Source organism: Xanthobacter sp. 91, from assembly GCF_000702385.1.
Taxonomy (GTDB): domain Bacteria; phylum Pseudomonadota; class Alphaproteobacteria; order Rhizobiales; family Xanthobacteraceae; genus Xanthobacter; species Xanthobacter aminoxidans.
Genome location: NZ_JNIB01000001.1, coordinates 2806442 through 2864112, shown reverse-complemented (window position 1 = coordinate 2864112; position 57671 = coordinate 2806442). Strand labels below are relative to the sequence as shown.

Sequence of the window (57671 nt, the reverse complement as noted above, 5' to 3'; positions counted from 1 at the left end):
GTTGTTCAGATGCTCCACCTGCCACAGGTCCGAATACTTGCCGCCGACGCGGGCAAGGTCGGGACCGGTGCGCTTGGAGCCCCACTGGAACGGGCGGTCGTACATGCTCTCGGCCGCCAGCGAGTAGTGGCCGTAGCGCTCCACCTCGTCGCGCAGCGGGCGGATCATCTGCGAGTGGCAGTTGTAGCAGCCCTCGCGGACGTAGATGTTGCGACCGGCCAGCTCGAGCGGGGTGTAGGGACGCATGCCCTCCACCTTCTCGATGGTGCTCTTCAGGTAGAAGAGCGGCGCGATCTCGACGAGGCCGCCGATGGAGATCATCACCAGGATGCCCAGCATCAGCCAGTAGGAGTGCTTCTCGAAGATCTGGTGCTTGGACCAGATGGAGGTGCCTTGGGTTGCCATGCTCGCCTCCTCACTCGGCCGCCTGCAGGGCGAGCTCGCGCTCGGCTGCGGTCTGGGGCGTGGTGATGGTCTTCCAGATGTTCCAGGCCATGATGAGAGCGCCCGTGAGGAAGAGGATGCCGCCCAGGGCACGGATCACGTAGAGCGGATGCATCGCCTCGACCGTCTCGATGAACGAGTATTCGAGGAAGCCCAGCTGCGTGTAGGCGCGCCACATGAGGCCCTGCAGGATGCCCGCGACCCACATCGAGGAGATGTAGAGCACGATGCCCAGGGTCGAGACCCAGAAGTGCCAGTTGATGGCCTTGACCGAATACATTTCGCGCTTGTTCCAGAGCCAGGGCACCAGGCAGTAGATGGCGCCGAAGGAGATGTAGGCCACCCAGCCCAGCGCGCCGGAGTGCACGTGGCCGATGGTCCATTCGGTGTAGTGGCTGAGCGAGTTCACCGCCTTCACCGACATCATCGGACCTTCGAAGGTGGACATGCCGTAGAAGGCGACGGCCACCACCATCATGCGGATGACGGGATCGGTGCGCAGCTTGTCCCAGGCGCCGGAGAGCGTCATGAGGCCGTTGATCATGCCGCCCCAGGAGGGCATCCACAGGATCACCGAGAAGGTCATGCCCAGCGTCTGCGCCCAGTCCGGCAGCGCCGTGTAGTGCAGGTGGTGCGGGCCGGCCCAGATGTAGATGAAGATCAGCGCCCAGAAGTGCACGATGGACAGGCGGTAGGAATAGACCGGCCGCTCGGCGCGCTTCGGGATGAAGTAGTACATCAGGGCGAGGAAGCCGGCGGTCAGGAAGAAGCCCACCGCGTTGTGGCCGTACCACCACTGGAACATGGCGTCCTGCACGCCGGACCACAGGATGTAGGACTTCGGCGAGAAGACCGACACCGGGATGGTGGCGTTGTTGCCGAGATGCAGGACCGCGATGGTGATGATGAAGGCAAGGTAGAACCAGTTGGCCACATAGATGTGCGGCTCGTTGCGCTTCAGCAGCGTCACCAGGAACACCAGCAGGTAGGTGACCCAGACCACGGTGAGCCACAGGTCGGAATACCACTCGGGCTCGGCGTATTCCTTGCCCTGGGTGATGCCGAGCAGATAGCCCGTACCGGCAATGACGATGAAGAAGTTGTAGCCGAGGATCACGAACCACGGGGCGAGGTCGCCGGCGAGGCGGGCGCGCGAGGTCCGCTGCACCACGTAGAAGGACGTGGCGAGGAGCACGTTGCCGCCGAAGGCGAAGATCACCGCCGAGGTGTGCAGCGGCCGCAACCGGCCGAATGAAATCCAGGGCAGATCGAAGTTGAACAGCGGGAAGGCCAGCTGCAGCGCGGCGATGACACCCACCAGGAAGCCGGCGATGCCCCATACCACGGCGGCGATGGTCGCGAACTTCACCACGCCCATGTTGTAGTTGGGCTTGCCGTCGATGAACTGCGGCACCGGACCGGCCGGGCGGTTCATGTAGCGGTTGCCGATGGCGAACACCGCCGCGATGCTCGCCGCGGCGAACAGGTAGGCATGGAACGCAAATTCCGGCGTGTAGGCCTTCGCCGCCACGACGATCGAGAAAAGGGCGAAGAGGGAGAACACCCCGATGAGAGCGCCCTCACCCCACCTCAACGACTTCGCCGGGGGCTGGATTGGAGCTTGCAATGTTGTCATCTGTGGACCCTTCACGCCGGAGCGCAGAACTACACCCGGGGGACTAGGACGCAGAACAACGCCCTAGGACCGTTTTTCACCTTGACGCAGGTCAAAGGCTATGCCCGTCGAAATACGGATGTGCGCTGTGGCGGGCCGTCGCAAGTCGGCAAGCCTATTGCCGCAGTGCAGCGGACATCAGGTCGCATAGCCATCGTGCAAACGCTGGACGCGCGAGCCTGGAACGCCTCCAGGCTCCACCAGAAGGGCCACTATTTTCCACAGCCCGATTTCCGGCAAGCGCCAAAACTTCGCGGCCACATGCCGCACGGCTTTTAGTCCAGAGTTTGCCGGAATCTCGCCACGGCTATGGCCATTGCGACCAGCATCAGCACCACCAGCGCGCCCGCATCGGTGGTCAGGTCGGAGAAGCCGGACCCTTTCAGAAGGATGCCGCGCACCATCCTGAGATAATGGGTAAGCGGCAGCCCCTCGCCGATCCATTGCGCCCAGAGCGGCATGCCCGAGAACGGAAACATGAAGCCCGACAGCAGGATGGAGGGCAGGAAGAACATGAACGACATCTGCACCGCCTGGAGCTGGTTCTGCGCCAGGGTGGAGAAGGTGTAGCCGATGGACAGGTTGACGATGATGAACAGCAGCGTCGCCACTGCCAGCAGGATCGCGCTGCCCTCCAGCGGCACGCCGAAGAGAATCATCCCCGCGCCCATGATGAGGAGGGCCTGCAGGATGCCCACCAGCACGTAGGGCGTGATCTTGCCCAGCATGATCTCCACCGGGTGGATGGGCATGGAGAGCAGGCTCTCCATGGTCCCGCGCTCGATCTCGCGCGTCACCGACAGGGCGGTGAAGATCAGCATGGTCATGGTGAGGATGGTGCCGAGCAGGCCCGGCACAATGTTGAGCTGGCTGGTGCCGGCGGGGTTGTAGCGCCGGTGTTGCACAATCTCGAACGCCGCGCTGCCCGGCGCATCCACGAATCGCTCGCGCACGAGGGCCGAATTGACGACGCCGGCAAGCGCGGCCAGCGCGTTCGCCGAGCCGACGGGATCGGTGGCGTCCGCCGCCACGAGAAGCTGGGGCGTCTCCCCCCGACGCAGCGACCGCTCGAACCCGGCCGGGATCTCCACGAAGAACAGCACCTCGCCCGAGCGGATCATGTGCTCGGCATCCTCCGCGCTCTTCACCTCGCGCACGAAGGCGAAGAAGGCGGTGTTGCGCAGGGCTGCGAGGATGGCGCGGCTCACCTCGTTGTTCTCGTGGGTGAAGACCGCCGTGGGCAGGTTGCGCGGCGTGGTGTTGATGGCATAGCCGAACAGGATCAGCTGCAGCAGCGGGATCATGATCATCGTCGCGAACGTCACCCGGTCGCGGCGGAGCTGGATGAACTCCTTCACGATCATGGCGCCGACGCGCGTCAGGAAGCCGCCCCGCGCGGCGCGGGCGCTCATCGCAGCTCGTCCTTGGAGCGGCGCATCAGGTCGATGAACACGTCCTCCAGCGTCGGCGCATCGGCTCGGAACGCGAGGCGCTCGTCCGCGCGGAAGGGCGCGAGGGCCGCCTCCAGCGCCGCGCCGTCACGGCCGGAGATGTGCAGGGCCGTGCCGAAGGGCGCCACCATGTCCACCCCCGCACGCTGGGACAGGTCGCGGGCGAGGTCACGGGCGATGCGCCCGGCCTCCTGCCCCGCCTCGCCCTTCACCTCCACCGTCACGGTGGTGAGGCCGGCGGCAGCGATGACGCTCTGCACCGTGCCCTGGGCGAGGAGCTTGCCATAGGCGATGTACGCAATCTCGTGGCAGCGCTCCGCCTCATCCATGTAGTGGGTGGAGACGAGGACGGTCAGCCCTTCGGCCGCAAGGTCGTGGATCTGCTCCCAGAACTCGCGCCGCGCCTGGGGATCGACGCCGGCCGTGGGCTCGTCCAAGAGGAGAAGGTCCGGACCGGGCAGGATGCAGGCGCCGAGCGCGAGGCGCTGCTTCCATCCGCCGGAGAGCGCGCCGGCAAGCTGCTTGCCACGCCCCTCAAGCCCCAGCCGCTGCAAGGCCGCGCTCGCCGCCGCCTCGGGCTGCGGCACGCCATAGAGGCGGGCGACGAACTCCAGATTCTCCCGCACCGAGAGGTCCTGATAGAGCGAGAAGCGCTGGGTCATGTAGCCCACGTGCTCGCGGATGGTGCGGGACTCGGTGAGGATGTCCATGCCGAGGCAGGTGCCCCGCCCCGCGTCCGGCGTCAGCAGCCCGCACAGCATGCGGATGGTGGTGGTCTTGCCGGAGCCGTTGGGGCCGAGGAAGCCGTAGATCTGCCCGCGCCGCACCCGCATGGTGAGATTGTCCACCACACGATGCCCGCCGAAGCTCTTGGAGAGGCCCTCCACCTCGATCACCACATCCGGATCGAGCACCGGCGCCGCCGCCGTGCTCACGGCGCGGCTCCGAGCGTCACGTTCACCGGCTGGCCGGGCTTCGCTTTGGCGGGATCGTCGGGCCGCGCTTCCACCATGTAGACGAGCTTGGAGCGCTCCTCGCGGCTGTAGATCACCGGCGGGGTATATTCAGCCTGCGCCGCGATGAAGGACACCTTTGCGGTGAACGGCGCGCAGCCGTCGCAGGTGACGGTGACCGGGGCACCGGCCTTGACCTTCGGCAATTGCGCCTCGGGCACGAAGAAGCGCACCTTCACCAGCCCCGGCGGCAGCACGGAGACGATGGGCCGGCCCTCCGGCACCATCTCGCCCGGCCGGTAATAGACGGTCTGCACCGGGCCGTCCGCCGGAGCCTTCACGCTGCGACGGTCAAGCCGGATCTGGGCCGCCGCGAGGTTCGCCTTCGCCGTCTGGGTGGCCTGCTCGGCCGCCTCGATGTCCTGGGTGCGCGCGGCGATGCGGGCGGCCGCGATGCGGCGCTGCGCCTCGTCGAGGGCGGCCTGGTTCTGGTCATACAGGTGCTGGGCGGAATCGAGGTTCGCCTGGGAGGAGGCGCCCTTGGGCACCAGCGTCTTCTGGCGATCCAGATCGATGCGGGAGAGGTCGAGGGCCGCGGCGGCGCGCCGCTCGGACGCTTCCAGCACCGCCACCTCCTCCGGCCGCTGGAGCGGCGAGCGGGCGTTGGCGAGGCGGGCCTCGGCCTCCTTGAGCTGGGCGGCGGCCGCGTCCCGGTCGGCGGTCTGGAGATCGTCCTCCACCTTCGCCAGCACCTGCCCGGCCTTCACCTGCGTCCCCTCCTCCACCAGGAGCGCGGTGACGCGCCCGGCCTCGGTGGGACCGATGAACACCAGATCCCCTTCCACATAGCCGGAGAAGCCCCCTGCCCCGTCGCCGTTGCAGCCAGCAAGGCCGAGCGCGGCGGCGAGAGCGAGGGTACGTGCGAGCATGGCGCACAATGCGGGAGCGCGTGTCACGTCTCTCTCCATCCAAGGCCACGCAGGATCATGTCGCGATGGGCGGCGAGGAACTGGCGCACGTCGAGCGGGTCGAACGCGCCGAACATGCTGTTCCACACCACCGCGACGATGGCGGGGGCGATGACGAGCTGGGGGAAGCGGGCGGGAATGTCGCTGTCGATCTCACCGCGGGCGATGCCCCGCGCGACGATGGCGCGAATGAGCGCGAGGCCGCGCACAACCACTTCCCGGTGATAATAGGCGGCCAGCTCCGGAAAGCGCGGCCCTTCAGCGATCATCAGGCGCACCAGCGCCTGCGCCGGCGTTTCCAGCACCCGCTGGGCCAGCAGCTCGATGAGCAGGTCCAGAAGCTCGCGGGTCGTCCCCGGAAACAGCGCCACCATGCCGCCGGCATCGGCGAGGACCGGCGTCAGAGTCTCCTGCACCAGCCCGCGGAACAGCGCCTCCTTGTCGGAGAAGTAGAGATAGAGCGTGCCTTTGGCGACGCCTGCCCGGCGCGCCACGTCATCCAGCCGCGTGCCGGCGAAGCCGTGGGCCGCGAACTCCGCCAGCGCCGCATCGAGGATGGAGCGGCGCCGCTCGCCCTTGTCCATGACCGGCGCGCGGCGCCGCCGGGCCTGTGGCTCGGGCGCGGTCTCGCGTGGGTCCGAAGGGCTTCGCGCCATGGGCGCCTCGCTATGACTGACGCGTCAGTCATTAGCATCGGTCGAGGGACCCGCCAAGCGCGACAGTGTCGCGTCGCGCGTGCCGGGGTGGCGGCGGCGCAACAGCCCAAAAGGATCGCAAAATCGGGAGGTATTTTGAAACCGGGCCGTTAAGGTTAACAGAAGGTTGACGGAGCCAAGCCCGGCGGCTTGAGGCATTATCTTTTTGTTAACTCCGCTCGGACCCCCGGCAATGTCGAAGCGCGTTTCGCTCCTCAGCCTTCCTCTGGCGCTGGCCGCATGGGTCGCGCTTCTGGGCGCAAGCGTCCCCGCCGCCGCGCAGGAAAATCGCGCGCAGGACGCCCGCGGGCAGCTCCGTCTCGCAAACCTCGCCGCCGCCTTCGCGCCGCGCCACCTCGCGGATGGGCGCTACACCTCCGCCCCGTCGGGCTATGTCCGTTTCTGCGCGGAGAACGGCACCGACTGCCGCGCCGCCGGTCCCCTCATGCCCGCGATCCGGCTCGATGCCGAGCACAAGGCCGAGCTTGAGCGCGTCAACCGCACCGTCAACGAGGTGGTCCAGCCCGAAACCGACCTCGACCATTACGGCGAGACCGAGCGCTGGGCCTATCCCGACGACGGTCGCGGCGATTGCGAGGACTATGTGCTCGAAAAGCGCCGCCGCCTCATCAACGCCGGCTGGCCGACTTCTGTTCTGCTCATCACGGTGGTGCGCGACCACGAGGGCGACGGCCATGCCGTGCTCACCGTCGTCACCGACAAGGGCGACCTCATCCTCGACAATCAGGAAGCCGAGATCCACACCTGGACCGACACCGGCTATCGCTTCGTCAAGCGTCAGTCGAAGGAAGATCCCTCCCAGTGGGTGTCCCTCGGCGAAACCCGGGTGCCGCCGGTGGTGGGCACCGGCCGCTGACAGCCTGACCTTCAAAGGGTCGCCTCGCCGGCTTCTGCCTCAGCGAGACGAAAACGGGCCGGAACCGACGCCGCGGTTCCGGCCCGTTTTGCATTGAAATACGGCGGACCCTCAGTCGATGCGCTTGAGGCCGGCCGCATACTGGGGCCAGCGGTGCTGGTAGCCGGCCGCCGTCGCGATCAGCCGCTCGGCCGCCGCCTCATCCAGCGTGCGGGCGACCTTGGCCGGAGCGCCGACAATGAGCGAATAGGGCTCGAAGGTCTTGCCCTCGGTGACCAGCGCCATGGAGCCGACGAGGCAGTGATCGCCGATGACCGCGCCGTTGAGCACGGTCGCGCCCATGCCCACCAGCGCCCCCTCCCCCACCGTGCAGCCATGCAGCGTCACATTATGGCCAATGGTGGCCTTGGGGCCGAGCGTCATGGGATAGCCGGGGTCGGTGTGGAGAACGCAGTTCTCCTGGATGTTCGTGCCCTCGCCAACGACGATGGGCTCATTGTCGCCGCGCAGCACCGCGCCGAACCAGATGCTCGCGCCCTCCTTCACGATCACCCGGCCGATGAGGACGGCGGTGGGGGCGATCCAGAAATTGCCGGAGGCGGGCAGCTCCGGGGCGATGCCGTCGAGGGCATAAAGCGGCATGGGGTTCCTCCAGAAGATCGGTCGGTGGCCGGCGTGGCGGCCGGGCGCGCCAGCCCCTGCCTATCGCCATCGGCGCCCGCATGCTAGAGGCGCCCAACGCCTCCCCTTCGCGCTGGCCGCGCCCAGCCGACTTGCAGAGCCCAGCCGACCGAGACCATGTCCCAGCCCCCTCCGCTCCCCCCGCCCCTCGCGAAGCTGCTCTATGACGGCTACCAGCTCCAGTTGCGCGAGCAGTATGAGGACGCGGCGCGGGCCTATCGCAAGATCCTGAAGTCCGTCCCGGACCATGCCGACGTCATCCAGCTGCTCGGCATCTGCCGCGCCCGGCAGGGCCGCGAGGCGGAGGCCATCGAGCTCTATCGCAAGGCGCTGGCGCGGCGGCCGGACGATCCCAAGCTCCATTACAATCTCGCCCTCGCTTACGGCGCGCTGAAGCGCACGGCCGAGGAAGTCGCCGCCATGGGCGAGGCCTTCGCACGCGACCCGACCCTGCCGCTCGCCGCCAACGTGCTGTTTCCCGCCCGCCGCGCCACCTGCGACTGGCGCGGCCACGCGCGGCTTCTGGAAAACCTGCGGCTCGGCGCCATCGGCCAGAGCGCGCCCTCCATTCCCTTCCTCACGCTCTATCTGGACGACCCCGCGATGCATCTCGCCGGGGCACGGCGCTGGGTCGAGGCGGAGAAGACGCCCGCGCGGCCGCTCGTTTTCGATCACTCCGCCCGGCGCGCCGCCACGGGCCCGATCCGCGTCGCCTACGTCTCGGCCGACTTCCGCATCCATCCCACCACCCACCTCATCGCCGGCCTGCTGGACCGGCACGACCGCAGCCGGTTCGAGATCACCGCCGTCTCCATCGGCCCGGACGACGGCTCGCCCGAGCGGGCGCGGGTGAAGGGGGCGGTGGACCGCTTCCTCGATGTGGAGAAGGCGAGCACCGAGGACATCGCCCGGCAGATGGCCGGGCTCGGCATCGACATCGCCGTCGACCTCATGGGCCACACCCAGGGCGAGCGCATGGCCCTGTTCGCCCATCGCCCGGCACCGGTGCAGGTGGCCTTCCTGGGCTATCCCGGCACCAGCGGAGCCAGCTTCTTCGACTACGTGATCGCCGATCCGGTGGTGCTGCCCTTCGCGGATGCGCCCTTCTACAGCGAAAAGATCGTCCAGCTGCCGCACTGCTACCAGCCGAACGATCCCGACCTGCCCGTCGCCGAGCCGCCGGGACGCGCCGCCTGCGGTCTGCCCGAAGACGCCTTCGTGTTCGTCTCCTTCAATGCTGCCTGGAAGCTTGATCCGGAAGCCTTCTCCAGCTTCGCCCGCATCCTCGCCGCCGTGCCGGGATCGGTGCTCTGGCTGCTGGAGGGGCGGGCCGGCACAGACGACAATCTGCGCCGGGAAGCCGAGCGGCGCGGGCTCGACCCGTCGCGGCTCGTCTTCGCGCCGCGCGTGCCGCTGAAGGAGCATCTCGCCCGCATCGGCCATGCGGACCTCTTCCTCGACACCTTCCCCTACACCGCCCACACCACCGCCAGCGATGCGCTGCGGCGCGGGGTGCCCATCGTGACCCGCACCGGCCGCTCCTTCGCCTCGCGGGTGGCGGACTGCCTCATGCGTCAGGTGGGCCTGGGTGATCTCGCGACGACCACGCCTGCGGCGTTCGAGGCGCTCGCCATTTCGCTCGCCCGCGATCCCGCGGCGCTTGCCGAGGTGCGCGCCCGCCTCCAGGCGGGACTGCCCGCCTCGCCGCTGTTCGCCGTGGACCTTTATGCGCGCCACATCGAGAGCGCCTACGAGACCATGGCGGCGCGGATGCGCGCCGGAGCGCCGCCCGAGGCGTTTGCCGTCGCGGCGCTCTGAACAGAAAGCTCAGCCGGCGACCGGCGCGCCTTCGGCCTTCCCCTGGCCCGGATCGCACTCCGGCGCCTCGGAGAGGGGCACCCGGCCCCGGCTGTCTCCCTCCTCCCGCGCCTTGTCGGCGAGCAGCGCATATTCCAGCCGGAGGCGCTCCAGCACCTCCTCGTCCAGGTCTTCCAGGTCGAGCAGGCTCTCGCGCGGGCCATCGAGGCGGGCGATCAGCTCGTCCAGCTTGATCTGGAGCGCGGCCGTGTCGCGGTTCTGGCTGTTCTGGATCAGGAACACCATCAGGAAGGTGACGATGCTGGTGGAGGTGTTGATGACCAGTTGCCAGGTGTCGTTGAAGCCGAAGATCGGCCCGGTGAGCCCCCAGACCACCAGAACCAGCACCGCGATGATGAAGGTGACGGGCTTGCCCGCCCACCGCGACACGGCCTGCGACACGCGGGTGAAGAACGGGCGCGGGGCGCGGCCGGATTCGACCTTGCGCCGCAGTTCGCGGATGTCGTCCTGATTGCTCATGTGTGATGCCTCCGCGGGGCCGTGCAAAAACGGGACGCCGCGCACCGGATGCGTTCGTCATGGAAAGAACGCAGCGAGGGAACGAACGGCCGCGCCGGCGGTTCCGCTCATGGCTGCGCTGGCGCTTGATGGACACGCGCGCCGCCCGGAGGCTTCCATGACCGTTCAGATGATCCTGCTGCCGCTTTTCGTCCACGTGGCCCTGGTGCTCGCCGTGCTGCTGCGCGCCGTGCGCTCCACCGAGGTGACGGCGGACGGGCTGCGCGCCGGCCTTGCCGCCGTGCTGTTCTACACCCTGACCTGCCTCGCCCTGTTCACCCGCAAGGCGGACGTGGCGTTCGTGGTGCTGGCCTGGATCTTCGTGCTGCTGCGCCTCGCCGCCGCCTTCCCCCAGATGCTCTCCCCCAAGCTGCGGGCCGAGCGCGGCATCGGCGGCGTCAGCCTCGATCTTGCGAGCCTTGCCGTGCTGACCCTGATGTGGGTGCTGTTTGCGTTCGCCATCCTCCTCGCCATCTGACAGCGGGGCGGTTGACAGGCGCGCCGTGGCGTCCGAGGAGTCTCGTCCTTGCGCCCGGGGCGCCCGCACGGGTGCTCGCACTGGAACTTGCGATGACCGATCCCGCCCGCCACGTCCTCGCCTTCGGCGGCCATGACGTCCTCTTCGTCATGGCGACCAGCCAGGAATACGGAGAGCACCTGAAGGCCCGCATCGACCCGCTCATCACCGGCGTCGGCCCGGTGGAGGCGGCGGTGGAGACGGCGCGGGCGCTCGCCATCCTGCACCATCAGGGCCGCCATCCGGACCTGGTGGTGACGCTGGGGTCGGCCGGCTCGCGGCGGCTCGATCACGCGGAAGTCTATCAGGTCGCCCGGGTCGCCTATCGCGACATGGATGCCTCGGCGCTCGGCTTCGAACGCGGCAAGACGCCCTTCCTCGACGAGCCGGTGGTGGTGGAGCTGCCCCACCGCATCGCCGGCGTGCCGGAAGCCTCCCTCTCCACCGGCGGGGCCATCATCTCGGGCGCGGCCTATGATGCCATCGCCGAGGACATGGTGGACATGGAAACCTTCGCCGTGCTGCGCGCCGCCCGCCGCCACGGCGTGCCCCTCCTCGGCCTGCGCGGCATCAGCGACGGCAAGGCTGAGCTGACCGGCTATGCCGACTGGACCGAATATCTCCACATCATCGACGAGAAACTGGCCCGCGCCCTGGACCTTTTCTCCCGCCAGCTGACCGCGGAGGGGCTCGCCCCCGCCGTGAAGCAGGCCTGACCCGACAACCAGAAGAGCCACCGTGACCCCTGCCGCCCGCCTTTCCGCCGCCATCGAGATCCTCGCCGACCTCTCCGCGCGCCGCCGCCCCGCCGCCGATGCGCTGAAGGACTGGGGCCTCTCCCACCGCTTCGCCGGATCGGGCGACCGCGCGGCCATCGCCGGCATCCTCTACGACACCCTGCGCCGGCGCGCCTCCGCCGCCCATGTGATGGGATCGGAGGAGCCGCGCGCCCTGGTGCTCGGCATGCTGGCGCTCATGCGCGGCCTTTCGGTGGACGATATCGCGGCGCTCGCCGATGGCGGACGCTTCGCCCCGGCCCCCCTCTCGGAGGCCGAGCGCGCCCGCCTCGCGGACCCAAGCCTCGAGGGCGCGGCGCCCTTCGTGCGCGGCGACTATCCCCAGTGGCTGCACGCCTCGCTGCGGCATGTGTTCGGCGAGAGCGTGATCGAGGAAGGCGCGGCGCTGGCCGCACGCGCCCCGCTGGATTTGCGCATCAACACGCTGAAGGGCGAGCCCGAGGCGGTGAAGGCGGAACTCTCCCACCTTCACCCCGAGCCCTGCCGCTTCTCGCCCCTTGCCCTGCGCATCAGGCTTGATTCCGAGGGCAAGGCGCCGCCGGTTTCCGCCGAGCCCGCCTTCCTGCGCGGCGAGGTGGAAGTGCAGGATGAGGGCTCCCAGCTCGCCGCCATCCTCGCCCGCCCCATCCCCGGAAGCCAGGTGCTGGACCTGTGCGCCGGCGCCGGCGGCAAGACGCTGGAATTCGCCGCGCTGATGGACAACAAGGGCCAGATCTACGCCCACGACAGCGACATCCGCCGCCTGAAGCCCATGCACGAACGCCTCGCCCGCGCCGGCGTGCGCAATGTGCAGGTGCGGAGCCCGCGCGGCGCCGAGGACGTGCTGCACGACCTCGAAGGCAAGATGGACCTCGTCCTTGTGGACGCCCCCTGCACCGGCACCGGCACCTGGCGGCGCAACCCCGACGCCAAATGGCGCGTGCGCCCCGGCGCGCTGGCCCAGCGCACCGCCGAACAGGCCAAGATCCTGGAACAGGCCGCCCATTATGTCCGCCCCGGCGGCCGCCTGGCCTACGTCACCTGCTCGCTTCTGGACGAGGAGAACGGCGCCCAGGTGCGCGCCCTCCTCAACAAGCGGGAGGATTTCTCCCCCGTCGCCCCCACCGAGGCCGTTCTGGCGCTGGGCGCCTCCGGCCCCGCGCTGGCGGAAGCGGCACTGGCCAGCCGCGAGGGCCTGCTGATGACCCCGCGCCGTACCGGCACGGACGGCTTCTTCGTGAGCGTGATGAAGCGGGCGGGGTGAGGCGGGGGCATTAGAATTCCAGGATCATTTGACCCTCAACGCCCGGATACTGCGCTTCTGGCTTAGCTCTCCATTCAAACTCGACTGAAACTCCGATCTGTAGGTGATCCGCGACTTGTACGATAGCTCGCCAAGCCGCATTGGCATCTTGGCCTTGAACCGAAAAATTACCTCCCGGAACGTAGCGATAACCTTCATCACTCTTTGCTCCTTCGATCAGGTTAACGTTTACGATCCGTCGGAGTTCGGAAAGTGCCCCTAAGCGCGTTAACGCCAGACGTAGGACAAACTCCATAAGACCGTTCCATGTAGGGTTTGGAATCGGCAGGTTATGGGTACTTGCTGCTGTCATCTTCGTGTGCGTTAGGCTGGGCGGATTCCTGGGATCAAACCTCCTACGAGCGGAAGCTCCGGCTTCATTAGAATGGGTTACGCTGGAGGGGCCAGTGCCGCCTCTTTCCCAAGCCAGAAGTAGCTTGACGATCACAGTTTCGGGCGTGGTGTCGACAAATGGCTCGGCAACAGCCTGTAGCCGACGGTATGTTTCGTCTGAGATCGAAATCGAAACCGGCATCGCTTGCAGCCCATCCCTCTGTAATTCACGCATAAGCCATACGCCGTATAACGTCAAGACAGTCGAAGGCGGGGTGAACTTTCAGCGCAAGCGGGGCGTTGTCCGCGCGTATGCCACTGCGCTGAAAGGACAGGCCATGGGTCTCATCCGCCTGCTGCTCCTCGTGGTCGTCCTCGTCGGCGGCTACTGGGCCTATTATGTCTATGCCTCCGGCGAGCCCTATGACGAGATCGGCACCGCCATCAATTCCCGCCTCCCCGAACAGGCCCGTTCATTCGGCTGTGCCGAGCTGAAGCGCCGGCATTCCGGCGCCGTGAACCCGCCCACCGGTTGCGAGCCGTTCTGGACGCGCATCTGACCCGCGCCGCGCGCTCATACGAGCCCTGCGCGGCGCTTGACTTTTGGAATCGGCGCTTTGCGGTTAAAGGAGGTGCGAAACTCGCCCTCTGGCCCAAGGCTTGCCCCAATGAATGCAGCGCCCGCCGCGCCCGCCACCTCCCAGGACACCGTCCTCATCATCGATTTCGGCAGCCAGGTGACGCAGCTCATCGCCCGCCGGGTCCGCGAGGACGGGGTCTATTCCGAGGTGGTGCCGTTCCAGAAGGCGGAGGAGGCCGTTGCCCGCCTCAAGCCCAAGGCCATCATCCTCTCCGGCGGCCCGGCCTCGGTGATCGAGGGGCAGAGCCCCAAGGCGCCGGATGCGGCGTTCGCGGCGGGCGTGCCGGTTCTGGGCATCTGCTACGGCGAGCAGTGCATGGCGGCGCAGCTCGGCGGCGCGGTGGAGGCGGGCCACCACCGCGAGTTCGGCCGTGCCGAGGTGACGGTCCAGAAGTCCGTGCCCCTGTTCGACGGCGTCTGGCGCCCCGGCGAGCGCCACACCGTGTGGATGAGCCACGGCGACCGCGTGACCCGCCTGCCCGAGGGCTTCGAGGTGGTGGCCACCTCCGAGAACGCCCCCTTCGCCGCCATCGCCGACGTGTCGCGCAATTATTACGGCGTGCAGTTCCATCCCGAGGTCGTGCATACGCCGGACGGCGCGCGCCTTCTCTCCAATTTCGTGCGCAAGGTGGCGGGCCTCGAAGGCACCTGGACCATGGGCGCCTTCCGCGAGCGCGCCATCGCCCGCATCCGCGAGCAGGTGGGCACGGGCCGGGTCATCTGCGGCCTCTCCGGTGGGGTGGATTCCTCCGTCGCGGCCGTGCTGATCCACGAGGCCATCGGCGACCAGCTCACCTGCGTGTTCGTGGACCACGGCCTGATGCGCCAGGCCGAGGCGGACGAGGTGGTCTCCCTCTTCCGCGGCCACTACAACATCCCCCTCGTCCATGTGAACGCCGCCGACCTGTTCCTGAAGGAACTGGAGGGCGTTGAAGACCCGGAAGTGAAGCGCAAGACCATCGGCCGGCTCTTCATCGACGTGTTCGACGCCGAAGCCAAGAAGGTGGGCGGCGCCGATTTCCTCGCCCAGGGCACGCTCTATCCGGATGTGATCGAAAGCGTTTCCTTCGCCGGCGGCCCGTCCGTCACCATCAAGAGCCACCACAATGTGGGCGGGCTGCCCGACCGCATGAACATGAAGCTGGTGGAGCCCCTGCGCGACCTGTTCAAGGACGAGGTGCGCGCGCTCGGCCGCGAGCTCGGCCTGCCGGAGAGCTTCGTCGGCCGCCACCCCTTCCCCGGCCCCGGCCTCGCCATCCGCTGCCCCGGCGCGGTCACGCAGGAGAAGCTCGACATCCTGCGCAAGGCCGACGCCATCTATCTCGAAGAAATCCGTTACGCCGGCCTCTACGACGTGATCTGGCAGGCCTTCGCCGTGCTCCTGCCCGTGCGCACCGTGGGCGTGATGGGCGACGGCCGCACGTACGACCACGTCCTGGCCCTGCGCGCCGTCACCTCGGTGGATGGCATGACCGCCGATTTCTACCCCTTCGACATGACCTTCCTCGGCCGCACCGCCACCCGCATCATCAACGAGGTGAAGGGCGTCAACCGCGTGGTCTACGACGTGACGTCGAAGCCCCCGGGGACCATCGAGTGGGAATGATCTGACGTGGTTCGCGGCGTTTCGCGAACAATCGCAACATCATCATAACTAGCTGAAATAAAACAAAAAGTCAAGTGTTCACTATCGGAGCCTATCGCCTTGAAGCGATGGGCTCTGACGGTGCGCGCGACGGTATACGTTTTTCGCCGTCAGCCGGATTTTTGCCCTACCGTCAGGCCAGAAATGGAAGCAGCCCGCGGAAATCAAAGTTAGTACGCTGTTTTATAACGATTATTCACGTTGATTGACGGTATCGGATTTGACGGTAAAATTGGGGCTCGAAAAGGCGCTTTGGATCGTCAACGAGGCCGTCCCCATGCTCACCGACATGGCCATCAAGAGGCTGAAACCAAAAGATAAATTATACAAGGTGGCCGATCGTGACGGTATGTACGTTTCTGTCGCCACGACAGGCCAAATCACCTTCCGGTACGACTACCGTTTGAACGGTCGCCGGGAGACGCTGACGATCGGCCGCTATGGCACCGACGGCCTCACGCTTGCCGAAGCCCGCGAGCGCTGCATCGCGGCCCGCAAGCAGGTGGCGGAGGGGCTTTCCCCCGCGCACGAAAAACAGCGCGACAAACGGCGCAAGGCCATGGAGCGCAGCTTCGGTGCGGTGAGCGCCTTATGGATCAAGGAAGCGCGGATGGCGGAAAGCACCCGCTCGATGCGCAAGGCCATCCTCGATCGCGACATTCTCCCCGCCTGGAAGAGCCGCCTGCTGACCGAGGTGACGCCGGACGATCTGCGCCAGCTCTGTGCCAAGGTGAAGGAGCGTGGCGCCCCGGCGACCGCCATCCACGCCCGCGATATCGTCAAACAGATCTTCGCCTTCGCCATCCTGCACGGCGAGAAGGTACCGAACCCGGCCGACGAGGTCGGTCCTGCCTCGATCGCGACTTTCCAGCCGAAGGACCGGGCGCTGTCCCCGTCCGAGATCAAGATCATGCTGCAGCAGATCGAGCACGTGCCGACTCTGCCGACCATCCGTCTCGGCTTGCGCCTGATCCTGCTCACCATGGTGCGCAAGAGCGAACTGCAGGACGCAGTCTGGGACGAGGTCGATTTTGAGAACGCCGTCTGGACCATTCCGAAGGAGCGCATGAAGCGGTCGAAGGCGCACAACGTCTACCTGTCGCAACAGTCGCTCGACATCCTGATCGCCCTCAAGACCTGCGCCGGTAACTCGCGCTATCTGCTGCCCTCCCGCTACGACGCCGACGCCCCCATGTCGCGGGCGACCTTCAATCGCGTGACCACGGCTGTTGTGACACGGGCGAAGAAGGAGGGGCTGCTGCTGGAGCCGTTCACGGTCCACGATCTGCGCCGGACCGGCTCGACGCTCCTGAACGAGATGGGCTTCAACAGCGACTGGATCGAGAAATGCCTCGCCCACGAGGACGGGCGCTCATCACGCGGCGTCTACAACAAAGCGGAGTACGAACCGCAGCGCCGCCACATGCTCCAGGAATGGGCCGACATGATCGATGCCTGGGTCAACGGCCAGAAGCGCGTGCCGACGCTGTTGCTGGCATCGATGGTGTTTATGGGCGGCGATTGAGAATCGGGCAAAACTCGAAGCGCCGGACTTTTGGGCATTTCCTCAGCTAGACTGTTACGTCCGGGATGGGACCGGTGGCGGACTGGCAACTTTCGGATGGATCGCTAAGGTGACCGTGGGACGACTGGCGGCGCCGACTGCTGAAGCCTCCAAGCGAGCAGAGCTTCCACGGTATCATCCCCTGCGCCAGCAGCCCCATAGACGTCGACCGCTTCCGAGAAGGCTATGAGAAGGAACCGTGCTAGCTGTTCCGCAGTCGCGATGTTGACCTCGACACCACCCTTACCGTCTGGAAGTTCAGTATGTAGCGTCGGCCAAGTGCCGTGCAGCACGCGGCTGCGCGACGTGACGATTGATGCCGCCAACTGGTCCGCCGTGATGCCACCGATGTCGTCGTCCCTCTTCTTTCCGAAGAACGCCTCCAGGCCCTGAAGCAACCGCTTCTTGCTGCCGCTCGAGTTCTCGGAGCGGAAGAGCACCTCGATGGTCGTCTCGAACTTGGCGATGGCTACGGTGTCTAGCGGCTCCGCTACCGCCTCATGATACCAGTAGGCGGCATTGCACCACGTCTCGTCGAGTGCGGGTCGGACGCCACTTCCGTCGACGTAGCTTTGCAGGCGGCTGCCCATCGATTCCACTGCGGGAGCACACTGCGTCAGTGCTATCTCCAGCGCACCTGGACCGAATGCGCGACCGGGCTCGTCATTCTGAGTATCCGGCGACACGGTGCCGTCGGTGGTTGAGAGCCGTGCCCACCAGACTGGCGCCGCCCGCGACGTGGCGCGCGATGCGCGCTTGAACATCCCCGGCGGAGTGAGGAGTTGGACGATCGCGAGCGCCACGTCGACGGCGATGTCCGCGGTCAGGTTGGACTGGGTTTTCTCCCGCCCAGGGATGGAGACCTCAGCGATGGTCCCCGCGTTCCGCATCCCCGCGATCCTAAGGAGGCCGCCGATGTGGATTTCCGTAAGGCTGGACATCGCACCCTCGCCGACCGGCCAGACGTCCTCTCTCTTGAGGCCCAAGTCTTCGACGGGGATCTCGTTGAAAGGATAGAAGCGCACGGGTCCGATTGAGAATGCCTCGGTCGGCCACGCGTTCACGGTGCATGGAATGTAGTGAGTCCGAACGAGATCCTGCGAGGCGAACCACGCACTGATCCTTCCATCGAACTCGGCGATCTCGCGGTCGGCGAGTGGGCCAGCGGGTCGTTCCGCCCATATGGCGATGGCGAGTTGGGCGAGCGCCTTCGCTAGCGACTGTCGGCTGACAGACCGGGCTCCGTGTTCGCTTCGAGACCGCAGGTCACCGGCGAGCTGCGAGAGTGCAAGCATTCCGGCCCGCGTGAATCCGGATGCGGCTTCCAGGCGGAGATTGATCGACGCCTCGACCAATCCCTCTCCGTGGAGGAAGTCGTGCAGGTCACGATCGTCCATCGGCCGCTTGGATGGCAGCTTCAGGTTCTTGAACTCCAGGTGGGCCTTGCGGAGAAAAGCGATTTCGGACGGCGTCATGGTAATAATCTGTAGTCGGTCGCTGCGCAGTGGCCAAGCACTCTTACGAACAGACTGCCGACGGTCTTCGGGAAACTCATCGGACTACCTCTTCTGGCCGTCCGCACCGGCTGGTGGACTGAGCACAATGACGCTACGGGGGCGCGGGTTGGCGACATCCAGGCCGATGACCTGGACTCACGACCACTTTTAGTATCGACGGTCAAAGTGAACGACAGGGATTGAGTTGCAAAGCCGAAACGCCCGCTATCAAAGCGCCGACCAAGGCCCACTCTGGCGCCAGCTGAACTTCGATCTGGCTGGCCACTCCTTTCGAATGACCGGCGGGAAAATGTAGTTCCGTTCAGCCAAGCTGAATTGGGGGCTTGACCGGTCGGGTGCGGCGTTGACGAACATCCGGCGCCGGTGCTCTGCGCAAGGCGTCTGTCTCCGATGCGCGACGCCGTTCGTCGAGCCAGATCTCGACCTCTGCCAAATCCCACACCACGCAGCGTGGCGTCAGGAAGAAGCGCTTGGGAAACTCGCCGCGCTGTTCCATCTCGTAGATCGTCGTATCGGCGAGCGGCACGATCTTGCGGAGCTCCGGACGGCGGATCGCGCGCTTGAGTAGATTGGCGGGCGGCTGAAACCGCCTGGAGGTGCTCTGGACAGGCTCGTTGGCGGGTGGTTGCTCCGCGTCGGAGGCCAAGGCCCGATCTTCTTGAGAAAACGTCTGTTCGCGTTTCATGTCGATCGCCTTCGATCGCAGTGGAATGACTGTGACCAAGGTGATGCATGTCGCTCGCTCATTGAAGACATCGGGCGTTGGCGTGCGGGAAACGGTGGCCATCGCGCGGGAATCGGAAGGCAATCGCGAGCGACGCTAGACGCCTTCTTCCCTAAAGCCCGGCGGATCCTTTCCTGAGCGCACTGTGCCTGCGGCCTTCGATCATCCCCTCTCGAAAAGCTTCGGTAACGCTGGCCGCCGCCGCGGCGCGGTCAAGCCCGGCCCGCACCTGACCGAGTAGGGCCTGACCGCGCCGCTCGACTGCGCCGTCCGAACGCCTCCTCGCCCTCGATCGGAGGGTAACATCGAATGGAGGCCGACATGGCCGCAGCGCTCATCACCAACGAACTCTACGCCCGGCTTCTCACCAATGGCGCGCGCAGCGCCGCAGGCGAGGACATCGATCCGCGTCCCGTCGTCAAGCTCTTCACACCGGACGCCGGCGCCACGTGGCTTCTTACCGAAGCCGATCCCGAAGACCCCGACCGCCTATTTGGCCTCTGCGATCTCGGCCTTGGCGAACCTGAGCTCGGCTATGTCAGCCTTGCCGAAATCCGCTCGGTTCGCGGACGGCTCCGGCTTCCGGTCGAGCGTGACCTCTTCTTCACGGCCGAGCATTCCTTGAGCTGGTACACTCAGCGCGCCCGTCAATCCGGCAGGATCGTCACCGACTGACGATCGCAACCGCGCCCCGCCTTCGAGCGGGGCGCTTCGTCGTGCCCAGCCGCAAGCGACGGTCTCGCCGCAGATGGACCTCGCCAGTCTCGGGCTCGCACCACAGCCCGCGACGCCATCCGCGCAGGACCGCCAGCTCGCGTTTCTGAACCAGGCACCCGACAAGCGCACCGTCCCACCGGATCAAGCCAGACGCGCACTGATCGCATGAAGCAATCAAGGTCTGATATGACGGCTTCACTTCAACATTGAGCGTTACAGGATCATGGGGCGGCATCGATACGGTGACTCCTCAATCAAAGCGCGGCAGAGCGAGACCGGGTGCAAGGGCCGAGCGTTCCCGATTGGTGGCTTCGTCGCCAGCCAGTTGAGGCCCGGCTACTGGAAGGGCCCCGCGCGGCCGGAGGACGTCCTCGTCAAGACCGTCGGCAGGAGCAATCGGAACGACCCCGCCCGCTCCCCATCATCGTCTGGGGCCGACTCTCGACTGACCAGCTGCCCCGCTCGATCGCAGCTGGATGCCCCACCGGCACCGTTTCTGATCGAATGGGGCGCTTCCAATCAGTCTCCTCTCAAGTTCGTGGTGGAAGCTAGCTTTTACAGGTGGACTCTGGCATCTTTTGCCAACCTTTAACCAGAGGCGTGGCCGATGCCCGATGAGATTCTTACGTTGCTGGAAGTGGCAGGCCTGCTGAAGGTGGCGGAGAAGACCGTCTATACGATGGCTCAACGCGCCGAGATCCCGGCATTCAAGGTAAGGGGGCAGTGGCGGTTCAAGCGGGTTGATCTCGATGGTTGGATAGAGGCGCAGAAGGTTGTCCAGAACCCGTCGACGCCGAAGAATGACCCCAAGCCTTCAGACGATGAGGCGACGGATCGTGGGAGTCGGGATGATCACTGACTTCCACGCAAAATACCTGGCTCACGAGCTGACAAAACGGTGCGCACCCGATAGCTCGGAACGTCTAGCGGGTGCGGTGGCCGGCGCTCAGGTCGATCTTAACCCGCATCAGGTCGACGCTGCGCTGTTTGCCTTCGCGTCGCCCCTTTCAAAGGGTGCGTTGCTCGCCGATGAAGTTGGCCTCGGGAAGACAATTGAAGCCGGATTGGTCATCTCTCAGAGATGGGCCGAGCGAAAGCGGCGTATCTTGGTCATTGCGCCCTCAAACTTGCGCAAACAATGGCACCAAGAACTGAGTGAGAAATTTCTACTCCCCGGCGTGATCCTGGAGTCAAAGTCATACAACCAGTCCATTCGAGATGGATCTCTTCAGCCTTTCGAAGTCAAAAATGCCATTGTGATCTGCTCTTATCAGTTTGCGCGCTCCAAGGCATCGGACGTGCAACGGGTGCCTTGGGATCTTGTCGTGATTGATGAGGCCCATCGGCTCAGAAACGTCTATAAACCTTCAAATGTCATTGCCAACACACTCAAGAATGCGCTTTCTCAGAAGAACAAGCTACTTCTGACTGCCACGCCACTCCAGAATTCGTTGCTCGAATTGTACGGTCTCGTCAGTTTCATCGACGAGCATGCCTTTGGTGACGTCAAAAGCTTCCGCGAGCAGTTCGCGAATCCGGGTGACAAACGGAACTTTGAGGCGCTGAAGGAGCGCCTGAAGCCGATCTGCCACCGGACACTTCGGCGCCAGGTGACGGCATACATCCCCTATACGCGTCGCCTGCCTCTGGTCGAGGAGTTTACACCCGCAGACGGTGAAGACCGCCTCTATCAACTTGTTTCCGACTATCTGCAGCGTGACAATCTGCAGGCGCTACCCTCTGGGCAGCGATCGCTGATGACGCTTGTCCTACGCAAGCTGCTGGCGTCGTCCACATTCGCGATCGCTGGAGCCCTGAGTTCGATTTCGCAGCGTCTGCAGGCGAAGCTGGATTCGCACCCGGTCGCGAAACCTTTGGAGGATGAGCTTTCCGAGGATTTCGAAGCTCTCGATGCGACGGCCGACGAATGGCCAGAGGAACCGGAAGACGAAGCGCTGACCGATGCCGATCGCAGAGCCATCGAGTCTGAAATTGCAGACCTCAAGTCTTTTGCCCAATTGGCGACGTCGATCGAGCATAACGCCAAGGGCAAGGCGCTCCTCAAGGCATTGGACGTGGCATTCGCGAAGGCGCGCGAACTTGGCGGTGCGGAGAAGGCGATCATCTTCACCGAGTCACGAAAAACGCAGGAATACCTTCAACGAATCCTCTCCAACAGCCCCTATGCGGATGGCGTCGTCCTGTTCAATGGAACGAACACCGATCCGCTCTCGCGCGGGATCTACGCGCGTTGGATCGAGCGACACGCCGGATCGGATCGTGTCACGGGATCGAGAACCGCCGACATGAGATCCGCTTTGGTCGACTATTTCCGCGACGAAGGCCAGATCATGATTGCGACGGAGGCCGGAGCCGAGGGCATCAACCTGCAATTCTGTTCGCTCGTCGTGAACTATGACCTTCCGTGGAATCCGCAGCGGGTGGAGCAGCGGATTGGCAGGTGTCACCGGTACGGCCAGAAACACGACGTCGTCGTCGTGAACTTCATCAATCGCAAGAACGAGGCGGACCAGCGCGTCTATCAGCTTCTCTCAGAGAAGTTTCGGCTCTTCGAAGGTGTGTTCGGCGCGAGCGATGAGGTCCTGGGCGCGATCGAGTCTGGCGTGGATTTCGAGAAGAGAATTGCAAGCATTTACCAGGAGTGCCGCCAACCCGAACACATTCGGGCGGCCTTCGATCAATTGCAATTGGAACTGAGTGTCGAAATTGGCGCAGCCATGAGCCAGACGCGACAGAAGCTTCTCGAAAAATTCGATGACGAGGTTCGAGAGAAACTCCGTATCCGAGATGAGGATGCGAAGGTCTATCTCGATCGCTATGAGCAATGGCTGATGCGCCTGACCCGCCACGAGCTCGACGGATTGGCGACGTTTCACAACAGTTCATCGTTCACTTTGCCTGGCCGACCTGATTGGGCGAATGGCGCCGCCATTCCGCCCGGGCTTTACGAGTTGCCGAGGCGATCCGGAGAGGCGCATACCTATCGTCTCAACCATCCTCTGGGCGAAGCCGTTTTGGCGCGTGCAAAGGAACGTCCGCTCGTCCCGGCCGAGGTGCATTTCGACTACGCCAATCATTCCGGCAAGATCAGCATTCTCGAACCCTATATCGGCAAGGCTGGCTGGCTGGTCGCATCCCTGATGACGGTTGAAGCGCTCGACGAAGCGGAGGATCACATCCTCCTCGCCGGCATCGCGGATGACGGCGGTATGCTCAGCAGTGAGGTCTGTGACCGCCTTCTGACAATTCATGGCACGCGCGGACAGGATGTCGCTCCCGACGGCGGGGCCATGATGCGTCTCGATCGGTCCCTGAGCGAAAGCCAGGCTCTGATCCGCAGAGGTGTGTCGGAACGGAACGCGCGGTTTTTCGAAGCCGAAGCTGACAAGCTCGATGGCTGGGCAGATGACCTCAAAGTGGGGCTGGAGCGAGAGATCAGGGAAATCGATCGGCTCATCAAGGAGGCCCGTCGTGCTGCCACGACCGCCCTGACCCTTGAAGAGAAGCTCGCGGGGCAGAAGCAGATCAAGACGCTCGAAGCGACACGCAATCAGAAGCGCCGGTCCCTCTTCGATGCGCAGGACCAGATTGACCGGCAGCGCGCCGAACTTATCGCCCAGATCGAGTCCAAGCTCGAACAGAAGGTCGATGTCGCGTCCCTTTTCACCATCCGCTGGACGTTGGATTGAATCATGCCCAATGCTGCGGAGAAAATTGCTCACATTGAAGCTGCGCTCCGGCACCGCTTCTTTCCGCTGGTGCCGGAACGCGCTCAGCGATGGACGGTTGAACAGCACGAAGTTGATCGTTGTTCACGTTCGCTCGCGGCCTATGCATTGTGCGGAATGTGCGGGATCGCGGATGCGACCGCCGCTGGCGCACTGGTCGACGGAAGTGATGATGGCGGGATCGACGCGCTTTATTTCGATCGCGCGCGGCAACGGCTCATCGTTGTCCAATCAAAGTACAAGCGCCCCAACAACGCCGATAATCCGCAGGGAACAGGCCCAAATCAGGCCGAGACACTCAAGTTCATAAATGGCACCAAGGCGCTCATGGAGCGGCGCTTCGACGGGTTCAATGCGGCGGTCAGGAACCGCCTGGACGAAATAGAGGAAGCCCTCGACACGCCGGGCGTGAAGATCTGCCTCATTCTGCCATTCCTCGGCGAGGCGTTGGACGTTCATGCGAAGGCGGATCTCGACGCTTTCGTTGCTCAATGGAACAACCTTTCGGACTGCATGAGCGCCGCCGTTGTCGGCATCGCGCAGACCTATGACTGGATGGTCGCCGAGCAGGCAAACCAAGCCGTCGACGTCCGTCTCACCCTGGAGAAATGGTCGAGTGTGACCGCGCCGCGGAAGGCGGTCTATGGGCTGGTGAAAGGCCAGGACCTTGCGGCGCTCGTGACCGAGCATGGAACCGCGCTCTTCGAACGCAACATCCGGCACTATCTCGGTTCGGTCGGTGTGAATGTCGCGATTGAGGAAACGGTGCGACGGCGGCCGGAAGACTTCTTCTACCTGAACAACGGCATCACGGCTGTCACGGCCGCTATCACGCAAGCGCCTGGCTCCGCCGATCGTTGCGTCTTTGGGCTGGCGGCATTCTCCATCGTAAATGGTGCTCAGACGGCCGGCTCGATCACGACAGCGTCGCTCGCGGCGGCTATCTCTGAAAACGCGAAGCTGCATATTACGATCATCGAGGTTCCGGATCCGACCGATGATTTCGCCGTGCGCGTGACGCGAGCCCGCAACTACCAGAATCAGGTGCGGGGCGTCGATTTCGCCGCTCTCGACCCTAACCAGGAGCGAATACGACAGGAACTCGCGGCGGTCGGTATTCGCTACCATTATCGACCGTCTGCGGAATCCCGGATTCGGCAGGACGATGCGTTCACGCTCGAAGAAGCGGCACTCGCGCTGGCATGTCTTGCATTCGTCGTTACGGACGGGCAGCGGAGAGGCCATCGTGGGCAGAATGCGGTCGACTTCGTCGTCATAGCCAAGCGCGAGATCGGTCGCATATGGGAACAGGAAGGTGCGATCTATTCCAATCTTTTCCCGGCATCGATATCCGGCATTCGGATCTGCCGGCTCGTCCGCATCTATCAGTTCATCGACCGCATTCTGGCCGGGAGTGAGCGGGCCGAGACGGCCTATGACCGCCGGATGTTTTTCCGACACGGCCGTTACTTCATCATGGCCTTCGTCGCCCATCGTCTGCCAAGGCTCATTGCGAAAGCTGCCCCCGGCCTAACCGCCGAAGAGGAGCGCGAGATATCGCAGGAGACCAATCATCTGTCGGAGGTGATCTTCGCGACTTCCCGAGCGATGCAGGTTGATCGTGGCTTTCTCGCCATCTTCCGAAATCTCACCGACGCGCAGCCGCTTGCCGAGAAGGTCCTCCTTCGTCTGGCGGAGCTGGATGCCGCTCAGAACCAACAGGCTCCTGCCAGCGCGGCTGCGCCGGTAATCGCCGCAGCCGCCACGGATCAAGCATGACCAAAAAACAAAAACTCGAACTGACCTGGGTGGGAAAGGAGAACCGGCCGCGGCTGGAGCCGCGCATTCTGCTGGAGGATCCGGAGAAGTCGTATCACGCGAAGCATCGCGTGACGGATGCGGACATCTTCGACAATCGGCTGATCTTCGGCGACAATTTGCTCGCGCTGAAGGCGCTGGAGCAGGAATTCGCCGGCAAGGTGAAATGCGTTTTCATTGACCCGCCTTACAACACCGGCAGCGCGTTTGAGCATTATGACGATGGCCTGGAGCACTCGATCTGGCTTGGATTGATGCGGGATCGGCTGGAAATAATTCGGCGGCTGCTATCGGACGATGGTTCTATTTGGGTGTCACTGGATGACAACGAAGCGCATTATTTCAAAGTGATGGGGGATGAAGTTTTTGGGCGCAGAAATTTCGTCGCAACAGTTATATGGGAAAAAAAATATTCACCAGGCAACAACGAAAAAGGAATATCCGCTACCCATGATTACATTTTTTGCTGGGCAAAGGACAAGCAAAAATGGAATTGGAACCTTCTTGGGCGCACGGAGAAGCAGGATAAGCTGTACAAAAACTTGGATAATGATGCACGCGGACCGTGGATGTCGGACAATCTAACGAGAGCGGAATTTCGCGAACGTGATTTTTATCCAATTTCGACCCCGTCTGGCAAATCAGTCTACCCCGCATCGGGAAGGAGCTGGAGCAGACCTCCGGAAGAAATCGAACGTTTAAGAAATGATGGCCGACTTTGGTTTGGCCCGAAAGGCGATTCCGGTCCGCGTCTTAAGAGATTTCTCTCAGAAGTGCAGCAAGGAACAGTCAGTCGAACAATTTGGACTAGAGGCGAAGTGGGGGACAATGAAGAAGCAAAGAGAGAAGCGAAAACCCTAGCGGAGCCTACCTTCCAGACCCCCAAACCAGAACGGCTTGCCAAACGTGTAATCGAGATAGCCACTAATCAAGGTGACATTGTTTTGGATTCTTTCGCTGGCTCCGGTACGACCGGTGCCGTCGCCCACAAGATGGGCCGGCGGTGGATCGCGGTAGAATTGGGGGAGCACGCACACACCCACATCATTCCTCGCATGAGGAAAGTGATCGACGGCGATGACAAGGGCGGCGTGACGGAGGCCATCGGCTGGCAGGGCGGCGGCGGGTTTCGCTATTTCAAGCTCGCCCCGTCGCTTCTCGAAAAGGACAAATGGGGCCGCGAAGTCATCAGCAAGGCCTACAATGGCGAGATGCTAGCCGAGGCGCTGTGCAAGATCGAGGGCTTCACCTATGCCCCGAACGACAGCGTCTATTGGCAGCACGGCACCTCGACCGAGCGTGACTTCATCTATGTGACGACACAGACGCTTTCGCCGGACCAGCTCGACGCCCTGAGCGAAGAGGTCGGCGAGGAACGCACGCTGCTCGTGCTCTGTGCGGCCTTCCGCGGCAATATGTCTGCCTGGCCGAACCTGACGGTGAAGAAGATCCCGAACCACATTCGCGAGCGCTGCGAATGGGGCCATGACGACTACAGCCTCAATGTCGAGAACCTGCCCAAGGCACCGCCAACGCGAGAAGCTAAGCGATCCGCGCTGAAAACGACCGAGAAGGCGCTGTCCCGCTCCGCCTCCCAGCCGGGCCTGTTCGATCTCGGGGGAGACGACCAATGAACCGTCAGGTCAACGCCATCGCCGGCCGTCTCAGCTTGCGCGCCCCGCAGCGGCAATCCCTCGAAATTCTCGATCGCGTCACCGAACTGGTGCCGTCGCGAAAGGATTCCGATCTGGAGGCGGCGCTCGCGGCGATTCGAGCTGAGTTTCCGAGCGTCACGGATTTCGAACGCGACTTCCCGAGCCTGTGTTTCGCGCTGGCGACGGGCGTCGGCAAGACCCGGCTCATGGGCGCGTTCATCGCCTATCTGCACCTGGCGCACGGCCTCAACAATTTCTTTGTGCTCGCGCCGAACCTGACGATCTACAACAAGCTGATCGCCGATTTCACGCCCAACACGCCGAAATACGTCCTGAAGGGCATCGCCGAGTTCGCAATCTCGCCCCCGGTCATCACAACGGGCGACAATTTTGAGCGGCAGATCGCCAGCGGCGGCAATCTGTTCCCGGTCACCATCAACATCTTCAACATCTCCAAGATCAATTCCGAAGTGCGCGGCGGCCGCAGCCCACGCATGCGCAGCTTCCGCGAGGAAATCGGGAACAGCTATTTCGATTACCTCGCCGCACAGAAGGACCTCGTCCTGATCATGGACGAGTCCCACCGCTACCGGGCGACCGCGGGCGTACGCGCCATCAACGAGTTGAAGCCGGTCATGGGGCTCGAGCTGACCGCGACCCCGTTCGTAGAGACGACACGCGGACCAGCGCCGTTCCAAAACGTGATCTTCGACTATCCGCTCGGCCGCGCCATGACTGATGGCTTTGTGAAAGAGCCCGCCGTCGTCACCCGCGAGAACTTCGTCGCGACCGGCAAATCGCCAGAGCAATTGCAGCAGATCAAACTGGAAGACGGCGTGCGCCTGCACGAAAGCGTCAAGGTCGAATTGGAGACCTATGCGCGACAGGTCGGCGAGCGGATCGTCAAGCCCTTCATGCTGGTGATCGCGCGCGACACCACGCACGCCGCTGAGCTGATGACGCTGGTCAAGTCCAACGCCTTCTTCGACGGGCGCTATGCGGACAAGGTCATCCAGGTCGATTCCAGCGTGAAGGAAGAAGAGACGATCGAAAGGCTGCTGAAGGTCGAAAGCCCCGATGAGCCGACCGAGATCGTCATCCACGTCAACATGCTGAAGGAAGGCTGGGACGTCACCAACCTCTACACGATCGTGCCGCTGCGCGCCGCCAATGCCCGAACACTGATCGAGCAGTCGATCGGGCGCGGCTTGCGTCTGCCCTATGGCCGGCGGACGGGTGTCACCGCCGTCGACCGGTTGAACATTGTGGCGCATGACCGCTTCCAGGAAATCGTCGACGAGGCGCGCAAGCCGGATTCGGCCATTCGCCTCCAGCAGGTCGTCCTGACCGAAGGCGAGTTGCAGCAGAAGACAGTCACCGTCGAGTCCAGGCCTCAGCTCGCCGCCAAGCTAGGCCTGCGCTCCGACGCGCCGGCCACCGGGGTGTCTGGTTTCGAGGAGGCGCCGGCCGAATTCACGCACGAAGAGCAGCAGGTCGTTCGGATCGCCTATGATGTGATCCGCAAGATGGAGACCGAGCCATCGCGCCTGCCCAGCGTCGCACACCTACAGAAGCCCGAGGTGCAGGCAGCGGTTCTGCGCGAGGTCCAAAGCCAGTATCGGCCTGCCCAGTTGGAGCTGGATGGGATCGCCCAGCAACCCGATCTCACCGCCATCGTCGCCAAAACCGTCGAGCTGGTCGTGCAGCAGACGATCGATATTCCCCGTATTCTCGTCACGCCGAAGGGCGAAGTGAAATCCGGCTTCCATCACTTCACGCTCGACCTGTCCCGCATGCGGTACGAAGTGCCCAATGAAACGCTATGGGCAGCGCATTTGCGGACCGGGCAAGTCGACCGCATCGGCCTCGGCGCCGGCAATATCGATGAGCAGCGGTTGGAGGACTATGTCGTCAGCGGCTTGATCGACTTCGATGACGTGGCCTACGACGAGCATGCCGATCTGCTTTACGATCTTGCGACCCAGGTGGCGAACCATCTGTTGGCAACACATCCAGAGGACGGCGTTCGCAAGATCCTGCGTCTCCACAGACAGGAGATCGCTCGTTTTGTTCATGCCCAGATGCAGAGTCACTTCTGGCAGGACACCGTGGTGGAGTACGAGGTCGTCGTTACGCGCGGGTTCACCGAACTGCGGAAGAGCGCCTACACCGCCGCAGCGGGCGAAGCGCCGCTCGATTTTCGTCAGTCCCCCGCAGACAAGACCAATATGGCGCGATACCTGTTCGGCGGCTTCCAGAAGTGCCTCTACCCCACCCAGAAATTCCAATCGGATGCCGAGCGAAAGCTATCGGTCATCCTCGATCGGGAAGCGCAAAAGTGGTTCAAGCCAGCGCGCGGGCAGTTCCAGTTGTTCTATCGCAGCGGTACCGACCTTCAGGAATATCAGCCGGACTTCGTGGCCGAGATGGATGACTGCATCTTGATGCTTGAGCCGAAGGCTTCAAACCAGATGACCGATCCGGACGTGCTGGCAAAACGTGACTCAGCGCTCGAATGGTGCCGGCACGCCAGCAACCATGCAGCGAGTTATGGTGGCAAGTCCTGGCACTATGCCTTGATCCCGCATGACGCGATCGCGGAGAACATGACGCTCGTCGGTCTTCTAAAGCAGTTTGGAGAGACGAGATGAGCATCCCCGACTACCAGTCGCTCATGCTCCCGGTTCTCCAGATTGCGGCGAAGGGGGAGACCTCCGTGCCGCTTGCGGAAGTGGAGATCGCCGCGATGTTTGCGCTCCCCCAGGAGGAGCGCGACCAGATGCTCCCGAGCGGCAAGCAGCGCGTTCTGCACAACCGGATCCATTGGGCCAAGTTCTACCTGACGAAGGCGGGGTATCTGGAATCCCCCAAGCGTGGCCGGTTTGCCATCACTCCCTCGGGAACAGCTTTGCTCGCGAACCCGCCCACCAAGCTGGATACCCAACACCTGCTTTCCGTGCCGGCGTTCCGCGAGTTCTACCGGGCCGATCAAACTGAGGAGACAGTCGGCGCGACGACGCAAGGTGCAGCGCCCAGTGCGACACCCGAGGAAGTGATCGAGGCAGCGTTCAACGCCACGCAGGCCGCGCTCCGAACAGAGCTTTTGGAACGCATCCTCCAGAATGGGCCGGGCTTCTTCGAGGGGCTGATTGTCGATCTTCTCGTTGCCATGGGCTACGGCGGTTCGCATCGAAATGCGGCGGCCCAACTCGGTCGAACCGGCGATGGCGGTGTCGACGGCATCATCAACGAGGATATTCTGGGCCTTGACCGCGTTTATGTGCAGGCCAAACGCTACACCCCCGGCACATCCGTTGGTCGTCCTGACGTCCAGGCGTTCACAGGTAGCTTGGTCGGGCTCGGTGCGACGAAGGGCGTCTTCGTCACGACCTCGACGTTTTCTCCGCAGGCAGTCGAATTCGCCGCACGCATCCCACAACGCATCATCCTGATTGACGGGAAGAGGCTCACCGAACTCATGATCGAGCACGGCGTCGGCGTCCGATCGAGCCGCGTGCTGGAGTTCAAGCGTATCGACGAGGACTTTTTTGCCGAGGAATGACCGGCACGGTTGCCGCATTTCGAGGTCTTGCGTTCATGCCCAGTGCCTTCGATCTCCCTCTCTCGATGAGCAAAGAGAACGCTGGCCGCCGCCGCGGCGCGGTCTCGATAAATTCTCTCTCCTGTTCGTTCAACCACCTCGGCCGCTCACAGACGGAAAGGCCACTCAACGGGCCTGTTCAGATGCCGCGCATTCTCGACAAGGTCTGGGAAACCGCCTGAGATGCCCGCTTCAAGCTGCCTGGGATGGATATGCGGAGATTGCTCGCATCATACGCCGCAAATTTCGCGGTGATTGTCCTTGTCCATGCGGAGAAAGAAGACCATATTCACCGCGAAAGGTGCGGTGAATATGGTCTATATCCACGAGTTGGAAGATTGGCCACGGTTCAGGTGGGCGGAGGCAGTGATCAGCGGCCCGCTGGCAGCCGTTCGTCATCGCCAGGGCCGGCTGATTGGTCGCATGGAGGCGCTCGGCTTCGATCTCCGGACCGAAGCAGTTCTCGTCACTCTGACCGAGGACGTGGTCAAGTCGAGCGAGATAGAGGGCGAAAAGCTCGACAAGGAGCAGGTGCGCTCGTCGATCGCCCGGCGCCTCGGCCTGGACATCGGCGCGCTCACTCCGGTCGATCGAAATGTCGAAGGCGTGGTCGAGATGATGCTCGACGCCACGCAGAATTATGCCCGGGCACTGACCGAGACGCGGCTATTCGACTGGCATGCCTCACTCTTTCCGACAGGGCGAAGCGGCATGACCAGAATCGCCGTCGGTGCCTGGCGCGACGAAATTTCGGGTCCCATGCAAGTGGTCTCTGGTCCCTATGGCCGCGAGCGCGTGCATTTCGAGGCACCGAATGCGGGACGATTGCCTGAGGAGATGGCGGCCTTCCTCGCCTGGTTCGAGAGCGGAAAAAGCATCGATCCTGTGCTGAAGGCGGCCATTGCCCATCTCTGGTTTGTCACGATCCATCCCTTCGAGGATGGCAATGGACGGATCGCCCGGGCGATCGCCGACATGGCACTCGCTCGCTCCGAGGGCAGTCCGCAGCGCTTCTACAGCATGTCGGCCGAGATCCAATTGGAACGGAAGAATTACTACACCGCGCTTGAGCGCACGCAGAAGGGTGATCTGGATATCACGGAGTGGATCACTTGGTTCCTGGCCTGCCTCGATCGGGCTATTGACGGAGCCGAGGCGGTTCTTGGCAAGGTTCTACACAAGGCCAGCTTCTGGGGCCGATTGGAGGGGCAGTCGTTGAGCGATCGGCAGCGTGCGATGATTAACCGACTCCTCGACGGCTTCGAGGGCAAGCTGACGTCATCGAAATGGGCCAAGCTCACGAAGGTGTCGCCGGACACGGCCCTGCGTGACATCAACGATCTCGTGCTACGGGGGGTTTTGGTCAGGGATGACGGCGGCGGGCGCAGCACGAGCTATTCGCTCGCGCCCAGCTGATTCGAATCCGAGCCCTATGGAGGCCGACATTTTGCTCCGGATTCGTGTTGCTCGCACTCCGGGTTTCCTTACGTGGATGGAGTGATGAAACCTCTGCCATATGCGGAGTTTGCCGAGGAAACCTCACAGTGCCACCTACATTTCCGAACTACGATAATTGGTCATATATGAACGACAATCTGGATATATCATTCATATATGGAGGATTGCGTGAGCTCCCCAAAGGCGAGGACCGCCCTTAAAAGGCTTGGAAACGACGTTCGCGGCGCGCGCCTGCGCCGGGGCATCGCCGTAGCCGATCTGGCGGCGCGTGCCGGTACCTCGCCCAGCACGATCGCGCGGCTCGAAAAAGGTGATCCTGGTGTTGGTATCGGTGTACTCGCCGGCATTCTCGTAGTTCTGGGGCTTGTCGAGCGCTTGGCCGACCTCATCGATATCCGTAAGGACGATTTGGGTCTGGCGCTCGCCTCTGAACAGTTGCCACAGCGCGGAAGGACGTATGCGGCGAAGCTGCGCAAACAGATTGCGCGCGCCCCTGAGGAGAGGGTCGGGCAAAAGGACATCGTCGACCCGGACGGCGCGGCCTTCTGATGCCTGAATTGGGCACCTGTCGCGCCCAGACGTCGTCGCGTGGTGTTTCGTAGTCAATCGCGGACTTTTGAGATTGGATCTGGCCATTTCTCCCGCACTTCGTATATAATACGAACGAAGAGATTGATGCCGCGCACCGCGCCACATTTATTGTGGAAAATCAATTGCGTATGAATCTGACGGTATATTTGACGGTAATCGTCAATTTCTTGTCATTACAACGATATGAATTTCAAATATTTACCGCCTTGATTGATCATCGAGTGGGAATGAACTAGGGTGGTTTCAGACCATCCCGCGCCGTGCCGGAGATCGCCCGCCTCCCACTGATTGGTGAGGGTTATTTTTCTTGTCCCGTATCGCTGCATGTCACAGTGCCGCTCGGGCAATCGGTGAGCGGGATGAGCGTTTTTTCAGTCCATAAGATGTGAAATCTCACCTGCAACGTCTGCAGCGGTCTGCCTGAGCAGCTTCAACGTCTGCACGGTTCTGCGCGCACCAGTCTCTCCAAGGAAGAACATGTGGTTGCCCGGCAGCGTCGCGCTCAGCCGCGCGGCGACGGTCCTGACGTGCTCGACCAGCGCCGCCCATGTCTCGGCGGAGAGCGCGGCGAGCTTGTCCGGTTGCGAGAAAACGAAACCTTCGCAAAGCTGCTGGGTGATGTAGACGCCCCATGTGGAGCGGTCCGTGAGCGCGTGGCGGGCGTCGATCGCAGAGGCATGCGTCATTAAGGCGAGCGGCGGAAAGGCGCGATACTGCGCGGTGCCGACCTCGCGCGCGTCTGCGGCCGGGTCGGGAACGAACGCTTCGTCCCGGTAGCGCATGGCCGATGCCGCAAGCCCGACCGGGAAATCGCCGGTCATCTCGCGGGCGAACACGTCGGCATCGAGCACCACGTGGCCCGCCGCCGCGTTCTGATCCGCAAGGCAATGGAGCAGCCAGTCGAGGTAGGCGCCCCTGATCGCGGCGAGGCCGCTTTTGGCTGGCTTCAGGTGGTCGAGGCCGGGCAGGGTATTGGGAAGCGCCGTTGCGGCGGCCATCGCGATGAAAAGCTGGATGCCCTTTCCCCGGCCGCGCAGCGCGGCATGAAGCGGCTCGGCAATTCGCCCCGCCATGCTCCAGCCGAGGACGATGGCGTTGGCCGGCAGGCCACTGCGGTTGATGTAGCGGGCGATGATCTCGGCGCTCTGCTCAGCCCAGTCGGTGACCGAGAACTGCGGGAATGCGGCGTCGAACACCCCCCTGCTGTCGATGGGATAGGACAGGACCAGCGAGGGAAATCCGTCCTCATGCAGCCAGTGGCAAAGGAAATCGGCGGCCCTTCCTCCGGGCGGTCCATAGGCGATGCGGCCGAGCACCCCGCCTCCTGTGACGAACACTACGAGGGGAAGGCCCTTCCGCCCCGGCTCGAACCGCACCAGAGCCGGGTAGCCGGCCGCCTCGGTCAACTCCTCGCCCGGATAGAGCATTGGGGATCTCGTCTGTGCTTCCGCCGGAGCGCGCCATGTCGCGCCCAAGGCTATACCGAGCGTCGCGACTTGACGACGATTGAGGTCCAATACCGCCATTGTCGAACGCTCCATGTCCCACCGGTCGCCGGGGCCCATCAGCCCACGTTGCGGCGCGTCGCATAGCCCGCGGGCAGATCCTCGGGCGCGCAGGCGATGACGCTTTCGTCGTCGCGGCCGCACTCCTCCACGAAGGTGATGTCGGCGAACTCGTCGACGAGCATGGTCGGATAGGTCGGCCCCGCATCGCGATACTGGCGCATCAGGTCGATCTTTTCGTTCTGGAAGCCGATGATCTTCTTCGGTTCCTCCTCGATCCAGCGCGGAAAGAAGGTGGCGCCGTGGGCGCGGTTCTCATTGAGATTGTAGGCGACGCTCACGCAGGTGCCGGTCGGCTCGTGCCAGGAGACCTTGTACACGCCGTCGGCGAGGCGGACGATGTGGACCTCCTGGCCCTTCACCCAGCGCCCGCCGACCATGCCGCCATGCACGCGGTAGTCGATGGTGCGGTCGTTCTTGAAGTACATCTCATACTGCCAGCCATTGGCATAAGTATAGATGATGTGCTTGCCCACGAAGGCGGCGATCTCCGCCGTATGGGTGGAGTCGAATGCGTCGGTCATGGCTGTCCTCTCTCCGGCGCCGGGCTGATGCCCGGACCAGATGCTGTTGACGTGGGATGGATGGGGACGCTTACGTGAACCCGTACTCGCTCCAGCGCCGCCGCACGCGGTCGACGATCTCCGCCGGATAGCCGTGGCGGAACGAGGCCCGCATCGGCAGGGCTTCGCCCCATTCGTCGGGCGGCAGGCAGTTGTAGACGATCTTGCCCGTATGCCCCGAGGCCTTCTCGCTCCTGCGGAGATAGGCGAGAAGCGGCGCGGCCTCGATGTCGTCGAACACGGCATGGCCCAGCAACGGGTGGCAGCGGGTCGCGAAGGCCCAGACCAGTTCCTTCAGGTCCGTCGGATCGACGTCGTCATTGAGCACGATCACCTTGGGGATCACCGCCCCCGCCTTGCTCGCGAACACCGTCTGGCCGATCCGCCGGCACAACGCCTCGCTCTCGCCGACGCCGCTCCGGCGGCGCCAGTCGCGCGGAACGGTGACCACCAGCCAGTGCAGCGCCGACTGCAGCGGGATCCAGGCCGTGGTGGCCGGGATGCCGCTTTGGCGTAGGTCGTGGAGGAGCTGAGCCGAACTGGGCAGGCCCCAGGCGGTGTGGTTCTCCTCCACCGGTTCGCCGGCGACCACCACCGGCAGGATGGCGTTGTCGCGATGGCTGATGGCGGAAACCCGGTAGGTGGGCCGGCGCGCTGGCGTATCGAGAGGGATGTAGCCGGCGAACTCGCCCATGGGGCCTTCCTCGACGAGTTCGTCGAGATGGAGGTGTCCCTCGATCAGGATCTCCGCGCTGGCGGGAGCGTCAAGCTCGACCGTCCTGCACCGCACGGTCCTGATCGCGCGCCCCATCAGCGCACCGAGGCGCCCGCTCTCGTTGACATGGGCCGGCAGCGGCATGCCGCAAATGAAGGGAATGGAGGGCTCCACCCCGAGCGCCAGCGCGAACGGCATCGGCTTGCCCATGTCCGCCCAGGCCTTCGCCACCATGCCGAGGTGCTGCTCCGGCGCCACGATGCCCGAGAGGCGCGTGCCGTCGACAACCATCATCCGGGCGATGGACCAGTTGGTCCAGGCGGCGTCTGGCGTGCGTGCGACGATGCAGCCGAAGGTGTTGAGATAGCGCCCGCCGTCCCCATAGTGCAGCAGCGGCGCGGGAAGCGCGGCGAGATCCACCGCGTCCCCGGTGAGCATGTTCTCGAACACCGGCGCATCGTCTACGACCACCGGGTCGATGGGCGGCTTGTCGAGGCTCGCGGCAATGGCCTCGGCGATCGCAAGGCCGCCGGTGGTCGGCGGCAGCTCCAGCGCGACGGCAACGCGAACGAGTTCCATGCCGGGCTGCGCGCTGGTGCCGCCTGGAGCACCAAGGATGCGGAAGCGACCGGGGTGGTCGGAGAGAAGGTTGAACAGGGGCGCCGGCGCCCCTGTCTCGATGCAGAGCCGGATGATGGCACCAAGCTCCAGGTCGAGGGACACCGGTGCGTCGATCTCCTGGATTTCACCGAGGCTGCGCAGGGCCTCGATATAGAGGCGCAGATCGGTGAGGGGCATCAGGCGTCTCCCCCAGCGCGCGCGGCGGCGGGAGGAACTGCGTCCGGCTGGCTACCCCATCGATTGAACAGGCCTGCGTCGAGGTCGTACAGATCGAGCACGCGCCCGACGGTATGGTTCACCATCTCCTCCAACGAGGCGGGTCGGTCATAGAAGGCCGGCACCGGCGGGAAGACGATGGCGCCGTTCTCGGTGGCCTGCGCCATGGCGCGGATGTGGCCGGCATGCAGGGGCGTCTCGCGGAACATGAGGACCACCCGGCGGCGCTCCTTCAGGCAAACGTCCGCTGCACGGGTGAGCAGGCCGTCGGTGTTGCCGGTGGCGATGGCGGACAGGCTCCGCACCGAACAGGGGGCGACGATCATGCCCATGGTGCGGAACGAGCCGGAGGCGATGGCGGCGCCGATGTCGGCATCCAGATAGCTGAAGTCCGCCATGGCGCGGACGTCGTGCACCTTCAGCTCGGTTTCGTGGGCAAGGGTGCGCTCACCCGGCTTCGACATGACGAGATGTGTCTCGATGTCGAGGCTCCGCAGCACCTCGAGGGCGCGCAGCCCGTAGATGATCCCAGTGGCGCCGCTGATCCCGACGATCATGCGCCGGCGTGGCGCAGGAATGACGTGCTGTTGCATGGCGTGCGTCCGGTCCCGGTTCGATAGAACGGAGCCTAGCCAGCCGGGCCAGAGGCCTCATCGTCAGAACTGTCTATGCGGGACGCGGGCCGACCGAACACCCTTCAACGCCGTTGCGGAACGAGTGCGCCGAGGGTCGCCATGGTGCGCTCGAAGTCGCGCAGATTCTCTGCATCCGACTTGCCCAGGATCGATCGGATCTGGCTGCGGACGGTCATGAGCGAGACACCGCGTCCGCGCGCCACATCCTCGGCGCTGGCACCGCCGGTGAGCGCGACGGCGACCTCCGCCTCGGCGCGGCTGAAGCCGAACATCTCGCACAGCATGTCCGCCTGCGGTACCACCTTGCGATTGAGCGGCCGCAGGAGGATGAGGGCCAAGGGCTCCCTGGCATCGCCTTCGTCCCGCCCGCTCACGTCATTGGCAAGGCCCCGCGGCGCCGGGGCGACCGTCAGCGCGGCGATGGCGCCGTTGCGCGAGGTGACACGCATAGCACCCCCGGAGCCCCCTGAAGTGGAGGAGGCAACGAGCTTACGGAGCATGCCGGCCTCTTCGCGGGACATGGCCGCGAGGTACACGCCACTGCCGGCATAAGGGCCCGAGCGCATGGAGAACAGACCGGAATCGGGACCGGCCAGATACCTGCGGGCGAGATCGTTGATGAAGCGGATCTTCAACCCCGCATCGACGACGCCCACGCCCACGGGAAGCGCGTCCAGGGCGGCCCGTGTCAGGGCCACCGCCTCGTCGTCCCGCCCCAGCCGCGCGCGCAGCTCGATGGCGCGCTGCACGTGCGGCATGAGCGTCTTGAGCAGGCGGACATGGGTTTCGTCGAATGCTCCCGTGTCGTCGCCGCGGGACACCAATATCGGAGTCGCCTCCGTGAGGCCGGCCATGCCGCCGATCACATGACGACGCTCGTGATGTCGCGCAAAGTCGAAGTAATATTCGCTGCGGAGGAGTTCGGTTTCGGCGACCAGCTCGGCGCCGAGCTTCGCGTTGCCGAGGTGGTGAGCCCGCGCTGTCGCAAAGTCGTAGCGGGCCTTGGCAGCATAGGGGTCTCTGGCGTGGAAATAGGCCGAATATGCGGTCTCGCTGCCGTCGGCAGGCATCAGCAAGTTGCGAGCCCCTCCGGGACCTCCGAGGACCAGCAGGGCGCGCCGGGCATCCATGATCCGGCAAATCCGGTCGCCGACGTCGAACCAACTGCCGTCCCCGGCGCCGGCCTGGTAGATAGCGCCGACGCAATCGGCGAGCTCGCGCTCCGTGTCTTTCACGCTGGGGCAACCTTGAAGGTAGCCGGAAGATGCCAGAGAATTGCAAGCCTTACAACGCATCCTGACCTAGAGGAGGGAGTGCGGCTAAGGCGGCGTTACCCGGGTCCTCCGCTCTTCTTTCAAGTCGAACACCAATCTTGGGTACCTCACCACTTCTGTTGATGTGCGTTCCAATGCCGTAGCGATAGGCTGACGTCCCATAAGCCCACGCCGGGCGGCCCATTGGCCACCGACGGATCTGTTTCAGGGACGATCACCAGATCAGGCCGTTTACCGCATCCGGCTGATAGCCAGAGGTGACGTGAGGGAGACCTGTCGTCATGGACGCTGCATTCCTCGATTTGAGCGTCCCAACGCGCGACGCGGCCGGACACACGACGGTCGCGGATGAAGCGGACCTCATTGCGGTCCTGCAAGAGATCGTCGGTCGATCGCACGTCCTGACGAGTCCGGAGACGACGCGGCGCTTTCGCACCGGCATAAGGTTCGGTTCCGGCCCGGTGGTCGCCGTGGTGCGGCCCGGCTCGCTGGTGGAGCAATGGCGCGTGCTGGAGGCCTCTATCGCAGCAAACAAGATCGTCATCATGCAGTCGGCCAACACCGGGGTCACCGGCGGCTCGACCCCCGACGGGGACGATTACGACCGTGGCGTCGTGCTCATCAACACCATGCGTATCGAGGGCCTGCACTTGATCAACGACGGGACGCAGGTGGTTTGCCTGCCGGGCACGACCCTGTTCCATCTGGAAAAGGCCCTGGACAAGATCGGCCGCGCGCCCCACTCGGTGATCGGCTCGTCGTGCATCGGCGCGTCGGTGTTCGGCGGCGTCTGCAACAATTCCGGCGGCGCCCTGATCCATCGTGGCCCGGCCTTCACCCAGCTCGCTCTGTTCGCACGGCTGGATGAGGCGGGCAGCCTGCATCTCGTCAATCATCTCGGCATCGCACTGGGCAATGATCCGGAGACGATCCTCCGGCGGGTCGAGAGCGGCGATTTCACCCCCGCCGACATTGTCAACGACCCCGCCCGTGCCGCCTCAGACTATGACTATGCGGACCATGTGCGCGACATCGCGGCGCCAACCCCGTCCCGCTTCAATGCCGATCCGCGCCGCCTGTTCGAGGCCTCCGGCAGCGCCGGCAAGGTGATGCTCATGGCGGTGCGGCTCGACACCTTCCCGAAGGAGAAGGAACAGGTCGTCTTCTACATTGGCTCGAACCATACCGGCGAGCTCGAAGGCATCCGCCGCCATATCCTCGGACGCTTCAAGAATCTGCCGATCGAAGGCGAGTACATGCACCGGGACTCCTTCAATTGCGCGGAGGTCTATGGCAAGGACACCTTCGTGGTGATCAACACGCTTGGCACGGACATGATCCCGAGGCTGTACGCCCTTGAGGCGGCGTTCGACAATATCTGCCGGCGCTTCAGCTTCCTGCCGAAGAACCTCAGCGCCAAGATACTGCAGGCCCTGAGCCATCTCTTCCCGAAGCATCTGCCCCGGCGCATGACCGACTATCGCGACCGCTTCGAGCACTATCTGCTGTTGAAAATGGGGGACGACGGGATCGCGGAGGCGCGCGCTTACCTCAAGTCGATCTTCCCGTCGAAGTCCGGCGACTATTTCGAGTGCACGCCCGATGAAGGCGACAAGGCCTTCCTGCACCGCTTTGCCGCTGCCGGCGCGGCGATCCGCTACCGCGCGGTGCACGACCGCGAGGTGGAGGATATCGTGGCGCTCGACATCGCGCTGCGCCGCAACGACGAAAACTGGTTCGAGACGCTGCCCGCGGACATCGAGAAGCACCTGATCCGCAAGCTCTATTGCGGCCACTTCTTCTGCCACGTCTTCCATCAGGATTACATCGTGGCCAAGGGCAGCAATTGCGAGGAGATCGAGCACGCCATGTGGAAGCTGCTCGATGAGCGCGGCGCGGAATATCCCGCCGAGCACAATGTGGGGCATCTCTACTTCGCAAAGTCCGCAATGGTCGACCATTTCAAGGCGCTCGATCCCTGCAACACGTTCAATCCGGGGATCGGTCGCACCACCAAATGCGCGCACTGGATGCCGCGCGGACAGGCCGGTGCACCCGGCACCTTCCGGTGCGACGGCTGACCATTTGAAATACCAAGTACGGCGCACGCCACTCGGCAAGCTCCGGCAAGATCATTGGAGCGAACATGACGACCCGGACCGGTGGCGAGCTCATCCAGGATTTCCTTGAGACTTATGAAATTCCGTTTGTTTTCGGCAATCCCGGAACCACGGAGACGACCTTTCTCGCGGCGGTGGCGGCCTCGAAGGCCACCTATGTGCTGTCGCTGCATGAATCGAGCGCGGTGGGCATCGCCGCCGGCTATGCGCTGATCACCGGCAAGCCGTCCATCGTCAGCCTGCACACCTATCCGGGCCTCGCCAACGGCATGTTCAACATGCGCAACGCGCTCATGTCCGGCGTGCCGCTGCTGGTCATCAACGGGCAGCAGGATTCCCGGTTCCTCATCCACAATCCGGTGCTCGGCGCGCCCAATGTCCAGTTGGCGGAGACCGCCACCAAATATGCCTATGAGGTGACGCGCACGGACGATCTCGCCGTCGCCCTGCAGCGCTGCTACCTGCATGCACGGCTCCAGCCGACCGGCCCCGTCTTCCTCTCCATTCCCATGAACTTCATGCTGGAGGAGACCGAGCATACGACGTTCAAGAAGACGCGCATCATCGAGGATGTGGTGCCACGCTCCATCGGCGAGGTGGCGGACACGCTCAAGGCGTTGCCGGTGGGCAAGCTCGCCATTGTCGCCGATTATGCGGTGGGCGCGGCGCATGGCATCGATGCCATCAGCCGCATCGCGAGCGCCCTCGGCGCCGATATCTATGCCGCGCCCTTCCATGTGCAGGGCACGGTCGATCCGCTGCATCCGAACTTCCGCGGCCAGCTTCCTCCCACCACGAAGGCGATCAACGAGACGCTCGGTCGCTACCACACCATGCTGCTGGTCGGCGAGAAGGTCGACAGCTTCACCTATGATGGCCTCCAGGCCCTGCCGCCTGAATTGCAGGTCATCCAGATCGCGCCGGCGGCCAGCCAGCTGGGCTTCGACTTTCCCTGCGACATGGCGGTGCTCGGCGACATCCGCGCGACACTCGATGCACTGGCGACCGCACTCGGCGCCGACACGGCGCAAGCCGCCGCGCGGACGGTCGACGAGGCAGCTCTGGACGCGAAATATCCCGCTTCGGGAGCGCACGCGAGCGATGCGCTGATCCTGGCGGTGCTGCGCCATCTCGACCGGTCCACCCACGTCATCACGGAAGGCTCGTCCGAGGACGCCATCGTGCAGGACATGGCGGTGAGCCTCGGCTTCCGGAACGTGCATTTCTCGCCGCGTGGCGGCGGTCTGGGCTGGGCCCTGCCGCTGGGCGTCGGCATCGGCCTGGCGAGCGGCCAGCATGCCGCCTGCTTCGTCGGCGATGGGGGCAGCCTGTTCTCCATCCACGCCCTGTGGACGGCGGCGAAGTATTCCATCCCGTCCATCTTCATCTGTTTCGTGAACAACGAATACCGGCTGCTGAAGGACCTGTGGTGCAACGTGATGGGCACGACCATCGCGACCACGCACTTCGTCGGCCTGGACTTCAGCGATCCCGATGTAGACATGCGCAAGATCGCCGAGGGGTTCGGCGCGCGCGTGGAGACGATCGACGTTGTCGAGAGCGTCAGCGACGTGCTCGCCCGCGCGCTCGCGCATCAAGGTCCGAGTTTCCTGATCATCAATCGCGAGCCGTGAGCTGGCGGCGGCGCGGCGCCGCCCGCCGCATCCCATCGAAGCGAAATTGGGAGACATCCGTGTCCGGAGATTTCGAGAAAGAACTGACGCGGCGCGTGTGGACCGACGACGCGTTCGCCGCGCAGGTGGAGAGCGACCCGGTCGGGGCGCTCAAGTCCATGGGCGTCGCGGTGCCGGCCGGCGTCAAGGTGAAGGTGGTGGTGCAGCGGCGCGACCGTGTCTATTTCACCATCCCGCCCGCGCGCGCGCCCCATGCGCCGCCGGCGGCGACGCCGCTCAACCAGATGGACCTGTGGTCCAGCCAGGGCCTGTTCATCTGGCTCGTGCCCGTGGCCGCGAAATTCAAGCTGCTGGCTCTGCGCAATGCGGCCCGCACCGAGGGAGATCAGCCGTGAGCAATGCCGATTTCGTCGAGAAGAATTACGAGCGCATCGCCACCGATCCCGATTACCGCGCAAAGCTCCTCGCCGACCCCGTCGGTGTGGTCTGCGCGGAGTTCGGCTACACGCCGGGCCCGGATTTCAGGATCGAGATCGTCGAGCAGGTGGAAGACACCATCGTCATCATGGTGCCCCCGAAGCCGGAGGCCGGAGCGGACCTGGAGCAGGCGCTCACCGCGGTGACGGAACGGGTCTTCGACCTGCTCTTTTCGTCCGGCATCGGCGGCTTCTTCATCCCGGACGATAGGCAGAAATGGATGGTGCGCGAAATGCGCCTGGCCGCGCAGAAGAAGACCGGCCTCGACATCTCTCAATTGTAGGGCGCCCCGTGCCGCGGCCTGACGCGGCGGGCTTGGAAACCGGGGGAGAACGCACATGACGGCCAAGAACGGGAAGCCGGGCTTCTGGGATAATCTCATCGCGCCGAAGGGCGGCCTGTTCGGCCCGCAGCTCGCCGGCTGGACGCCGGGACGCGCCGCGAAGTCGGGCCTCGGCTGCCGCGTCCTCGCGGACCAGATGGTCGAGGTCGCCCCATCCGTCAGCCTTGCGGCCGATGTCTACGTGCCCAAGGCACCGGGCCGCTATCCGGCGGTCATCTGCTTCGCGGCCTATTCCAAGGAGTTGCAGGCAGCCGGCGTGCCGGCCGGCAACAACGAGACCGGCAGCCCGCCGATCTTCACCGATCGCGGCTATGCCCATGTCATCGTCACCCGCCGCGGCATGGGCCGCTCGGGCGGCGCCGATGCCGTCTATCTCAACGACACGGACGTGGAAGACCACGCCAAGGTCATCGCCTGGGCCGCCGCCCAGCCCTGGTGCGACGGGCAGGTGGTGCTGTTCGGCACCTCCTATTACGGGCTGACCCAGCCGCAGGTGGCGCGGCTGCGCCCGCTGGCCCTGAAGGGCTTCTTCACCAACGAGATGTGCACGGATTACTTCCGCCACATCGCCATGTTTGGCGGCGCGCCGCAGCCGGATTTCTTCTCGCTCTGGATGGGCGCGAACTTCACGCCCCTGCAGTTCAGGCTGTATCTGCCACCACTGCTGCGCGCGGTGATGAGCCACATCACCAACTCGCCCCTCAAGCACGTGTGGTGGCCACAGCTGAAGAAGCGCATGACGCGGATCATGAGGACCTTCCAGCGGGAGGTGCCGGCGCTCCAGACGCGCCGCCTGTTCGCCGCCCTCATGCTCGACGGCAAGACCCGGGCGACGAGCGTGCTGCCGTCCGGTCCGTCCGGCGCGCTGGGGGACATCGAGATGCCGTTCGTGGTGGTGCAGAATGCCGGTTACCTCAACCTGCACCAGTTCGGCGCCTACGACCTGTTCGAGAATGCCGGCACGCCGAAAGATCACCGCTGGCTCATCATCGGCCCCGCGACCTATGACCTGCCGGTCTATGCCTGGCAGTTGGAGGCGCTCGCCTTCTTCGACCATCTCGTCTACGGCGCGGACAACGGCTATGCCGCCCAGCCGCGGGTGCGATACTGGACGGAAGGCGCCAAGGAGTATCGCAGCGCGCCCGACTGGCCGCTGCCCGGCAGCACGGCGCTCCGCCTCTACCCAGCCTCCAATGGCGCCGACGCCGCAACCCACCGCCTCGACAACGCGCCGGGCGGGGGCGGGACGAACCGATGGGCGGCGGTGCCCCTCGGCGCCATCGTGACGGCGGGTTTCGACGAGGTGGAGACCCAGCGCCTCACCTTCGAGCTGCCGATAGAGGAGGAGACGGAGCTGACCGGCCCGGTGACGCTGAGCCTCTCCTTCAGCTCCAACGAGATCGATTCCTACGTGGTGGCCCGCACCGGCATCGTCTCGGCCGACGGCGGCTACCAGATCCTGTCCATGGGCGCGATCCGCCCTGCCTGCCGCAGGATCGACGCGGCGCGCTCTACTGCGACCGAGATCGCCATCGACATCGACCAGCCCGAGCCGCTCACCCCCGGCGTCCCGGTGACGCTGCGCTTCAGCCTCACGCCGCAGCCCGTGGTGCTGAAGCCAGGCGAGCGGCTGCGCCTCGACATCGCCAGCCGCACCGATCTCCTGCGCAGCGACGTCAGCCACGGGCACGCGCAGTTCGACATGCAGGTGCCGCCCTATTACGCGCGCAACACCCTCCATTACGGACCTGACACCTACATCGAACTCGCCCGGGCCGGCGAGTGCAGGAGCGATCTTTATGTCTGAAGCGACCCCCGCGCTCGTATCCACCGCGTTGAGCGGGTACGAACTGCTGGCCGACCCCCAGCTCAACAAGGGCACGGCCTTCTCCGAGGAAGAGCGCGACGCCTTCCATCTGCACGGATTGCTGCCGCCGCATGTCTCGACCCTGGACGAGCAGATCTACCGCGCCCTCCAGTCGCTGCGCCAGTTCGAGACCGATCTCGAACGCTATGCCTTCCTGCGCGAGTTGCAGGACATCAACGAGACCCTGTTCTACGCGACGCTGGTCGGGAACCTGGAAGAGCTGCTGCCCATCGTCTACACGCCGACCGTCGGCGCCGGCTGCCAGCAGTTCAGCCGCCTCTACCACAAGCCGCGGGGCCTGTTCCTCAGCATTCCGCACCAGTCAAGGCTCGACCAGATCTTCGCTCAGCCGCGCTTCGACGCGGTGGAGGCGATCGTCGTGACCGATGGCGAGCGCATCCTGGGGCTGGGAGACCAGGGGGCGGGCGGCATGGGCATCCCCATCGGCAAGCTCGCACTCTATTCGGGCTGCGGCGGCCTGCATCCGGCGACCACCCTGCCGATCCTGCTCGATGTCGGGACCGACAATGCCGACTGCCTCGCCGATCCGCTCTATGTGGGCTGGCGCCACGAGCGGGTGCGGGGGCAGGCGTATGACGACTTCATCGAGGCATTCGTCTCAGCCGTCATCCGGCGCTGGCCCAAGGTTCTCCTGCAATGGGAGGATTTCGCCAAGGGCAATGCGACGCGCATGCTGGAGCGCTATCGCGACCGGCTCTGCACCTTCAACGATGATGTCCAGGGCACGGCGGCGGTGGCGACCGGCACCTTGCTGGCGGCCATCAACGTCACCGGCGTGCCACTGACCGAGCAGCGGGTGGCAGTGTTCGGCGCCGGTTCGGCCGGCTGCGGCATCGCCGGCCTGATCCGCTCTGCCATGTGCGATGCCGGCTTGTCGGAAAGCGAGGCGGCGGCGCGCTTCTTCATGGTGGACCGTGATGGGCTTCTGACCGAAGACATGCCCGGCCTCGCGTCCTTCCAGGCGCCCTTCGCCCAGAACCGGGCGGCAATCGAAGGCTGGACGCTCGACCATCCCGACACGATTGCGCTCCTCGACGTGGTGCGCAATGCACGGCCGACCGTGCTGATCGGCGTCTCCGGCCAAGCGGGCGCCTTCGGCGAGCCGGTGGTGCGCGCCATGGCCGCGTGCAACCCGCGGCCGGTCATCTTTCCTCTGTCGAACCCCACCTCGCGCGCGGAAGCGACGCCGGCGGATATCGAGGCGTGGACCGACGGGCGGGCTCTGGTGGGCGTCGGCAGCCCGTTTCCCCCGCTCCTGCGCGACGGCACCCGCTTCAAGGTGGACCAGACCAACAATTCCTACATCTTTCCCGGGGTTGGCCTCGGCGTTCTGGCGGTCGGCGCCAGCCGCGTGACGGATGGCATGTTCATGGCGGCGGCGAAGGCGCTGGCAGATGCCTCGCCGGCGCGCGGCAACCCGAAGCACAATCTTCTGCCCCCGGTAAGCGCCCTGCGCGAGGTCGCGGCCAAGGTCGCCCTCGCGGTCGCGATGCAGGCGCACCGGGAAGGCGCAGCCCCCGACGTTCCGGTCGATCAGATCCAACAGCGCCTGCGCGCCAAAATCTGGACACCGCGTTACGTACTGCTCACCGCAAAGGGGGCATGACCGCCGCAGCCGCGCCGCGCGCGTCGACGCCGCGCCTTTATTGTTCGCAGACCGAATCGAGCCTCCTGACGAAGCCGTCCGAGATGGCGCGGATCGTTGCAGGAGTGGCGAACGCTTCCACATAGACGATGTTGGCGATCAGCGTACCGTCATAGACGGACACGGAGACATTCGGGAATTTCTTCATCCAGCCCAAGGCATACTCGAATCCGGTCACGGCCAACCGCTCGAGAGGCCAGTGAAACTGCACCGTCTGGATATCGGAAACATTGATGGCGACCGGCGCCTGCTGTGGGCTGCCGAATGCCTTGGGATAATTGATGTAGTCGTGAAAAATGCTGCCGTTGGCCAGTCCCTGATGGACATCGTCAAAGATGAAGCGGGCGATCTCGATCATGGGCCGGTCGAGGTCGGGGACGGGCGTGATGTGCCCGGTGATGGCGGTGAAGACCAGTTCGGGGGAAACGTGGGGCTCGAGCCGCCGGCGCATGTCCACCGATGATCGCATGAGAATCTGACGCGGGTGTCCGTCCGCGATATCACCTATGGCGAGCGCGAACGCGGCCAGCAGCAGCGCGTGCACGGAAGAGCCGGTGGCATGGCTCGCCTCCTTGATCCGATGCACCGCGTCCGCCCCGATCACGACCCGCTCGAGCCGATGGGTCACGGGGCCGCCATCATGGGGCGCGGCCATGGGAATCTCGGCGAACACTCCGGAATAGGAAGACGGCGGCGCATCCGTTCCAAGCGCCGCCAGGCTGCGGCTCACAGCTTCATCGACCGGGGTCGGGAACGGCTGCACGCCGAGGGCCGGGGCCTCGCCGCGCACGACGCAATCGCACATGTGGGCGAGACAGGAATGCAGCTCGATCAGCGAGATTGCGTCCGTGATCGCATGGGATGTGAGCATGAAGACATCGAGCGCGTCATCGGCGGCGATGACGTGGATCGCATAGAGCGTCTTCGAAGTGTCGAGGTCGGCGTTCAGCAGCTGGGCGTAGAGGGTCTCGGCGAAGCAGCTATCGGCGGGCGTCCAGCCCTCGATCGCCGATCGGTCATCGGACCGCTTCAGGAAATACCCGTCCTCGACCACCGAGCGCAGGATTCCATACCGCGCTTCGAGATGCGCGACGGCCGCCTCGAACTGCGCCCTGCCGATCGTTCCGGAGATGCTGCTGCGGCTCACCACGATCATGCGCGTGGCGATGTAGATCAATTCCGTTGGCGAGGCTTCGCGATACACGCGCCGATCCGCCGGGCCCTGTCCGGCCGGCGTCGCTTCATCGAGATCATTGTGCATGTGCGGCTCCTTTAAGCAGGTCAGATCGGCGCCCGCTGGCCATCCGTCCCCCTGCGCTACCCGGCGAGCCGCGCGATCTCGCCGATGACACGCACGCGCACGCGGCGCGCATTGCCGGGGAGATAGGCGATCGGAATGTCCTCCACGTCGAGCGTCTGAACGCTGCCCGCTTCGGCGCCCGCCTCGACCGCCCGCCGCGTCGCCTCCCGCCGCGCTTCATCGAGCGCCGCGTTGCGCTCGACACCGGAGAAGATGCGGTCCACCTCGCCGCTCACCTGCGCAATGGCGGCGCCCACCGCATTGGCCACGGCATGGTGCTCGATACGCACCACCTCAGAGACCCCCTCCATGTGATCGGGCACCAGAAAGCTCCCGCCGCCCACCGCGATGAGGGGTATCGGCGCGGCATCGGTCTTCATGCGGTCCACCACCTCCGCAACCATGTGTTCCATGTGTCGGAGGCTGTCGGCCACCAGGGGGCGGGGCAGCGTGCCCACCCGTCCCGGTTCTCCCAGCGCGATCCGTCCCGCCGCGACGGCGATGTCCGTGGCGGTCAGCGTATCGCCGCCGAAGCACAGCGCCTTTTCCGGCAGCCGGAAGCCGACGCTGCCCGGACCGATCCGGCGCCCGTCATCGGCGATCTCCGTGCCGCCGCCGAGGCCGATGGAGATCAGGTCCGGCATGCGAAACAGCGTGCGCACGCCGCCGATTTCGACCATCGCATTGGCCTGGCGCGGAAACCCACCCTTGAGGCAGCCCACGTCAGTGGTCGTGCCGCCCACATCCACCACCAGCGCGTCAGTCAGGCCCGAAAGGAAGGCGGCGCCGCGCATGCTGTTGGTAGGACCGGAGGCGAAGCAATAGACGGGATGGCGCTCCGCCACCGCCCCCTGCACGATGGTGCCGTCATTCTGCGTGAGATAAAGCGGCGCCGTGATGCCGCTCTCGCGCAGCGCCCGCACGAAGGCGGCGGTGGTGCGCTGCGCAAGGCCCTGCAGGCCGGCATTCAACAGCGCCGCATTCTCCCGTTCGAGCAGGCCGATGCGGCCGATTTCGTGGGACAGCGTGATGCGCGCCGCAGGCATCACCTCCCGCACGATGTCCGCGGCCTCGCGCTCGCATGCATCGGTGAGCGGCGAGAACACGCTGGTGATGGCGACCGAACTGATGCCGCTCCCCGCGATGCGCTCCGCCTCGCGCCGCACGGCAGCGCGATCCAGCGGCACCAGGACCCGTCCGTCATACTCGTGCCCGCCGCCCACCATGTGGATGCTGCCCCGCATGGCCGCCGCAAGGTCCTTCGGCCAGCCGATGAAGGGCGGCAGGCCGGCATTGGCGGGCAGGCCGATGCGCAGCGCCGCGACCCGGTCCAGATGGCGGCGCTCCACCACGGCATTGGTGAAATGCGTGGTGCCGATCATCACCGCTTCGATCCGCTCCAGGGCCGGATGGCCTGCAGCCGCGGCCACCAGATCCACCAGCGCCCGGCGCACGCCGTCCGCGACATCGACGGTGGTCGGTCGCTTCAGCGCGGCGAGCACCTTGCCGCCTTCGAGCAGGACGGCATCGGTATTGGTCCCGCCGACGTCTATTCCGATGCGGCTCATGCCGGCTCCTCCCCGAAGACGCTGTGGAAGTCCACGTCATGGCCGAAGGCGCGCGGGCCGACATGCCGCAGCCCCTCCGCGCTGCGATGGATCGGCTGCGACGGCAGGGCGATGACCGTGACCCTCTGGCCGTAGCGCAGGCTCTCCGTGCCGATGGCCTCGCCGGAGATAGTGTCGAGCACGCAGATCAGGTCGGGCGTCGTCACGATCACCGTGCCATCGCGCCGCCCAATGGTGAACTCGTTCTGGAAGGCGATGTCGAAGGACGCGCCGGCATCTTCGCCGAGGCCCGCGAGGATGAGGGAGCCGCGCAGGAACCCCTCGGTGGTGCGCCGCTGCACATCCATCACCTTGCCGGTGAACAGCCGCTTTCCGCCGGCGGCGGCCACGGTCGCCTCGACCGGGTCCTCATGCGCCGTCTTCGCCCGGCGCACCTCGCGCCCCAGGGCGATGGCGTGCGACAGGCTGCGCAGGACCGCGTGACGCTTCACCTCCGCGCCGGTGCGCGGGGCCTGGCAGGTGGTCGCGACCGATCCGTATTCCGTGCAGACCCTGCGCCGCACGCGCTCCATCTCATGCCAGCCCGACGCGGTGGGGATGATGACGTCATTGTCACGGATGTCGGAAACGACGTGCGGGACCATCTGCAGTCCGGCAATGGAGAAGGTCTGCATCTGGGCCTCGGGGTAGGCCCGCCCCATGGCGTCCGCATCCACCACCGGCAGGCCCGATGCTGCGGCGACGAGCAGCGGCTGGAAGGCGTTGCAGCCGCCGATCTCCACCGTCATCACCGCCCGGAACGGCCGGCCCAGGAAAGCCTCCATGATCCGAACCGGCTTCAAGGCGAAGGCGGCATCGGTCATCCGCTCCTGGAACACCAGCGGCGCGCCCATGGTCGAGACCACGGCCACAACATCGTCGTCGGCGAGTTCGTCGGGATCGAGAAGGGCAATCCGGCCGCCGTCCTCATAGAATTGCCGGGCGACGAGGTGGGAGGCATAGGGCGACCCGCCGCCTCCGGTCCCGAGAATCCAGGCGCCAATGGCCAGCAGGTCAAGCTCTTCCGCATCGAGGAGGCGAGGCATCGCAGGTCCTTCAGCTGTGAAGCGGGCGGTGGTTTCGCCCACCGGGGCCATTCGGGGATGGTTTCACGCGAGGGGCAGTCACCGCTCCGCCCCGATCTGCTTGAGATAGGGCACGAGGTCCTGCCAATCCGCAGCCTCGACCTGGGCTGCGAGGTAGCCGTCCGGCCGGACCAGCGAGATGAAAGCTCCACCGTCAGATCGAGGCGACGCAGCGGCCACGAGCCGGGGAAAGCGCGCGGCGAGTTCGGCCGCCCCGCTTCCGCCGCACGCGGTGAACATCGGCGCGTCGCCCGCGCCGAACGGCGTTTCGCCCGCCACCGGAGGCACCCGCGCGCCGGCCTTCGCTTCGCCTTGGCAGGGTCCGTTGAGCGGGCTGTCCGGATAGCCGATGGAGACTTCCGCCATCAGCCCCGTGATGGCCCGCTGCACCGGCGACAGCCCCATCAGGATATGGGCGACGAAGTCGCGCACATGCTGCAGCGTGTGGTCGGCCAGCGTGCCGATCCGGGTCATGCGCCCCGAGGCCGCGATCACCAGCGCGCCGACCGGGCGGCGTTCCAGATCATAGCTCTCCAAAAGCGCCGGCGCGCTGGCGAGGCCGCGGATCACAAGGGCCAGCTTCCACGCCAGATTGATGGCGTCCTGCATGCCGGTGTTCATGCCCTGCCCGCCCGCCGGGCTGTGGATGTGAGCCGCATCGCCGGCGAGGAAGACTCGCCCGGACCGATAGTTCTCCACCTGCCGCTCGTTGATGCGGAAGGCGCTGACCCATTCCGTACCAGTGAGTGTGATGCCCCCGGGGCCACGGGCGTCGATCATCTTCTGGAACGCCTCCTGGTCCAGCGCGACGGGCGGCGTTGCGGTCGAGGGGCCGAGACTGGTGATGATGCGCGCGCGGTCGGGCGCCATTGGGAAGAACAGCAGCGGGCCGTCCTCGTGCCACAAGATGGCCATCTGCGAGGAGGGAAAGGGATATCCGCTCAGGTGAAAGTCACCCTGCGTCCAGTCGAGGCCGAGGGTATCGCCCAGGAAGTCGAGGCCGAGGTGATGGCGCACGACGCTGTGCGCGCCGTCGCAGGCCACCAGATAGGCATATGGCTCGGTGCGCTCCGTGCCGTCGGGCTCCCTCATGCGGGCGGAGAGGCCATCCTCGTCCTGCTCGAAACCGAGGAGCTCGACGCCGAGGTCGGGCGTGACGCCGTGAGCTGCGAGGTGACGCCGCAACACGGCTTCGGTGTCGTACTGCGGCACCATCAGCGCAAACGGATAGGGTGAAGGAATCTGGTCGAGCGACAGCGAGGCCACCGGACGGCCACCCGACAGGATGTTGGCAACGGTGACCTTGTTGCCCATGGCGATGATGTCCGCCGCCGCCCCGGAGCGGTCGAGCAGTTCCAGCGTTCGTGGCCACACCGCGACGGCCCGGGACGTGTGGGTCGCCTCGGGGACCTTGTCGATGATCCGTACCGGGACGCCGTATCGGGCCAGTTCCAGGGCCATTGTCAGGCCGACCGGCCCCGCGCCGGCGATGAGCACCGGATCCTTCATCCTGTCCTCCCCCTGATGTTGTGCTTCGGCCCGCCTAGCGGGGCGAACCTCGATCTTGCGTCGATGGTGGCTGCGCGGCGGCGCATTATTCCGTGGGCTGATCGTTCCTGTTGACGGGCGGCCCCAGGAATTCCACGTGCCATTTCAGCCCGAAGGCATTGAGCGCGGCCTGGTCGGGGATGCCATCGTGCATCACGCCGGCCAGCTCGGTGAAGAAGGCTGCCGCATCAAGCGCCGGAGCCATGAGGATGTACTGGCGCGCGGGCTTGTCGGTCACGTTGCAGAAGCCGTGCTCGACCCCACCGGGAATGCTCACCACGTCACCGGCCTCGGCATAGAAGCGCTGGCCGTCCGCCTCATAGAGATACCGGCCCTCGATGACGCGGAAGATCTCCGCCTCGCGGTGGCGATGCCGGGGCGGACCCGCGCCGGGGGCATTGATGGTCTCGATGAAGCAGAACTCGCCCGAACTCGCCGCCGGCGGCATGCGCACGAACAGGTCGAGCCCGATGGCGGGGATCTTGATGGGCGCTTCGGTTCCTTTCGAATGCAGGAACGAGATGGGCATGGGAGCCTCCGTGAGACCGCAGGTGATGGGATGATATCGATTTGATCCTAGTTTTCTTCCTCGAACAGCCAGATCTCGGCGGTGGGCTGGGGCAGGCCGCCGGTGCCTTCGCGCAGTCCGAGGAAGGCGGGGATGCGCCGCTGCTGCTCCGGCGTGAGAGACGCGATGAGAGGCTTCAGCGCGGCTGTCACGGTCTTGAGGTCCCGCGCCCGCAGCGCCTCGGCATCGGCGATGCGGTCCAGGATCTCGACGAAATCAGCCGGCGGAGGCGCCTTTGCCCGCTCGGCCCGGCGCTCGGCGGACAGCTTCGCCACCGCGCGGATGGCGGCCTCCACCGGCGGCCAGAGCTTCTGCTGTTCGGGACTGAGGGTCATCACCGTCTTCAGCGCGAGAAGGCGCGCCTCGAGCACGGCCTGGGCATCCGCCGCGCTGTAGAGTTCCACGGCCGGCGGTGCCGTCTGGGCCTGCGCTGCGGGCATGGCGATGAGAAGAGCGCCCGTCAGGGCGGCCACAAGAGTGCAGTTCATGGTCAGGATCTTCCGTGTCGCTGGATTTGAGAGGAGACGGCCGTTGCCGTCACTGCCATCCGCCACCGGGCAGCCGGCCGTGATAGGGGGTGTCGCGGCAATGGCCCCACGGCCCGTGCCAATAGCCGGGAGGGCAGCCGTTGCCGAAATAGCCGTAGGCGGGAGGCAGGTCGTAGACCCACCCGCCGCCCGGCACGCGGCCGCTATAGGGGGTGTCACGACAATGCCCCCACGGCCCACGCCACCAGCCCGGACCGCAACCTTGGGCGATGGGGGTCACGACGGCGGACTCTGGCACGGGAGGGCGCGCCAGAGGCATCGCCGAAGCCGGCAGCACCGCCAGCGTACCGAGCCACAGGCCGGAAATCAGTCCGAAGGTGTTTCGCATGGGATCACTCGCAGTGAGACGTCCCGGGCCTCGAAGATCGCAGCCCGCACCAAGGGGCCCCTTTGCGGACCCGGTGCCAGGGAATTATCTCCACCGCGCTCACGGCGCATCGACAGAACTGGTGATGCGCCTCGTCGTCTCTCAGCGCTCCGGCATCAAAACAGCCGCGACCATCGGCGCCACCGAGGCCGAACAGATCAAGCTAGATGCAGATCCGCACAATCGAGGTGCGGATCTGCATCAACGGCGATCAGGTGTTGAGCTGTCCCCCATGGGGCCTGCCTTCTCGTGAACCTCGTTTATGGTGCGCTCACTTTTATGGCGAGCAGGACCAGCATATCGGATTCGCAAATATACTGCCCATAAATTGATGATATCTGACTTGATACATGCTTGAAGCACACGCGGAAATATCAAGAATTACAATGTTCCGCCACCCCCATCGACCATCGAATGGGAGTTAAGTTGCTCAACGGAGATCAATCTACGCGACCACAGCCCTAGGCGGCGGAGCAGGTCGACGCCGCGGGTTCCGTGGCAGGGGAGCTCCGCATCCCGCCGCTAGAAGCGCCAAGCCAGATTGGCCTGGACGGCATTGACCGTCACGCTGTCTGCGAACTGGCCGACATAGGCCATGCCGAAGCGGACCTGTTCGCCGATGCGCAGGTCGGCGCCCACTTTCACCAGCGCGGTGTTCTGCGCGAGCGGCACGCCGGCGACGGTGAAGTTCGCGCTCGGGACGCTGAGGAAGGCGAGCCGGGCATCGGGGGTGAGGTCGCCGAAGGCATATTGCCAGGCGAGCGAGGCATGGGGCTCCAGCGCCATGCCGCGTGACAGCTCCACGGTGCTCGCCAGCCGCAGGCCGAGCGAGGAGTAGCCGACGCCCATCGAGCTGGACGCACCGAACAGGCCGGCCGAGGCGCCCGTCTCGGTGAAGCCGTCGGTGTTCAAATGGACGTAGGCAAGGCCCGCGAAGGGCTCCAGCGCCAGCTGCTGGACGGCGAAGCCGTAGCCGACCTCTGCGAACACCTGCCCGGTCCCGCCGGAATAATCGGCGTTCGCCCGCTGGAAGAAGCCGGGATAGGCGATGGTGCGCGAAGCGTCGATCTGGTTGAAGGCGTAGCTGGCGGCAAGGCGCAGCTTCCATGGCCCGGAGCTGGTGCCCGCATAAAGCGCGACCAGCATGCTGTCGGTGTTGGACTGGCTCGCCAGCGCATCCATCTGCGCATTGGAATGCGTGTAGCCGATCGCAGCGCCGAGCATCCAGTTCTCGACCTTCACGTCAGCGCCGGAAATGATCCCGCCGATGTTGGCATCGACGTCGGCGGTGTCGCGGCCGCCGCCATAGGCGCTCCACCCGCCGAAGGCCTGCGCCCAGATGGTGCCGTTGAACGCGGGTTCGGCGGAAGGCTGCGCTTTGGCGGGGAATGGCACGCCGGACGTGGTCGGCGCGGCATAGGCGAGCGCCGGCCCGCCAAAGCCGAGCGCGGCCGTCGGGCCGCCCTGGCCGGCATAGGAGCCCTGGCGCAGGCGTCCCAGCAATGCGTCGCGGCTGTACGCGCTGTCGCCCAAGAGAACGGTCTTCGTGCTGGCATAGGCCTCGCCGGAGAGGGCGGTAAGCGCGCCGGGCAGTTCGGCCACGGTGAGGCCGTAGAGCGGGCTGAGCGCCGTGGGAAGAGTCGTCAGCAGGCCGTTGGTGGTGGTGTTGATGACGCGATCGAGGGCACCGCCGACCGCGCGCTGGTTCGGCGTGTTGCCCGCCTTGCCGGCGAGATCGGCCGCGACCGTCATGGTCACCGCGTTCGGGGCATAGGCCACGCTCGCGTCGAACAGCGCCGGCAGGCCGGGGGTGACCACATGATCGAAGGTGCCGGTGATGCCGTCGGTGGCGACGATGAGCGTCGTGGTCGGGGCGAAGCTGGTGTCGAGGAAGGACGCCTGCAGCGTGCCGTCGAGCCGTATGGTGCCCGTCACCTCCAGGAAGTCGCTGCCCTTGTCCGTCACGCGCGCGGCGTAGGTGCCCGTCGCGGTCTGCACGAAGGTGCCGCTGAGGAGGTGGGTGATGGTCGGGCCGGTGCCGCTGACGCCGAGCCAGCCGGCGTTCTCGAATCTCTTGTCCGGCCCCGCCGTCGCAGCCAGCCGGCCATCGATGATGCCCGCGTTCACGATCACGGTGCCATGGCTGTCCGGGCCCGTGCGCAGGGCATCGGCCTCGACCGTGGTCTTCAGGATCCCGTAGTTCAGGAAGGTGCCGTAATCGCCATGCAAGTCCACCGCCGCCCCGGCGATGCCGGTGGCGGTGATGGTGCCCTTGTTGGTCAGCACGCCATAGGTCTCGCCACGCATGCCGATGCCGCCGTTGCCGGTGACATTGATGGTGCCGCTGTTGATGATGTCGTCGCCCTTCATGCCCGACAGAGCGGCGGCATTTTCGCCCGCGAAGTTCAGGGTCCCGATGTTGCGGATCGGGTTGTACATGCCGGGAATGGTGGCGATGAAGCCGTTTATGGTGGTCGTGCCGCCCGCGGTCGAGACATAGATGCCCACGACATTGTCGCCATAGGCCGAGTTGGACGACACGACGGCCCCGGGGATGTCGATCTCGTACCAGGTCACGACGCCGAGGGCGTCGATGTGCATGACCGCGGGATGCACCACGCCGTCCGCCGTCACCCAGTTGGTGACGAGGTTGTACTCGCCGGAGCGGCCGGCTCCGGTGATGCCCTCGAAATGGGTCGCGACGGCGCCGGGGTGGTCGTAGGTCTGATAGGTGCCGGTGGTCTGGTCGTAGATGTAGCCGTGCTCGGCGTGCAGCCCGCCGCCGACCTCGACCTCGCCATAGCCGCCGGCGATCTTGTCGCCGTAGATGCCATAGGCGGTGGTGCTGACCGCGCCTGGTATGTTGTTGGTGGTATAGGTTTTTGTGTCGATATTGTAGATGAAGGCGTTACCGGTCGCGAGCCGGGTGTCGTAGTCGCCGACCACCTGGTTGCCAAAGTTGCTGTGGGCAATGGTGTAGAGCGTGTCGGCGCCCGGATAGGCCAGCGGCGTCAGCGTCTGCCCCGGCGCCGCGGCGGCGTCGTAGAGATAGCTGAGGTCATAAGGGGCCGACGTTTCGGTCTGATAGCTGCCCACCACACGCAGGATGCCGCCGGGGGTTCCGAAGCTCGGCCCATAGGGCGACGAACCGATGGCGCCGGGATAGTTGACCCCGTTGTTGGTGGCTTCCGGCATAGGCGACCAGGTGCGGCTGGTCATGTTGTAGTAGAGGCCGCCGGTCTCGGTGCTGCCGGGAATGGTGTAGTTGCCGACGATGTTGTCGCCGCGAATACCGGTGAGGAACGTCCCGTTCGTCCCGTAATTCAGCGTCTCATAGGTCGTCGGCGAAGACGGCAGGGGTTCGGCCAGCGCGCTCTGCGCAAGGCTGCCGGCACCCAGGCCCATGGCGACGAGCCCGAGTGCGCGTGTGCGCGACACGTCGCAAAAAAACGATCGAATTGTCATGAAATGCCCCGCCGCCCCGGCTCAGGGCAATGTCAGGCTATCCCAGGGTAACTGGAATAGCTATTTCACATTTCGATCTTGTTTCGCCGGAGCAATCCCCGCGCAAGCCACGGTTTGTCGCGTACTTCCAGCGCCGACATGATGCCCCCGCGCTGCTCGATCGAAATTCATGCAGAGGCGGAGGCGGGGCACCAAGTCGCCCCGAACCGGTTGCAGTCAGCCTTGTCGAGGCTCGAAGCCGAAGCGTAGCGGGCGCACGATCTGCTCCGCCAGCGCCTCGCGGTCCGCAGCCGTCTCGCCGGTCTTGGGGCGGTACCAGATCGACATCCAGTTGATGGCGCCGAGGGCAGCCTTGATGGTGAGTGAGGGAGATTCACTTATCGCGCTGCCGTCTTCCAGAGCCGTGTCGAGCATGGAACGAAACAAGCGTTCGTAACGACGGCGCATGTCCATCACGGCATCCAGGGTGCGCCGCTGGGCCGGGGTGGTGGCCGCCAGCCGGTGCATGTGCACGCCCTGCACCACAACCGCGATGTAGGTATGGTTCTCCATCGACGCCAGCGCGTGTGCCTTCAGCATTCGAGCAAGGCGCGAGCCAGCCGTGCCCGGCATCGCCGACGCCGTTTCCACCGCGGCGAACAGGCGATCCATGCCCTCGCGGTGCACGTCGAAGAAGAGGTCCGTCTTCGAGGCGTAGTAATGATAGATACGGCCCTTGGTGGCGCCGAGGCGGCGCGCCACGTCGTCGATGCTCGTGGC

At 65.0% G+C, this 57671-nt stretch carries 49 protein-coding genes (2 of these 49 running past the window's edge); 25 read left to right on the top strand and 24 right to left on the bottom strand.

Features of this window, described 5'->3' with window-relative positions:
• The 6 genes from ccoO to A37E_RS0113510 form a co-directional block, all read right to left on the bottom strand.
• A protein-coding gene (gene ccoO, locus A37E_RS0113535) for a cytochrome-c oxidase, cbb3-type subunit II (RefSeq protein WP_029557081.1) crosses the window boundary here: on the bottom strand, window positions 1-405 show its 5' portion. 345 nt of this gene lie to the left of the window's left edge; 405 of the gene's 750 nt are visible here — the first part of the coding sequence; it begins with the start codon at window positions 403-405; the stop codon falls past the left edge of the window.
• 10 nt (window positions 406-415) lie between these two features.
• On the bottom strand, window positions 416-2080 hold the full coding sequence (gene ccoN / locus A37E_RS0113530) for a cytochrome-c oxidase, cbb3-type subunit I (RefSeq protein ID WP_029557080.1): 1665 nt from the start codon (window positions 2078-2080) through the stop codon (window positions 416-418).
• A gap of 314 nt (window positions 2081-2394) precedes the next feature.
• A complete protein-coding gene (locus A37E_RS0113525; RefSeq protein WP_029557079.1) occupies window positions 2395-3531 on the bottom strand; it encodes an ABC transporter permease in 1137 nt (378 codons plus the stop codon).
• Window positions 3528-4505 (bottom strand): ABC transporter ATP-binding protein, encoded by a 978-nt coding sequence (locus tag A37E_RS0113520; RefSeq protein WP_029557078.1) that lies wholly within the window; start codon window positions 4503-4505, stop codon window positions 3528-3530. The genes A37E_RS0113525 and A37E_RS0113520 overlap by 4 nt, the downstream gene beginning before the upstream one ends.
• Window positions 4502-5479, bottom strand: a complete 978-nt coding sequence (locus A37E_RS0113515; RefSeq protein WP_029557077.1) for an HlyD family efflux transporter periplasmic adaptor subunit — start codon at window positions 5477-5479, stop codon at window positions 4502-4504. Before A37E_RS0113515 ends, A37E_RS0113520 begins: the two co-directional genes overlap by 4 nt.
• On the bottom strand, window positions 5476-6147 hold the full coding sequence (locus tag A37E_RS0113510) for a TetR/AcrR family transcriptional regulator (RefSeq protein ID WP_029557076.1): 672 nt from the start codon (window positions 6145-6147) through the stop codon (window positions 5476-5478). Before A37E_RS0113510 ends, A37E_RS0113515 begins: the two co-directional genes overlap by 4 nt.
• Window positions 6148-6379: 232 nt before the next feature.
• On the opposite strand from A37E_RS0113510, the gene A37E_RS0113505 reads away from it, so the two are divergent.
• Complete coding sequence (locus tag A37E_RS0113505) at window positions 6380-7063, top strand: transglutaminase-like cysteine peptidase (protein WP_029557075.1); 684 nt, start codon at window positions 6380-6382, stop codon at window positions 7061-7063.
• Window positions 7064-7174: 111 nt separating this feature from the next.
• On the opposite strand, the gene A37E_RS0113500 is transcribed toward A37E_RS0113505, so the two are convergent.
• Window positions 7175-7705 carry a gamma carbonic anhydrase family protein gene (locus A37E_RS0113500; RefSeq protein WP_024277444.1) on the bottom strand — a complete coding sequence of 177 codons (531 nt, stop codon included), beginning with the start codon at window positions 7703-7705 and terminating at the stop codon, window positions 7175-7177.
• A gap of 156 nt (window positions 7706-7861) precedes the next feature.
• Here A37E_RS0113500 and A37E_RS0113495 point away from each other — a divergent pair, with 156 nt between their 5' ends.
• Window positions 7862-9562 carry a tetratricopeptide repeat protein gene (locus tag A37E_RS0113495; protein ID WP_051679012.1) on the top strand — a complete coding sequence of 567 codons (1701 nt, stop codon included), beginning with the start codon at window positions 7862-7864 and terminating at the stop codon, window positions 9560-9562.
• Window positions 9563-9571: 9 nt separating this feature from the next.
• Here A37E_RS0113495 and A37E_RS0113490 read toward each other — a convergent pair whose 3' ends face one another.
• Window positions 9572-10081, bottom strand: coding sequence for a low affinity iron permease family protein (locus A37E_RS0113490; protein WP_051679011.1), 510 nt, complete (start codon window positions 10079-10081; stop codon window positions 9572-9574).
• Window positions 10082-10238: 157 nt separating this feature from the next.
• Here A37E_RS0113490 and A37E_RS0113485 point away from each other — a divergent pair, with 157 nt between their 5' ends.
• The 6 genes from A37E_RS0113485 (at window position 10239) to A37E_RS0113455 (ending at window position 16859) form a co-directional block, all read left to right on the top strand.
• Entirely contained in the window at window positions 10239-10598 is a 360-nt protein-coding gene (locus A37E_RS0113485) for a hypothetical protein (RefSeq protein WP_029557072.1), read from the top strand.
• A gap of 92 nt (window positions 10599-10690) precedes the next feature.
• Window positions 10691-11353, top strand: coding sequence for a 5'-methylthioadenosine/S-adenosylhomocysteine nucleosidase (locus A37E_RS0113480; RefSeq protein ID WP_029557071.1), 663 nt, complete (start codon window positions 10691-10693; stop codon window positions 11351-11353).
• Window positions 11354-11375: 22 nt separating this feature from the next.
• Window positions 11376-12677, top strand: coding sequence for an RsmB/NOP family class I SAM-dependent RNA methyltransferase (locus A37E_RS0113475; RefSeq protein ID WP_029557070.1), 1302 nt, complete (start codon window positions 11376-11378; stop codon window positions 12675-12677).
• Window positions 12678-13387: 710 nt separating this feature from the next.
• Window positions 13388-13609, top strand: coding sequence for a hypothetical protein (locus tag A37E_RS0113465; RefSeq protein ID WP_029557069.1), 222 nt, complete (start codon window positions 13388-13390; stop codon window positions 13607-13609).
• A 108-nt stretch (window positions 13610-13717) separates the two neighbouring features.
• A complete protein-coding gene (gene guaA / locus A37E_RS0113460; protein WP_029557068.1) occupies window positions 13718-15295 on the top strand; it encodes a glutamine-hydrolyzing GMP synthase in 1578 nt (525 codons plus the stop codon).
• Between the two features lie 316 nt (window positions 15296-15611).
• Window positions 15612-16859, top strand: a complete 1248-nt coding sequence (locus tag A37E_RS0113455; RefSeq protein ID WP_029557067.1) for a tyrosine-type recombinase/integrase — start codon at window positions 15612-15614, stop codon at window positions 16857-16859.
• A gap of 104 nt (window positions 16860-16963) precedes the next feature.
• Here A37E_RS0113455 and A37E_RS0113450 read toward each other — a convergent pair whose 3' ends face one another.
• Together A37E_RS0113450 and A37E_RS0113445 are read right to left on the bottom strand one after the other, a co-directional pair.
• Window positions 16964-18373 carry a hypothetical protein gene (locus A37E_RS0113450; RefSeq protein WP_051679009.1) on the bottom strand — a complete coding sequence of 470 codons (1410 nt, stop codon included), beginning with the start codon at window positions 18371-18373 and terminating at the stop codon, window positions 16964-16966.
• 343 nt (window positions 18374-18716) lie between these two features.
• Window positions 18717-18968: an AlpA family phage regulatory protein gene (locus A37E_RS0113445; RefSeq protein WP_029557065.1), complete on the bottom strand. Its 252-nt coding sequence runs from the start codon at window positions 18966-18968 to the stop codon at window positions 18717-18719.
• Between the two features lie 492 nt (window positions 18969-19460).
• Between A37E_RS0113445 and A37E_RS0113440 the strand changes: the two genes are divergently transcribed.
• The 10 genes from A37E_RS0113440 (at window position 19461) to A37E_RS0113400 (ending at window position 32686) form a co-directional block, all read left to right on the top strand.
• A complete protein-coding gene (locus A37E_RS0113440; protein ID WP_029557064.1) occupies window positions 19461-19814 on the top strand; it encodes a DUF2958 domain-containing protein in 354 nt (117 codons plus the stop codon).
• Between the two features lie 649 nt (window positions 19815-20463).
• Window positions 20464-20715 carry a helix-turn-helix domain-containing protein gene (locus A37E_RS0113435; protein WP_051679008.1) on the top strand — a complete coding sequence of 84 codons (252 nt, stop codon included), beginning with the start codon at window positions 20464-20466 and terminating at the stop codon, window positions 20713-20715.
• Window positions 20705-23566 carry an SNF2-related protein gene (locus A37E_RS0113430; RefSeq protein ID WP_038193068.1) on the top strand — a complete coding sequence of 954 codons (2862 nt, stop codon included), beginning with the start codon at window positions 20705-20707 and terminating at the stop codon, window positions 23564-23566. Before A37E_RS0113435 ends, A37E_RS0113430 begins: the two co-directional genes overlap by 11 nt.
• Before the next feature lie 3 nt (window positions 23567-23569).
• On the top strand, window positions 23570-25384 hold the full coding sequence (locus A37E_RS0113425; RefSeq protein WP_081837581.1) for an AIPR family protein: 1815 nt from the start codon (window positions 23570-23572) through the stop codon (window positions 25382-25384).
• The gene (locus A37E_RS0113420; RefSeq protein ID WP_029557060.1) at window positions 25381-27057 is read left to right on the top strand and encodes a site-specific DNA-methyltransferase; all 1677 of its coding nucleotides are present in this window, start codon (window positions 25381-25383) and stop codon (window positions 27055-27057) included. Before A37E_RS0113425 ends, A37E_RS0113420 begins: the two co-directional genes overlap by 4 nt.
• The gene (locus A37E_RS0113415; protein WP_029557059.1) at window positions 27054-29729 is read left to right on the top strand and encodes a DEAD/DEAH box helicase family protein; all 2676 of its coding nucleotides are present in this window, start codon (window positions 27054-27056) and stop codon (window positions 29727-29729) included. Before A37E_RS0113420 ends, A37E_RS0113415 begins: the two co-directional genes overlap by 4 nt.
• Window positions 29726-30640 (top strand): restriction endonuclease, encoded by a 915-nt coding sequence (locus A37E_RS0113410; RefSeq protein WP_029557058.1) that lies wholly within the window; start codon window positions 29726-29728, stop codon window positions 30638-30640. Before A37E_RS0113415 ends, A37E_RS0113410 begins: the two co-directional genes overlap by 4 nt.
• Window positions 30637-30861: a hypothetical protein gene (locus tag A37E_RS26915; protein WP_156026317.1), complete on the top strand. Its 225-nt coding sequence runs from the start codon at window positions 30637-30639 to the stop codon at window positions 30859-30861. Before A37E_RS0113410 ends, A37E_RS26915 begins: the two co-directional genes overlap by 4 nt.
• Before the next feature lie 130 nt (window positions 30862-30991).
• Window positions 30992-32095 carry a Fic family protein gene (locus tag A37E_RS0113405; protein WP_029557057.1) on the top strand — a complete coding sequence of 368 codons (1104 nt, stop codon included), beginning with the start codon at window positions 30992-30994 and terminating at the stop codon, window positions 32093-32095.
• Window positions 32096-32305: 210 nt separating this feature from the next.
• Window positions 32306-32686 carry a helix-turn-helix domain-containing protein gene (locus tag A37E_RS0113400; RefSeq protein ID WP_029557056.1) on the top strand — a complete coding sequence of 127 codons (381 nt, stop codon included), beginning with the start codon at window positions 32306-32308 and terminating at the stop codon, window positions 32684-32686.
• Between the two features lie 413 nt (window positions 32687-33099).
• Here A37E_RS0113400 and A37E_RS0113395 read toward each other — a convergent pair whose 3' ends face one another.
• The 5 genes from A37E_RS0113395 to A37E_RS0113375 form a co-directional block, all read right to left on the bottom strand.
• A complete protein-coding gene (locus tag A37E_RS0113395; RefSeq protein ID WP_029557055.1) occupies window positions 33100-34155 on the bottom strand; it encodes a hypothetical protein in 1056 nt (351 codons plus the stop codon).
• A 137-nt stretch (window positions 34156-34292) separates the two neighbouring features.
• Complete coding sequence (locus A37E_RS0113390; protein ID WP_029557054.1) at window positions 34293-34817, bottom strand: phenolic acid decarboxylase; 525 nt, start codon at window positions 34815-34817, stop codon at window positions 34293-34295.
• 70 nt (window positions 34818-34887) lie between these two features.
• Window positions 34888-36369, bottom strand: coding sequence for a UbiD family decarboxylase (locus A37E_RS0113385; RefSeq protein WP_029557053.1), 1482 nt, complete (start codon window positions 36367-36369; stop codon window positions 34888-34890).
• A complete protein-coding gene (locus A37E_RS0113380; protein ID WP_081837580.1) occupies window positions 36369-37001 on the bottom strand; it encodes a UbiX family flavin prenyltransferase in 633 nt (210 codons plus the stop codon). Before A37E_RS0113380 ends, A37E_RS0113385 begins: the two co-directional genes overlap by 1 nt.
• Before the next feature lie 104 nt (window positions 37002-37105).
• Window positions 37106-38278 (bottom strand): PAS domain-containing protein, encoded by a 1173-nt coding sequence (locus A37E_RS0113375; RefSeq protein WP_156026316.1) that lies wholly within the window; start codon window positions 38276-38278, stop codon window positions 37106-37108.
• Between the two features lie 320 nt (window positions 38279-38598).
• Here A37E_RS0113375 and dld point away from each other — a divergent pair, with 320 nt between their 5' ends.
• From dld to A37E_RS0113345, 6 genes are all read left to right on the top strand, one after another.
• Window positions 38599-40398, top strand: a complete 1800-nt coding sequence (dld, locus tag A37E_RS0113370; protein ID WP_051679007.1) for a D-lactate dehydrogenase — start codon at window positions 38599-38601, stop codon at window positions 40396-40398.
• 65 nt (window positions 40399-40463) lie between these two features.
• On the top strand, window positions 40464-42071 hold the full coding sequence (locus tag A37E_RS0113365) for a thiamine pyrophosphate-binding protein (RefSeq protein WP_029557049.1): 1608 nt from the start codon (window positions 40464-40466) through the stop codon (window positions 42069-42071).
• 59 nt (window positions 42072-42130) lie between these two features.
• A complete protein-coding gene (locus A37E_RS0113360; RefSeq protein WP_029557048.1) occupies window positions 42131-42466 on the top strand; it encodes a hypothetical protein in 336 nt (111 codons plus the stop codon).
• Window positions 42463-42831, top strand: a complete 369-nt coding sequence (locus A37E_RS0113355) for a hypothetical protein (protein ID WP_029557047.1) — start codon at window positions 42463-42465, stop codon at window positions 42829-42831. The genes A37E_RS0113360 and A37E_RS0113355 overlap by 4 nt, the downstream gene beginning before the upstream one ends.
• Window positions 42832-42886: 55 nt before the next feature.
• A complete protein-coding gene (locus A37E_RS0113350; protein ID WP_029557046.1) occupies window positions 42887-44698 on the top strand; it encodes a CocE/NonD family hydrolase in 1812 nt (603 codons plus the stop codon).
• Window positions 44691-46385, top strand: coding sequence for an NAD-dependent malic enzyme (locus A37E_RS0113345; protein WP_029557045.1), 1695 nt, complete (start codon window positions 44691-44693; stop codon window positions 46383-46385). Before A37E_RS0113350 ends, A37E_RS0113345 begins: the two co-directional genes overlap by 8 nt.
• A 37-nt stretch (window positions 46386-46422) precedes the next feature.
• Here the strand turns inward: A37E_RS0113345 and A37E_RS0113340 are convergent, their stop codons facing one another.
• The 7 genes from A37E_RS0113340 to A37E_RS26450 form a co-directional block, all read right to left on the bottom strand.
• Window positions 46423-47685: a hypothetical protein gene (locus tag A37E_RS0113340; protein WP_029557044.1), complete on the bottom strand. Its 1263-nt coding sequence runs from the start codon at window positions 47683-47685 to the stop codon at window positions 46423-46425.
• Window positions 47686-47741: 56 nt separating this feature from the next.
• Complete coding sequence (locus tag A37E_RS0113335; protein ID WP_029557043.1) at window positions 47742-49292, bottom strand: hydantoinase/oxoprolinase family protein; 1551 nt, start codon at window positions 49290-49292, stop codon at window positions 47742-47744.
• Window positions 49289-50377 carry a DUF917 domain-containing protein gene (locus A37E_RS0113330; protein WP_029557042.1) on the bottom strand — a complete coding sequence of 363 codons (1089 nt, stop codon included), beginning with the start codon at window positions 50375-50377 and terminating at the stop codon, window positions 49289-49291. Before A37E_RS0113330 ends, A37E_RS0113335 begins: the two co-directional genes overlap by 4 nt.
• Before the next feature lie 78 nt (window positions 50378-50455).
• The gene (locus A37E_RS0113325) at window positions 50456-51913 is read right to left on the bottom strand and encodes an FAD-dependent monooxygenase (RefSeq protein ID WP_245279329.1); all 1458 of its coding nucleotides are present in this window, start codon (window positions 51911-51913) and stop codon (window positions 50456-50458) included.
• Between the two features lie 97 nt (window positions 51914-52010).
• Window positions 52011-52493, bottom strand: a complete 483-nt coding sequence (locus tag A37E_RS0113320; RefSeq protein ID WP_029557040.1) for a cupin domain-containing protein — start codon at window positions 52491-52493, stop codon at window positions 52011-52013.
• 47 nt (window positions 52494-52540) lie between these two features.
• On the bottom strand, window positions 52541-53020 hold the full coding sequence (locus A37E_RS25360; protein ID WP_051679006.1) for a Spy/CpxP family protein refolding chaperone: 480 nt from the start codon (window positions 53018-53020) through the stop codon (window positions 52541-52543).
• Window positions 53021-53069: 49 nt separating this feature from the next.
• The gene (locus tag A37E_RS26450) at window positions 53070-53408 is read right to left on the bottom strand and encodes a hypothetical protein (protein WP_197022973.1); all 339 of its coding nucleotides are present in this window, start codon (window positions 53406-53408) and stop codon (window positions 53070-53072) included.
• A gap of 124 nt (window positions 53409-53532) precedes the next feature.
• Here A37E_RS26450 and A37E_RS26910 point away from each other — a divergent pair, with 124 nt between their 5' ends.
• The gene (locus A37E_RS26910; RefSeq protein WP_156026315.1) at window positions 53533-53700 is read left to right on the top strand and encodes a hypothetical protein; all 168 of its coding nucleotides are present in this window, start codon (window positions 53533-53535) and stop codon (window positions 53698-53700) included.
• A gap of 269 nt (window positions 53701-53969) precedes the next feature.
• On the opposite strand, the gene A37E_RS0113310 is transcribed toward A37E_RS26910, so the two are convergent.
• Together A37E_RS0113310 and A37E_RS0113305 are read right to left on the bottom strand one after the other, a co-directional pair.
• Complete coding sequence (locus tag A37E_RS0113310) at window positions 53970-56852, bottom strand: autotransporter domain-containing protein (protein WP_051679005.1); 2883 nt, start codon at window positions 56850-56852, stop codon at window positions 53970-53972.
• A gap of 276 nt (window positions 56853-57128) precedes the next feature.
• A protein-coding gene (locus A37E_RS0113305; protein ID WP_245279328.1) for a TetR/AcrR family transcriptional regulator crosses the window boundary here: on the bottom strand, window positions 57129-57671 show its 3' portion. It continues 234 nt past the right edge of the window; the window shows 543 of its 777 coding nt (coding positions 235-777); the start codon falls outside the window, past its right edge; it ends in the stop codon at window positions 57129-57131.

Coding starts and splice junctions, on each gene's coding strand:
- A37E_RS25360 (WP_051679006.1), bottom strand. CDS start 53,020: ATGAACTGCACTCTTGTGGCCGCCCTGACGGGCGCTCTTCTCATCGCC.
- dld (WP_051679007.1), top strand. CDS start 38,599: ATGGACGCTGCATTCCTCGATTTGAGCGTCCCAACGCGCGACGCGGCC.
- A37E_RS0113505 (WP_029557075.1), top strand. CDS start 6,380: ATGTCGAAGCGCGTTTCGCTCCTCAGCCTTCCTCTGGCGCTGGCCGCA.
- A37E_RS0113345 (WP_029557045.1), top strand. CDS start 44,691: ATGTCTGAAGCGACCCCCGCGCTCGTATCCACCGCGTTGAGCGGGTAC.
- A37E_RS0113455 (WP_029557067.1), top strand. CDS start 15,612: ATGCTCACCGACATGGCCATCAAGAGGCTGAAACCAAAAGATAAATTA.
- A37E_RS0113335 (WP_029557043.1), bottom strand. CDS start 49,292: ATGAGCCGCATCGGAATAGACGTCGGCGGGACCAATACCGATGCCGTC.
- A37E_RS0113495 (WP_051679012.1), top strand. CDS start 7,862: ATGTCCCAGCCCCCTCCGCTCCCCCCGCCCCTCGCGAAGCTGCTCTAT.
- A37E_RS0113330 (WP_029557042.1), bottom strand. CDS start 50,377: ATGCCTCGCCTCCTCGATGCGGAAGAGCTTGACCTGCTGGCCATTGGC.
- A37E_RS0113510 (WP_029557076.1), bottom strand. CDS start 6,147: ATGGCGCGAAGCCCTTCGGACCCACGCGAGACCGCGCCCGAGCCACAG.
- A37E_RS0113435 (WP_051679008.1), top strand. CDS start 20,464: ATGCCCGATGAGATTCTTACGTTGCTGGAAGTGGCAGGCCTGCTGAAG.
- A37E_RS0113415 (WP_029557059.1), top strand. CDS start 27,054: ATGAACCGTCAGGTCAACGCCATCGCCGGCCGTCTCAGCTTGCGCGCC.
- A37E_RS0113525 (WP_029557079.1), bottom strand. CDS start 3,531: ATGAGCGCCCGCGCCGCGCGGGGCGGCTTCCTGACGCGCGTCGGCGCC.
- A37E_RS0113340 (WP_029557044.1), bottom strand. CDS start 47,685: ATGCACAATGATCTCGATGAAGCGACGCCGGCCGGACAGGGCCCGGCG.
- A37E_RS0113420 (WP_029557060.1), top strand. CDS start 25,381: ATGACCAAAAAACAAAAACTCGAACTGACCTGGGTGGGAAAGGAGAAC.
- A37E_RS0113310 (WP_051679005.1), bottom strand. CDS start 56,852: ATGGGCCTGGGTGCCGGCAGCCTTGCGCAGAGCGCGCTGGCCGAACCC.
- A37E_RS0113450 (WP_051679009.1), bottom strand. CDS start 18,373: ATGACGCCGTCCGAAATCGCTTTTCTCCGCAAGGCCCACCTGGAGTTC.
- A37E_RS0113320 (WP_029557040.1), bottom strand. CDS start 52,493: ATGCCCATCTCGTTCCTGCATTCGAAAGGAACCGAAGCGCCCATCAAG.
- A37E_RS0113390 (WP_029557054.1), bottom strand. CDS start 34,817: ATGACCGACGCATTCGACTCCACCCATACGGCGGAGATCGCCGCCTTC.
- A37E_RS0113405 (WP_029557057.1), top strand. CDS start 30,992: ATGGTCTATATCCACGAGTTGGAAGATTGGCCACGGTTCAGGTGGGCG.
- A37E_RS0113395 (WP_029557055.1), bottom strand. CDS start 34,155: ATGCTCTATCCGGGCGAGGAGTTGACCGAGGCGGCCGGCTACCCGGCT.
- A37E_RS0113385 (WP_029557053.1), bottom strand. CDS start 36,369: ATGCCCCTCACCGATCTGCGCCTCTATATCGAGGCCCTGCGCAGCCTC.
- guaA (WP_029557068.1), top strand. CDS start 13,718: ATGAATGCAGCGCCCGCCGCGCCCGCCACCTCCCAGGACACCGTCCTC.
- ccoN (WP_029557080.1), bottom strand. CDS start 2,080: ATGACAACATTGCAAGCTCCAATCCAGCCCCCGGCGAAGTCGTTGAGG.
- A37E_RS26915 (WP_156026317.1), top strand. CDS start 30,637: ATGACCGGCACGGTTGCCGCATTTCGAGGTCTTGCGTTCATGCCCAGT.
- A37E_RS0113485 (WP_029557072.1), top strand. CDS start 10,239: ATGACCGTTCAGATGATCCTGCTGCCGCTTTTCGTCCACGTGGCCCTG.
- A37E_RS0113500 (WP_024277444.1), bottom strand. CDS start 7,705: ATGCCGCTTTATGCCCTCGACGGCATCGCCCCGGAGCTGCCCGCCTCC.
- A37E_RS0113430 (WP_038193068.1), top strand. CDS start 20,705: ATGATCACTGACTTCCACGCAAAATACCTGGCTCACGAGCTGACAAAA.
- A37E_RS0113490 (WP_051679011.1), bottom strand. CDS start 10,081: ATGAGCAATCAGGACGACATCCGCGAACTGCGGCGCAAGGTCGAATCC.
- A37E_RS0113380 (WP_081837580.1), bottom strand. CDS start 37,001: ATGCAACAGCACGTCATTCCTGCGCCACGCCGGCGCATGATCGTCGGG.
- A37E_RS0113480 (WP_029557071.1), top strand. CDS start 10,691: ATGACCGATCCCGCCCGCCACGTCCTCGCCTTCGGCGGCCATGACGTC.
- A37E_RS0113440 (WP_029557064.1), top strand. CDS start 19,461: ATGGCCGCAGCGCTCATCACCAACGAACTCTACGCCCGGCTTCTCACC.
- A37E_RS26450 (WP_197022973.1), bottom strand. CDS start 53,408: ATGCGAAACACCTTCGGACTGATTTCCGGCCTGTGGCTCGGTACGCTG.
- A37E_RS26910 (WP_156026315.1), top strand. CDS start 53,533: ATGCGCCTCGTCGTCTCTCAGCGCTCCGGCATCAAAACAGCCGCGACC.
- A37E_RS0113465 (WP_029557069.1), top strand. CDS start 13,388: ATGGGTCTCATCCGCCTGCTGCTCCTCGTGGTCGTCCTCGTCGGCGGC.
- A37E_RS0113350 (WP_029557046.1), top strand. CDS start 42,887: ATGACGGCCAAGAACGGGAAGCCGGGCTTCTGGGATAATCTCATCGCG.
- A37E_RS0113410 (WP_029557058.1), top strand. CDS start 29,726: ATGAGCATCCCCGACTACCAGTCGCTCATGCTCCCGGTTCTCCAGATT.
- A37E_RS0113365 (WP_029557049.1), top strand. CDS start 40,464: ATGACGACCCGGACCGGTGGCGAGCTCATCCAGGATTTCCTTGAGACT.
- A37E_RS0113425 (WP_081837581.1), top strand. CDS start 23,570: ATGCCCAATGCTGCGGAGAAAATTGCTCACATTGAAGCTGCGCTCCGG.